A 55,075-nucleotide genomic window follows, 5' to 3' on the forward strand; every position below is an offset into this window, starting at 1 on the left:
CGCCATCGCGATCATGATGCGCTGGCGCTGGCCGCCGGAGAGACGGTGCGGGTAGGAGGCGAAGATGCGCTCGACCTGGGGCAGGTGGACCTGCTCCATCATGTCGAGAATGCGCTTCCTGCGCGCTTTGGCATCGAGTTTGGTGTGGGCGCGGAGCACCTCGTCGATCTGGCGGCCGACCGGCACCACCGGATTGAGCGCGGTCATCGGCTCCTGGAAGATCATCGCCATCTTGGTCGCGCGGAGCTGGCGCAGGCGGCGGTCGGTGGCGGTGAGCAGCTCCTCGCCGACCAGCTTCACGCTGCCGCCGGTTGGCACCAGCGTGCCCTTCGGCAACAGGCCCATGGTGGTGAGCGAGGTCACCGACTTGCCCGAGCCGCTCTCGCCGACGAGGCACAGCGTCTCGCGCTCGCGCACCTGGATCGAGATGCCGTCGATGATGTTGGCGCCTTTCGGCTGCTTGCCGATGGAGACGACGAGGTTGTTGATGTCGAGGATGGTGTCGGTCACGTCAATTCTCTCCGTCATTCCGGGGCGCGACAAAGTCGCGAGCCCGGAATCCATCGGGCCGCAGCACGCGTGGTGAAATGGATTCCGGGCTCGCGCTACGCGCGCCCCGGAATGACAACGCTACTTGTTTCACTTCCCCTCCCGCTGCTTCATGCGCGGATCGAGGGCGTCGCGGGCGGCGTCGCCGATCAGGTTGATGCTGAGGATGGCGATGGAGAGCAGCAGGCCCGGCCAGAAGATCAGCGACGGCTTGATCTGGAAGTACTGGCGGCCCTCGGCCATGATGTTGCCCCAGGTCGGCGTCTCCGGCGAGATGCCGGCGCCGAGGAAGGAGAGGATCGCCTCGGTCAGGATGGCGCTGGCGCAGATATAGGTGCCCTGGACGATCAGCGGCGCGATCGTGTTCGGCATCAGGTGGCGCCACATGATCTTCGGCAGGCTCGAGCCGACCGAGATCGCGGCCTCGACGTAAGGCTCCTCGCGCGCCGACAGCACGACCGAGCGGACCAGGCGTGCAACGCGCGGAATCTCGGGGATCGTGATCGCGATCAGCACGGTCCAGAGGCTGGCGCCGGACAGCGACACCACGGCGATCGCGAGCAGGATGCTCGGCATTGCCATCAGGCCGTCCATGACGCGCATCATCACGGAATCGACCAGCTTGAAGAAGCCGGAGACGAGGCCGATCGCCAGCCCGATGGCGATCGACAGGATCGCCGCACCGATGCCGATCAGAAGCGAGATGCGGCCGCCATAGATCACGCGCGACAACACGTCGCGGCCGTAGGCGTCGGTGCCGAGCAGGAAGTGTGCGGAAGATGGCTTGAGCCGCTGCGACGGGGCGAGCTGGATCGGATCATGCGGCGCGATCAGCGGCGCGAGGATTGAGACCACCACGATCAGCGCGAGCAGGCACGTCGCGGTGGCGATGATCGGGGTCGAGGTGAGGAATCCGAATCGCGGCCGCAGCGGCGACGTGATCGGAATGGAGGACTGGGGAAGGGTATCGACCGACATTTTGTTCTTGTCCTTGCCTCAGTACCGGATCCGGGGATCGAGCAGGGTGTAGGCGACGTCGATGAGAAGATTGACGACGACGTAGATCAGCGAGGTCAGCAGGATCATCGCCTGGATCACCGGATAGTCGCGCGCCAGCACCGCATCGACGGTGAGACGCCCGATGCCGGGGATGTTGAACACGCTCTCGGTGACGACGACGCCGGAGATCAAGAGCGCAAAGCCGGTGCCGATCACGGTGATCACGGGCACGGCGGCGTTGCGCAGAGCATGGCGCATCATCACCGCAACCTCGTTGATGCCCTTCGCGCGCGCCGTTCGCACGTAGTCTTCGCCGAGCACGTCGAGCATCGCCGCACGCGTCATGCGCGCGATCAGTGCGACGTAGATGAAGGACAGCGCGCAGGTCGGCAGGATCATGCGCTCGAAGAACGGACCGAAGCCGTTGAAGATGCTACGGAAGCCCTGCACCGGCACCCAGCGCAGCTCGATCGCGAAGACCTGGATGAGGACATAGCCGACCACGAAAACCGGCACCGAGAAGCCGAGCACGGACAGACCCATCACGAAACGGTCGATCCAGGTGCCGTGCTTCCACGCCGCGATCACCCCCAAGGGAACTGCGACGATGACGGCGAGGATGATGGTGCACAGCGCGATCGAGATCGACGGCTCGACGCGCTGGCCGATCATCTTCATCACCGGCAAATTGGAGATGAGCGACGTCCCGAGGTCGCCGTGCAGCAGCTTGTTCACCCAGGTGACGAACTGCACGATCAGCGGCTCGTTGAGGCCGAGCGATTCGCGGATGCGCTCCAGCCGTTCCGGGGTCGCGTTGTCGCCGGCGAGGATCGCGGCGGGATCGCCGGGGGTGAGGCGGAGCAGGAGGAAAACGAACAGCGCGACCACGCCCATCACGGGCACGGCGGCGAGAATTCGGCGAAGGAGATATCCGAGCAAGTTGGATCCGTCAGTTTAGAGTCAAATTGGGCAGGGCTCTTCGGCCAGCCTGCCATCAGCCTAACATTTCAGCAATTCCCGTGCCACGAGGGCCACAGTTTTTGCGGTGCAGCCAATCTTCGTAGGGTGGGCAAAGCGGAGCGTGCCCACCTGCTTTCGGTCGGGAAAACGGTGGGCACGGCGCTTTGCGCCTTTTGCCCACCTACGGGATCGCTTCGCGATCACTCCAGCGTCGCCAGCAGCCCCGCCATCAGCCGTCCTCGCTCAGCGAGACTCTCGACTTCGATATACTCTTCGAGCGTGTGGACATTGCCGCCGCGCACACCGAGGCCGTCGAGCGTGGGGATTCCCATCGCGCCGGTGAAGTTGCCGTCCGAGCCGCCGCCGGAGCTTGCATGCGGTAATTCCATGCCGAGAGATTTGGCAATGCCGCGGGCCTTCTCGTACAGTGCCATGGTGCCGGCATTGGGCTCCCAGACCGGCCGCGTCACGCCGCGCGTGACCTTGAAGCTGACGTCGTTGCTGGTGCCGGACAACGCCAGCATCCGCTCGACGCCGCGGTCGAGATCGGCCTGGCGCTTGGCCATGGAGAGCGCCTCGCCCGTCGCCGTGGTAGCAACGCAATTGACCCATTGGCCGCCATGCACGACGCCGACCGAGAAGGTGCAGTCCTCCGTCGTCATGGCGTCGATCGCGAGGATCTGTCGCGCCATCTCGCGGATCGCCGAGCGTCCCGAGGACAGCGTCGCGCCGGCGTGGCTCGGCCGGCCCGTCGCTTCGAGGTTGAAGCGTGCGATGGCGTAACGTCCGGTGGTGACGCCGTTGTCGGCGCGGCCGGGCTCCGGCACCAGCACGTATTTGTTGCGCGCGGCTTCCGCCTCGATGATGTCGCGCGTGGAGGGCGTGCCGACTTCCTCATCCGGCGTGAACAGCACGGTGATTGGCAATGGGGTCGTGAACGAGGCGCGTGCCAGCTGGCGGATGGCTTCCAGCGAGAGGTAGTTGCCGCCCTTCATGTCGTAGATGCCGGGGCCATAGCACTTGTTGCCCTCGCGCCGCCATTTCAGCTTCTCGATGGTGCCGACCGGGTGGACGGTATCCATGTGCCCGGCGATCAGGATGCCGGGCTCGCCCTGCTTCGGATGGGGGAAACGCGCGCGGATGACCCCGCCGAAGCCCTGGCGGCCGGCGATGCGCTCGATCGTCGCACCCATGATCGCCATATCTCGCGCTGCGATATCGAGCATGCGGTCCACGGCACCGGCATCCCAGGTGGGGCTTTCGCATTCGATCCAGCCGCGCAGGCCTTCGAGCATGGCCTCGGAATCAAAGGGAAGATTGGCAGGATTCATCTCAATGTCTCTCAAGCTTGGAAAGATGGAACGCGCATTGCATTGGCGCGGACGGGACAAGCGGAGGGTGTTGTAGAGCCAAACCGATCTTTGTGGAGCCCGTGCGCGCGCCGCAAGGGCTTGCACCGAAACCGGATTGACGCGCTTCACCCTGTCTGCAAGTCTCGAAAGACGAAGGCATTGCATGAGGTTAGTTCGCCCAACGAACGAACCTCATGCTCAATCAATAACCTGCCTTTGAACAGTTTCACGTCAGGAGAACTTTCTATGTTCCACTTCATGCGCCGGGGGCCTCGCGCGTTCGCCTCCACACTTGCGCTGTCGGTCGTCGCGCTTTCGACCGCGCTGGCCTCGCCGGTGCTCGCGGCCGGCAAGACTCTCACGGCGGTGCTGCATTCGGATTTGCGCATCATCGATCCGATCTTCACCACGGCCTACATCACGCGTGACCACGGCTACATGGTTTACGACACGCTGGTGGCCACCGACTCGAATTTCAAGGTCCAGCCGCAGATGGCGGACTGGAAGGTCTCCGACGACAAGCTCACCTACACGTTCACGCTGCGCGACGGCCTGAAGTGGCATGACGGTGCGCCGGTGACGGCGGAGGACTGCGTCGCTTCGCTGAAGCGCTGGGCTGCGGTCGACGGCATGGGCCAGAAGCTCATGGACTTCACCGCCAGCATCGAGGCGACCGACCCCAAGACCATCACGCTGAAGCTGAAGGAGCCCTACGGCCTGGTGCTCGACTCCATCGGCAAGCCGTCCTCGCGCGTCGCCTTCATGATGCCGAAGCGCCTTGCGGAGACGCCGCCGGACAAGCAGATCCCCGAGCAGATCGGCTCTGGTCCGTTCAAGTTCGTGCAGGGCGAATTCCAGCCCGGCGTGAAGGCGGTCTACGTCAAGAACACTGACTACGTGCCGCGCAAGGAGCCGGCGAGCTGGACCTCCGGCGGCAAGGTGGTGAAGGTGGACCGCGTCGAGTGGATCACCATGCCGGACTCGCAGACCGCGGTGAACGCGCTGCAGTCGGGCGACATCGATTTCATGGAGAACCTGCCGTTCGACATGCTGCCGGTGCTGGAAGGCAACAAGGAGCTCACCATCGAGGTCCTGAACAAGTTCGGCTTCCAGACGCTCGGCCGGATGAACTTCCTGCATCCGCCGTTCGACAACGTGAAGGTGCGGCGTGCTGCCTTGCTGGCCCTGAACCAGAAGGACGTGCTCGACGCGCTGGTCGGCAACGCCAAATATCAGAAGATCTGCGGCGCGTTCTTCATTTGCGACACGCCGCTCGCAACCGATGCGGGCTCCGAGACCCTGGTCAAGGGGAACGGCATGGCGCAAGCCAAGAAGGCGCTCGCCGAGTCCGGCTATGACGGCACGCCGATCGTCATCATGGCCCCTGGCGACGTCACGACGCTGAAGGCGCAGCCGATCGTTTCGGCCCAGCTGCTGCGCGAGGCCGGCTTCAAGGTCGACCTTCAGGCGACCGACTGGCAGACGGTGGTGAGCCGCCGCGCCAGCCAGAAGCCGCCGAAGGAAGGTGGCTGGAACATGTTCTTCACCAACTGGGTCGCGGCCGACGTGTCCAACCCGATCGCCAATCTCTCGATCGGCGGCCAGGGCAAGAAGGGCTGGTTCGGCTGGGCGGAGGACGCCAAGATCGAGCAGCTCAAGGACGCTTTCGTCCGCGCGGCCTCGGTCGACGATCAGAAGAAGATCGCCGCCGACATCCAGAAGCAGGCCTATGAGCAGGTGATCTACATTCCGCTGGGGCAGTATCTCATCCCGAGCGGCTGGCGCAAATCGCTGACGGGCGTGCTCGACGGCCCCGCGACGCCAGTGTTCTGGAACATCGACAAGAAGGAATAAAGCATGATCCGGAAAAGTGCGAAGCGGTTTTCCGGAAAGATCACGCGCAAACAACAACCTAAAGCGCGATGACGATCATCCGAATCTCATCGCGCTTTACGCGCCGCGCGCCTTGCATGTGAATACGAACGGCGCCGCAGTTTCCTGCGGCGCCGTTTTTTCTATGAGGCGGTCTGTGATCGCGCTCGTCTAGCAGTGGCTGTCGCGCAGCTGCTCGAGCCCTTCACTCATGAATGCCAAGCTCGAGTCCATTCGTTCATCGGAACGAGGCTGCGAAATCGGCTGTTCGATCTCGGACGCGGGCTGATCCGATCTGTTCTCTTGTTCCATCTCGCCAATCCTCTGAATTGCTGCAGTACAACATCGCGAGGGGCGGGAAGTTCCTAGCTGATCGGGCGATGATGCGGCCTGAACAGCCGCCCTTTCTCCACCACCAGCACGATCGCGAGCGCGGCGAGGGTGGATAGGAAAAAGCCGATCGAGAACGGCAGCAGCGTGCCGTCGAAGCTCTGCCCGATTGCCATGCCGACCACGATCCCGATCAGCGTGGTGATCGAGCCGTACAGCGAGGAGGCGGTGCCGGCGATGTGGCCCTGCGGTTCCATCGCCAGCGCGGTGAAGTTGGCGACCATCATGCCGAACGAGAACATCATCAGGGCCGAGAGCACCATGAACAAGGCGAGCGACAGCACGCCGAGGCTTTCCGTCAGCAGCATCACGCCGGCCACGGCCGTGTAGAGCGTCAGCGCGCCGTGCGAGATCACGCGCATGCCGAGCCGGCCGACCAGCCTCGCATTGAGGAAGCCGGCGATGGCTGTGCCGGCGGCAATCGCGGCGAAAGCCAGCGGGAAATATTGGCCGAGATGATAGATGCCGGTGAAGACCTGCTGGGCGCAGAAGACATAGGCGAACAGCGCGCCGATGACGCTGCCGGCGGCGGTAGCATAGCCGACGGTCTGGCGATGGGTCAGGGTCTGCCGGAATGCCGAGAGCACGTCGGAGGGCGCCAGCGACCTGCGCTTCGACTCGGGAAGCGTCTCGGGCAGCCGCAGCACGCACCATGCGAGCGCGAGCAGGCCGTAGAGCATCAGCACCACGAAGATGCCGCGCCACGCCGTCACCAGCAGCACCGCCTGTCCGAACGAGGGCGCGACCACGGGCACCGCGATGAAGATCATCATGGCGAGCGACATCACGCTCGCCATGCGGCGGCCGACATAGCAGTCGCGCACGATCGAGGTCGCGATCACGCGCGTCGCCGCGGTGCCGAGCCCCTGGAGCGCACGCGCCAGCAGCAGCGTCTCGAACGAGGGGGCAATGACCGCCAGCACGCTCGCCACCGCATAGACCGCCATGCCGCCGAGCAGCACCGGTCGGCGCCCAAAACGGTCCGACAAGGGACCCATGACGAACTGACCGGCGCCGAAGCCGATCAGGAAGGTCGACAGCACCAGTTGCAGGTGGTTCTCGACGGGAATCTTGAAGGCGGCGCCGATATTGGGCAGCGCCGGCAGCATCATGTCCATCGCGAGCGGGTTCAGCGCCATGATGGACGCGATCACGATGACGAACTCCGGAAAACCCATTGGGCGGTGTCCCGCGGACACCCAACCGTCGGCATTGACGTCGGACAAGAAGCTTACCCCTGCAATCAAGCGACTTATCTAGCCCTGGTGCTGCGTTGCACAACCCATGTTTCGGGATGGCTGGCAGGCGGAGCAGGAGCGGTCAAAAACGGGTGAGGGCCCGTCGCCGGCCTGATGGGCCATCCGGGACCTCGTCGCCGCGCACATCGAAGCGTTTTCCAAGCGCGTCGCCGGAGGGCTGGGCCTGCAACCAGGGATTCACCATAAGATCGGGCGCGGCACGCCGGGGAGATGAATCGGCAACCCGTCCTGTCCATTGTGGCTGGAGCGGCTGCCGCAACGGCGCAGCGAGAAGCCAAACAGGGTATCGCCCGTGTCCGACATATCAGGTGCAGCACGATGGTTGGCGCCTGCGGCCAAGGCTGCCAGGCGCAACGTCTGGCTTGCCGGCGTGGTCACGCTGACCGCGCTGCTGGTGCTCGGTAATCTCGCCAACGATGCCTCGCTCGACCTGCCCTATGGCTGGGACGTCCGGGTCAATTGCGCGGCGGTCGATGCGCATGCCGACGGGCTCGATCCCTACTTCGTCAAGAACCTGAAGGGCACCACCTATTCTTATCCCTATCTGCCGGTGACGCTGGACGTCTTCCGTCCCCTCTGCGCGGGCGGCGTTCTGCTCGATCATTACCGAAGCATCTTTCTCGTCCTCGCCGTGCTCTGCGCGCTGCTTCTGCCCGGCCTTGGCCGGACGCGTGCCAGCGCGCGCGATGCTGGCTTGAAGGTGCTCTGCGCGCTCGGCGCGTTCGTCGGTTTCGAATTCGTGGTGGCGTCGGGGAATTTTGCGCTGCTGAGCGGAGTGCTGACCGCGATCGCGCTGAAGCTCCTGCTACGCCCGCTCGCGTCCGAACAGAATTCGAACTTTTCCTCGCGCCTCGCCGGCGCGGCGCTGCTCGGCCTCGTGACCTCGTTCAAGCTGGTGTTCGTCCCGGTGCTGGCGGCGCTCTATTTCCTGCCGCTGCCGCGTGGCCGCAAGCTGGCCTTGATCGCGGTGGCCGCGTTCGCCTTCGCGTTGCCGCTCGCGCTGTCGCGCTTGCTGTATCCCGATCTGTTCGCGAGCTGGCTGCTCGCGATCGCAGGACAAATTCCCGGTCAGCATGCCGTCGGTCTCGTGGAGAGCAATCCGTCGCTGTTGCTGCTGGCGCGCGACCTCATGGTCCAGGCCGGCTTCGGTGACGGCAAGCCGGCGATGTTGGCGGCCTACGCGTTCGCGGCACTCGCGCTCGTGCTCGTGCTCGTGCCGTTCGCGCTGTCCGTCCTACGCGCGGCCGCGAGCGGATCGGTGCGGGCAGGGGCATCGCTGCTGACGCAGCTCGATCGCTGGCTGATGGATCACCCGCGCACGGCGATGCGCATCACGGTGCTTGCCATGTTCGCGCTCTATCTCAGCTCGCCGCGTCTGAAGGAATATGCCTTCTTCGAGCTCGCGCTTCTTGCCGCGATCCTCATCGTCGATCTTCCGCCCCTGGCGCTCGCCGCCATCCTCGGCATCGGCCTCGCCTTCCCGGCACTGGTCTCGCTTCTGGGCGCGCCGATCGAGGGCACCTTCATCCTCCTCGTCATCGCGCTGATCTGCTTCTGGATCGTGCTGCTCGATTTCCGCGCAGAGCCCGAGCGCCTCGAGCAAGGGTGATACAAGCTAGTGGTGCGGGCAGCCGGGGTCGAACCGGCACAGCGCTTGCGCACCGAGGGATTTTAAGTCCCTTGCGTCTACCAATTCCGCCATGCCCGCTTGATCCAACGAGATCAAACACTTAAGTCCGTTCCGGCGGTCTGGAATTGGCGGCGTTTCGCGCCGGAGGGACGGTTCTTCCTTAAGCGAGCCGGGGGCACAAGGCAAAGCCTCAATCCGGACATCTGTTGCTGCTTTAGGCATTCTCAATCCACGGGGGCTATTCATCCGGCATGGCTGCTTCGTTTTCCTTTTGGCTGCGCGGCTTTGGCGCGCTGTTCGCGCTGCTTGCGGCTGGCCTCGCGCTGTCCGGCTGCGCCGGCGTGAGCGAGACGATCGCACCGGCCTTTGCCGATCCCGCCAAATACGAATTGTACGATTGCAAGCAGCTCGAGACCGAGCGCAAGGACCTCGCCAAGCGCACCGCCGATCTGCAGAGGCTGATGGAGAAGGCCGAGACCGGGGCCGGCGGCGCCGTCGTGTCCGAACTCGCTTATCGCAACGATTATATCGCCGTGCGCGGGCAGGTCCAATTGGCCGAGGATGCCTGGCGCCGCAACAGATGCCGGGAGACGCCGCCCGAGGCGCCGCCGCCTCCGGCATCGCCCGCGGCCAGCGCCAAATCCGCGTCGAAATCCGGCAAAGCGGCCCACTGAGGCATGCTGCCGGCGGCGCGCCGCATCAGGGCCGCCAGCCGTAGATCCAGTCCTGTCGCGCCAGCATGCGCTCTGGGCCGAGCGCGCGGATCGCAAGATCGCGTGCGAGCGCGAGCGGCCCATTGAGATGATAGATGCGGCCCTGCTGCCGCGCGGTCCGCTGCACCCGCCGCACCCGCGCCTGGCGGGCACGGCCGTATTGCGTCAGCGCGGCGGCAACCGCTTTGCTGCTCTCGGCGGCCTCCGGGCTCAAATGCCGGGCGAGCACGGCGGCATCCTCGATCGCCATGCCGGCCCCTTGGGCTGCGAACGGCAGCATCGCGTGCACGGCATCGCCGAGCAGCGCCACCGAACCCTTGCTCCAGGGGCAGCCGTCCGGCACGCCGAACAGCGCCCATTTGCGCCAGCTGTCGACCGCGGCGAGCAGCATCCGCGCCGCCGGCGGCCAGCGCGGGCCGGCAAAGGCGTCCATCACCTCGCTGATATCGCCGGGCGTGCTCCAGCCCGGCCGGTTCCAGGTGCCCGGCAGCACCGCGACCACGTTGATCTGGCGCCCGCCCGCAATGGGATAGGCGACCAGATGGGCGTTCGGCCCCATCCAGAGCTGCACCCGGCGCGCGGTATAGTCCTTCGGCAATTGCGTGGCATCGAGCGTGCCGCGCCAGGCGATCAGGCCGGAAAAGCGCGGCTGCACCTCGGGAAACAGATGCTGGCGCACCGTCGACCAGATGCCGTCGGCGCCGATCAGCGCGCTGGCGAGATCGCTGCGGCGGATCGTGCCGCTGCGATGGACCACGGTCAGGCCCTTGGCGTGAGGCGCGACGTCCTCGAAGGTCGCGCCCAGCTTCAGGTCGATGTCGGGATGGTCGGCGACGGCGCCGGCGAGGGCCGCTTGCAGGTCGGCACGGTGCACCACCCAATAGGGCGCTCCGGCGCGAAGCGAGGCGGCTTCGCCGAGCGGCATGCGCAGCAGCTCGCCGCCGGCGCGCGCGCTCATGATCGAGAGCGCTTCCGGGGTGACGGCGCGCAGCTTGAGGCGTTCGGTGAGGCCGAGCTCGACCAGCACGCGGCTGGCATTGGGCGAGAGCTGCAGGCCGGCGCCGACCTCCTCGAGGCGTTCGGCCTTCTCCAGCACGACGATGCGGAAGCCGCGGGCGGCGAGCGCGAGCGCGGCCGTCAGGCCACCGATGCCGGCACCGGCGACGACGATCGTTCGGGAGAGCGCCACCCCTTAACCGATGGACGCGGTCAGGCCACCTTGTCCTTCAGCACACATTCCGGCGGGCGGGCTTCGCCGGGCTTCAGGTCGGCCGCGAAGCGGTACAGCGTCGAGCAATAGGGGCAGATGATCTCGTTGTCGTTGCCGAGGTCGAGGAAGACGTGCGGATGGTCGAACGGAGGATTGGCGCCCACGCACATGAACTCTTGCGAGCCGATCTCGATGACGGGGACACCGGCATCGTTATGGAAGTGCGGGACGACATGGTCGGACATCGAAGTTCATCCTGGAGTGGCAATGGCGGCAGATACAATCACGAACTTACGCGGCATCTTTGAGGCGCTGCGGACCATACTGGCGGGTACAGGTGATTGCTAGTCCAGCGGAACCGAAAAGCTTCGCAAGCGCCCCATGCTCATTTGCTCATGCAAATTCGACACAATCTTGCGCCCCTAGAGAAGCCCTTCTTTCGTCGGGGACGTTGTGTCGCAATTTTGGCATACTATCTCTGTGGTTGCGTGAAACCGGGACGAAAGACGTAGTGTTCCGCGCAAGCGATCTCAGGGCATCCGGGCTTTCCACATGAAGTGGCTGCGAATCAGTACGGCGTTGGCGGGAATGGCCGTGTGCGGCTTCGTGCTCGCGCAGGTGGCGCCGCATGCCCGCGAGGCCGGCGCGATCCTGGCTGCCCAGGACGATCCGGTCGCGCTCTCCGAGCGGAAGCTCGATGCACTGCTCCGGCACAACGACCGCCTGGTTCAGGACAATATCGAGGCCGCGCTCGCGGCCGGCGATGCCGATCTCGCCGACAGTTTCGTCACGCTGGCGCGCGAGCGCAACATCGCGCTTCCCGACGACCTCTTGAGCCGCGTCGCTGATGCCGTGAAAGCGGAGAATTCCACCGCGCATTTCGCCAAGCGCTTCGCCACGGGTCTCGTCACCGGCAACGCGGACGATGTCGCCAGCTTGTCCGGGACCGTGGCCGGCGATCTCTTCGTGTTCGGCGACATCAGAGACGTGGTGCGCGAAGGCAAGCACCTCGCCATGGGCGAGGACACCGACCGCCTCGTGCTCTCCCTTGCGGCGGCCGGCCTTGCGGTGACGGCGGCAACCTACATCTCCGTCGGCGGTGCCGCGCCGGTGCGCGCAGGACTGACGCTGGTGAAGGATGCGCGCAAGCTCGGACGGCTCGGCGAGGGGCTCGCCGCATGGGCCGGCCGGTCCGCGCGCGAGGTCGTCGACGCGCCGATGCTGCGGAACGCGGTGGCATCGGGCTCGGTGCTGCGCCCAGGCCAGACCGTGAGCGCGATCAAGGCCGCGTTCCGGGCCGAGAAGGCCGGTGCGCTGGTCCGGCTCGGCAAGGACGTCACGCGCGTCGCCGGAAAGACCGGCACGCGCGGGGCCATGGATACGCTCCGCATCGCCGAGGGCCCCAAGGACGTCGCGCGCGCCGTGCGGCTTGCGGAAGCGCAAGGCGGCAAGACGCGCGCGATCATCAAGCTGCTCGGCCGCGGCGCGCTGCTGCTCGTCGGTGGCGCGTTCGATCTGGCGATGTGGCTGTTTGGCGCGGTCGTGACGCTGTTCGGCCTGCTCTCCTCCATCAAGGCGACGACCGAGCGCCTGACCCAGGCCTGGTGCGATCGCAGGCGGGCGCGGCGGCTGCGCCGCGCGCAGATGGCGGCCGACGCTGCTTTGGCCAACGCGGCCGCGACGGCCTGAGGCGCGATCCGCTTCGGGCTATTGTTTGAGCATGATGTTGCCGGAAAACCGCTGCACACTTTGCCGGATCGTGCTCTAAGATCGAGCTGTCCCCCACAAGATCCCACGGAACTGCTGATGCCGAGCTTTCACAACGGCGCCGTTGAAATTGCCTATCTCGACGAAGGCGAGGGCGATCCGATCATCCTGGTGCACGGCTTTGCCTCCAGCAAGAACGTGAACTGGGTCTATCCGACCTGGGTGTCGGAGCTGCGCAAGAACGGACGCCGCGTCATCGCGCTCGACAATCGCGGCCATGGCGAGAGCGCAAAGCTCTACGAACCCGCGCAATATTCTATACCCGTAATGGCCGGCGACGTGCTCGCACTGATGGATCACCTCGCCATCCCGCAGGCCGACATCATGGGCTATTCGATGGGCGGGCGGATGACGGCCTGGCTCTCCCTCAACGAGCCGCAGCGCCTGCGCTCGGCGATCCTCGGCGGCATCGGCATCGGCGGCCTGATCGAGGGCAGCGGTCCCGGCGAGAACGTCGCCAAGGCGCTGGAGGCGCCCGCGCTGGACGACGTCACCGATCCCGTCGGCCGCACGTTTCGCGCGTTCGCCGACCAGACCCGCTCCGACCGCCGTGCACTCGCCGCGTGCCTGCGCGGCACGCGCGATCTCATGACGAGGCAAGAGGCCGCGCGCATCGAGGTGCCGGTGCTGATCGCGGTCGGCAGCGCCGACGATGTCGCAGGAAGCGCCAGCGCGCTCGGCGCGATCATACCGGGTTCCGAAGTGCTCGATATTCCCAATCGCGACCACATGCGTGCAGTCGGCGACAAGGTTTACAAGACCGGCGTGCTCGACTTCCTGTCACGCCGCGGCTGAGGCGACATTGCATGGCCTATCGGGTACGTGGCGCATCGCCGCGCTCCGCCTGGCCAAAGGTCATCACCCAATCGCGCTGCTCATCCGTGTCCGGCACGATCAAGCCCCGCGAAGCTCCAATCAGCTCAAGAGCTTCCTTCGCTTGGATTCCGGAACAGATCAGTGCGCAAGCTGCAATTACCGAAGATCGGCCGATCCCCGCGCGACAATGGATCGCCATAGAACGACCATCTCGCAAGCCGCTGGCTAATAAGCGAGCGATCTGCGATGCCTCCGGTCGCGATTCTGGCAATCCCCGATCCGGAATCGGAAAAGAGATGAAGTCGATTCCGTTAGAACGACAAACCTCGTCTTCACGCTGTAACCCAAGCTCTGAAACCTCCTCGCGCTCGAGAAGGCTCACTACCAGATCGACTCGGGCGTCCTTCCACTCAATGACTTCCATCTCCAACCACTCGTCGGCGCGAGGACGCGCCATAATCGCTATTCGTCCAGCCGCTTGAATCTCGATCCAATGTAATCGGGACATCTCAAACCCTTGGTTGATGCAAGACGGGATCGCATAATCCACACCTCACCGGCAGCCGCCGCCTGGAGCTCATTTTCCTGGCGACCGAATGTCGGTGACGACTGCTGCTTCACACCACCTTGTCGCTGAACGCGGTGGGAAGCGTGTTGAGGAACGACATGACGCGCTGTGTGCGCAGGGGCGGGCGGCGGCCCGAGGTGCGCAGCATCCAAAGGGGTTCCCCAGGCGCGCGCCAGGGCGCCAGCACTTCGACCAGCCGGCCGGCGCGAAGGTCTTCGCCAACCAGCCACGCCGGCCCCCAGCCGACACCGAACCCATTCACGATCAAAGCGAGCGAAGCATGCGCGTCGTCGCAAATATGCTTGGGCTTGGGGGTGATGCGAATGGGTCCTTTGCCGCGCGGGTCGGCGAAGCGCCAGGTCAGGATCTGACCGCTCGCGGGATTGCGGAAGCCGACGTGCTCGTGCGCGGAAAGCTCAAAGGGAGTGGCCGGCGCGCCGCGCGCTTTCAGATAGGCAGGCGAGGCGCAAGCGATCCAGGAGAAGGTGCAAAGCCGCCGTGCCTGATGACCGGGCGCGCGATCGAGCGGCCCTGTGCGGATCGCGATGTCGACGCCTTCCGCCGCGAGATCGAGAATCTCGTTGCGGAATTTGACCTCGATCTCGATTTCCGGCCGTTCCCGCAGGAACGCGGGCAGTCGCGGCAGGATGCAGGCGCGCGCGAACGAGGCGGGGGCGGTCACGCGCACCCGTCCGCCATCGTCGCGCGCGACTTCGCCGAGCGCGGATTGGACACGGGCGAGGCTTTCGGCCAACGCGCGTCCCGCCGACATCAGCCGGTCGCCCTCTGCGGTCAGCGCCAACGAATGGGTGGAGCGATGCAAAAGTCGCAATCCGTGAGCCTGTTCGAAGCGGGCGACCGCCTTGGACATCGCCGATGTGGTCGTCCCCGCCCGCCGCGCGGCTTCGGCGAAGGAGCCTGCCTCGACGACGCGGACGAAGGCGAGGAGGCGCGAAAGGTCGGGAGGCAAAGTCGTTGTGGACATGAAGTCCACATAGCCATGGCCAGACGGTCACTACAAGACCCATTCGAGAACGGCTAATCGGGGAGTATCAGCACGCATTCTGCGGCGCTGGAAACGCGGGACGTCCGATGAACCCTATCGAAATTACGCTGCAAGCCCTCGACGCCGCCGAGCGGGCGATTCCATCCGGGCAGCCGGTTTATATGCTCAATCTGCTGCGCTACCGCGCGCAGGCGCGTTACGAGGACGGCTTTGACGCCGCGCCCTGCTCGGGCCGTGAAGCCTTTCATGAGCGCTACAGGCCGGCATTCCGGCGCCTTGCGGCCGGCAAGCCGATCGCGCCGATGTTTTCCGGGCCGATCCTCGCGAGCCTCGTCGGCTCGCCAAGCGAACGCTGGGACGAAGCGGCGCTCAATGAGTACGGTGACTTTGCCACCTTCCGCTCGATCGTCGACACCGAGACTTACAGGCGCGAAGTGGCGCCCCACCGGCACGCGGCGCTTGAGGATTTCCGGCTGTTCGCGCTCGCCAAGGCGATGTGAAACTATGGCGACAGTGCCAGGCGCCGTCGCTCAACGGCGTCACCGATCTCGGGCCCTATTGTTTCGGTGCTCTGATTTCCCGGACGGTGATTTCGGCCAGAGCGACAGCGTCAGTCACGCCGCGCATGTGAATGTCGATCATCCTCTTGGCGAGAAGATCACAGATCGGATCGCTTCGATCCACCAGGTCGAGCTTGCGCAAGGCATGGTTGAAGGCGAGTTCAAGAACATGTTCCTGTTCGCGGGTGAGATCGACATTCGCAATCAGCCGTAGAATCGGCATGACGCTGCTCCCTGTTGGAGTAGGGCGGGAGCACAACCGGTCTCTCTGTCACCGATTGAAGCCACGGACCGGGCCGTGATGGAACACACTGTTCCTCAACGGCTTGGCAGTCAATGCCGTCAGAGTGCCAAGCAAGCGATATTGCAACTTAATCAGCAGGGCTGCGCTTTTGAGCTTCGAGGTAGTCGGCGCGCAAACGGTATTCTTCGGCGATCTCTAGCAGCGCAGCCTTGGTGCGCCCGTCAGCCGACAGTGCTGCTTGCTCGCGGGCGGCATGTTCGAGGCGGCGGAATTCTCGGTCCATGCGAACAGCCTACCTGACCGAGACGGCTGCCGCATTAAACTGTGCAAATGTGTACACATCGTCCACTCCCTCAGGAGATTGGGAGCGATGAGGCTTCACCCCGATCTCATCCTGCTTGCCGTCCTCGCCCAGCCGCCGCCCCACGGCCATCAGCACCACGAACGTCGCGACCCACACCATGCGCGCGCCGTAGCGGTCGTGGGGCCCTGAGATCACGCCGCAGATGAAGGCGTTGCCGAGCAGCGCCAGCGTCACCGTCCCAGCCAGCAGCGTCAGATCGTCCAGCCGGCGCCTTGCCAGCGCATGGCCGAGCAGCGCGAGCAGCGCCAGCATCGAGGCCAGCGCGACCGGGACATGCAGCCAGTTCACGACATCGAAATTGACACCCCAGTTCTGCTGCCGCGCCGCGCGCATCGGCGCGGCCTGTGCGGGGATGTAGCGCTCGATGATGCCGCGGGTGTGCGGGATCCAGCCGTTGGTGCCTTCGCCGGTCGCCACGTGCAGCAATTGCTGTCCCATCGCGCGAAGCGCCGCGCCGGCCTGCCAGGCTGGATAATCCTTCAGCGACTGCACGACGATGGTGCCCATCTCCTCATTCATGCCTGCGAAACGGCCGAGCGTGTTGAACACGCTCTTGCCCCACAGGAATTCGTCGGCGCTCGCCGGCAGCTGGTTGCGGTAGGGACAAAGCTTGTAACGTTCGCGCGGGCAACGGTCGTTGAGATATTGCGCGACGATGCCGTCCTGCATCATGCGGCCGAAGGCGACGCCGTAGCCGCCGGGCGTCCAGGCCAGCTTGCCAGACAGCGCATAATTCGCCGACACCAGCATCAAGCCGCCCGCGACGATGGTGAGGCTCGCCTGCAGTAGTCCGGCCAGCGGCAGGCGCGCGCCCAGAAACGGCCGCGCCATCCAGCCCGCGGCGCACAGTCCGAGCAGCACGCCGAGCGTGGCGCTGTGGGTCGCCGCGGCAAAGGCGGTGAAGACAAACAGCGAGATCTTCTCGATCGCCGAGGTGCGGTTTGCGCCGACCACCAGGAGGAACAGCGACAGCACCGCGAGCCCGGCAAAGATGTCGGTGAGCAGCATGCTCGCAAGCCAGGGCAGCGCGGTCGACAGCATCAGGGAGAGGCTGATTGCGACGAAGCGGAAGGTCTGCATCAAACTCAACACGCGAAGAGTGAGCTGCAGCAGCCATAGCGTCGCCAGCGACTGGGCGGCGAGGTTGATCCAGAAGCCGAAACCCTCGCCATAGTGCAAATAGAGGCCGAACACCGTGGAGCGGCTGGGGACGAGATAGCCCTCGTACCAGCGCGCGAGATAGCCGCCGGTATCCCATTGCAACAGCGGATAGCCGTTCCAGACCGCCGGCGCGATCATCAGGAGGGGCAGGGCCATTGCGGCCAGCCGCAGCCAAAAAGAGCCCGCGGCGCGCGCGCGCAGTTGATCGGTGGTGATGGTCAAATCGGCTCTGCCCCCGCTCGGATCATGCCCGCAATAACGGTTGGAGGCGAATTCACCAATAGTTTGACGCCGCCCGGCTTGAATTTGGCGAAACTCTGACCACCTTGAGCCGACCTTGCCGCTCGGGGCGTCAGAAGAAAGTCTTGTTTATCAATGGTTTGGCTTGATCTCCGAGGCAGGGCACTGTTCACTCTCAGGCAAGCCCGTCAGGACTTTGTCGCCTAGACTGTGCTATAGAGCCAACAAAATCAGCCAATTCGAAAGAGCAGATCCCATGGCAGTGCATCAGGTCAATCCGGGAGGAAAGCTCGCATCGCTCGATCCGATCTGGGACCGGATCCGCAGCGAAGCGGAGGACATCGTCCGCCGCGAGCCGGAGCTTGCGACCTTCATCTATTCGGCGGTGCTGCATCACGGCCGGCTGGAGGATTCGGTGGTCCACCGCGTCGCCGACCGGCTCGATCATTCCGCGCTGTCGGGCGACCTCGTGCGCCAGGCCTATATCGAGGCGCTGCGCGACGACCCCGATCTCGGCAACGCCTTCCGCGCCGACCTCGTTGCCGTTTACGACCGCGATCCCGCGACCTCGCGCTTCATCGATCCCTTGCTCTACTTCAAGGGCTTTCATGCCATCCAGACCCATCGCCTCGCGCACTGGCTCTATCTGAGGGGCCGCAAGGATTTCGCCTATTACCTTCAGAGCCGATCCTCGGCGGTGTTCCAGACCGACATCAATCCCGCCGCGCGCATCGGCCGCGGCATCTTCCTCGACCACGCCACCGGCTTCGTCTGCGGCGAGACGGCTGTGATCGAGGACGACGTCTCGATCCTGCACGGCGTCACGCTCGGCGGTACCGGCAAGGAGAACGAGGATCGTCACCCCAAGATCCGCCACGGTGTGCTGATCGGCGCCGGCGCAAAAATTCTCGGCAATATCGAGATCGGCCATTGCGCGCGCATCGCCGCCGGTTCGGTCGTCGTCAAGCCGGTGCCGCACAACGTCACGGTTGCGGGCGTGCCGGCCAAGATCGTCGGCGAGGCCGGCTGCGCCGAGCCGTCGCGCACCATGGACCAGATGATCAACGCGATGGGGCTCTGAGCGGGCTCTTGATGCTGCGAAGGGCCGGGTTTTTCCGGCCCTTTTCGTCCCTAAATTCTTTGACAATTCGTGCTGGCGGTTCGCCGCATCTCGTCCTAAAACCCGCCGACCATTTTCGATCGGAGACTTGCCGTGGACGTCAAAGAAGTCAGAAAGTTAGATGCGTATCTGAAGCGCGTATTCGGCAATCCCAAGATCCGCGTCGTGCCGCGGCCGAAGAAGGACGATTCCGCCGAGGTCTATATCGGCGAGGAATTCATCGGCGTGCTCTTCGTCGACGACGAGGACGACGATCGCTCGTTCCAATTCCAGATGGCGATCCTCGAGGACGACCTGGTCGATCAGGAGTAGTTGGTCGCGAGCGAAGCGGAGTCTTCGCTCGCGCGCGGCGTTCTCCGTGTCCCGGACGCACTGCAACGCTCCATAAGCGCGTTCACGCGAGTCTTCGACACGCTGTGGCGTTGCAGTGCAGAGCCGGGACCCAGATAGCCACGCAGCGCATCTCGGACATGGGCCCTGGCTCAGCAGCGCACCGTCGAAGAGACGCTGCGCTGCGTCCGGGGCACGCAGCGAAGATCGCGGTGCAATTTCTCCACGCCGTCATTGCGAGCCCAGCACAGCGGCGCCAGCATTGCTTGGGCAACACCCTGACGGCCTTTACGTGCTCAATTGCAGACCTCGACGTTGCTTGAATTCTTTTGTTCAAGCCGACAGCCGGGGCGAACAGGGCGGCAACCACCAATTCCCACGCCGCAAACTATCTGACCACTTGTCTGAGGCTTCGCAGGCCTGGATTCAACTTGCTTCCGTTCGGCGTCTCGGTTCGTGGCATCCTCGCGGGTCGCGACCGGCTTCTTGTCCTGCACCTTCTCGCACTCATTGTCGTCGTTGACGCGATAGCCGGCGCGGCAGGTGATCTTGACGCAAGTATCGCCGTCCGCCTTGAAGCCGCGATTGCAGACCAGCGGACAGACACGGCCTGGCTTGGACTTGATCATGTCGAGCGCCTCGAAGCTTGCGAGCTTGGGGTCGAGCTTCGTTCCCGCATGTTGGTTGAACAGCGTCAGTGAGCGCTGTGATGACGCATTCCAGTCGCCATCGGCGGCTGCGGCCAGACAACCGACGCGACGGAGCTCGGACTGCACCAGCTTTGCCGTCTCTTGCGGAGAAAGAGAGGGCGGCGACTGAGCTGGGGTAACCGCCGCGACCTTCTGCTCGCTCTGCGCCTTGTCATTTGCCTGTCTTGCAGCGACTTCAGCAGCTGCCTTGTCGTTTACGATCTTTTCGGCCAGCGCCTTCTCGGCAGCCTGCTTGTCGGCCAGTGCCTTGGCGGCTGCTTCTGCATCTTTCCTGCGCTGCTCGGCGGCCGCCGCCTTGGCCTCTTCGATCCGTTTGGCCTTCTCCGCGGCGATCCGAGCATCTTCGGCAGCCTTGGCCGCTGCTGCGGCTTTCTCCTGCTCGGCCTTCTTGGCCCGTTCGGCGGCAAGCTTTGCCTTCTCCTCCTCGGCCGCCCGCGCCTTCTCGGCCGCTGCAGCGCGGGCGTCTTCGGCAGAAATCCGGTTGAGTTGAGCCTTGGCGAGATCGGTATAGAAGCCGCTGGGATAACGATTGAGGAATGCAGTCCAAACGTCGCGCGTGCCGAGCTGGAGCGCCAGTTCGTAGTCGCGCCGGATGTCGCTGTCCGGGTTCGCCTGCGGTCCGGTCGCGACCGGCTTGGCCGGAACCAGGGCCACGTCGTCGCCGCCGAGCGAGCCGTACACAAATGGCTCCTGCTTGTAGCCGGTATTCTTGAGCACGTCGTCGCGCACGAAGCCGAACGCCTTGCGCAGATCGAGCCCGGGCGTCGGCAGACGTTCGACGAGAGCCGCCGCGAACGGGCTATTCTTGGAGTCGCCGTCGGACGCCGTCGAGCCCGCTTTCGCCGCGAACGCGATCATCGTATTCGGGCTGGTTGGCTCGACCTTGGCGAGGCCGCGGCCGATGGCACGCGAGGCGATGGTACGCTTCATCGTCTTGGCAAACGGGTTGTCGCGACATGCATCGAGGATGATCAGGCGCAGCTGCTTTGCAGGTTCGACCGCGAACAGCGCGCGGTCCAGCGCGATCGTTTCGTCCAGCACGTCGCTGTCGGTCTCCAGCGTCGCGTCTGTCGGGATCAGATAGTTGACGCCGTCCAGTTCAATGCCATGACCGGCGTAATAAACCACCGCGACCCCAGCATCCCGCGCCTTGCCGCCGAAGTCACGCAGCGCCCGGCGCATCTCCGAACCGTTGAGGTCGAGCTTGATGTCGACGGTATCGAACCCGGCCTTCCTGAACATGCCGCCGACCAGGGTGGCATCGTTCGCGGGGTTCGCCAGCCGCGCCACGTTCTTGTAGGCCGAGTTGCCCATCACTAGCGCGACGCGCTTCTCGGCCAGCGCCGGTCCGGCTCCCACGCAGATCGCAAATATCAACAAAACAAACAGCCGAAGCCGCATTCCAGCCCCCGAATGCAATAGCGTCAGATTATTCGCAGCATGGCCAATCGCAATCTGTGCTCAGTGATATCAGTCACACATCCATGCGCCATCCGGGCAACCCCGTGCCACGCATCACGGCCATCATGCCCTGTTTTGGCCCGATGGGTCAATCGTTATTCGAAAAAAACGAAAAGACTCGATGCTGCCAACGCTTGGCTACTGTGCATGGGGTTGTTTTCGATTTTTTGGTTTGGAGGCTCCAGCCGACAGTAAGCCGACCGCCCTTAGCCCCGCGGCCCGCGCAGCTGCGCGGTCAGCCTCTCCATCGCCTCCGCCACTTCGCGCCACTGCGACAGCCAGCTGCGTGGAAAGCGGAAGGTGAGGTCGGCGCCGCCGACGCGGCGCTCGGAGAGGCACATGCCGGGGGTGGCGGCATCGCGCGTGCAGCGCGCGGTGAGCGCGGGGCTCGCAGCCGAATAGAGGTCCTCGCTGCCGTAGGGCGTGTCGGTGCGGAACATGCGCATCGTCAGGCCGTCCGCTGGGCTTGCCGCGGCCGGGTCGAGATAGCGCGGATAGATCGTGGCCGTGCGCTGCTCGGGCGAGAGCGCATCGTGATGGGCGGCGATCGACAGGAAGATGCGGTCGATCGACTGCAGCGCCGCTTCCGCCGTGTCGGAGGTGACGTGCTTGGGCGCGCCGGGCGGCTCCAGCGAGGGATAGAGGAAATCGAGATCGATGCGCTCCTGCGGCCCCGAGTGCCGCTGGATCTTCATCCGGATCGCGGTCACCGGCAGGTTGAACAACGTGCCGCCGACGCTCACCGGCAGCTTGTCCGGCGCGTTCGCGCCCCGGCTGCCCCAGGTCGGCCACAGCAGGTAGGCGACGAGCGCGACAGCTGCGACCGCCGCCGCGCCGCCGAGCACGATCGGCACGACATGCGCCCGGGTGCGCGTGCGGGGGGACCTGAGGGGAGCTGCCGAGAACAATGTCATGAATTGTGCGAGGTCGACCGGAGGTCGGCCGATGGCCGACGAATCAGCGGCGAATATGCCATGCGACGGCGCTTTCGCGCAGCGTTCCCGGCCGCTTGGATCGGGACGGCCCCTGCACGGGACGGCCGGCCGCGTTAACCTTTCCTTAAGGATAATGTAGCGTTAACGGGCTCTGTTTGTCACAGGAAGGCACGCGCGTTGTGTAAGGGCGGAGCACTTCCGATGACACCTGAAGCTCTCAACACCTTCTTCTCGATCGGCATCGGTTTCGCGCTCGCGGGCGCGCTCGTGAACGGATACCAGGCGCTGGCGCAGCGGCCCGCCGGCTTCGGCCTGCTGCAGGACGGCGTGGCCCCGAAAACCTTCGCGGCAGTTCCCTTCCTGGTGTTCGCCGCGCCCTTCATCATCATGCGCAATACGCTGCGCGGCGTGCGGGTGGAAAGCCGCCGCATGGAATTCGTGATGATGGCGACCGTCATCGCTGCCTTTTGGAGCATGATGAGCGGCACCTTCTTCCTGATGACGCTGCGCGCCGCCGGCCTTCTGGTCTGATCCGAAGTGCCTCGAGCGCGGCCGGCCCTTTGCGTCGCGGCTGCTGTTTGGCTATGCCAGTCGTCAACGCGACAGGAGACAGCCAATGGCCATCTACGAGCTCGACGGGCAGGCGCCCGACCTTCCCGCCGACGGCAATTATTTCATCGCCGAGACCGCGACCGTGATCGGCCGGGTGCGCTTGAAGCCGGGCGCGAGCGTCTGGTTCGGCGCGGTGCTGCGCGGCGACAATGAGTGGATCGAGGTCGGCGAGGGCGCCAATGTGCAGGACGGCTCGACCTGCCACACCGATCTCGGCTTTCCGCTTGTCATCGGCAGGAACTGCACGGTCGGCCACAACGTCATCCTGCACGGCTGCACCATCGAGGAGGGCGCGCTGATCGGCATGGGCTCGATCGTGATGAACGGGGCAAAGATCGGCCGCAACAGCATCGTCGGCGCGGGCTCCGTCATCACCGAGGGCAAGGAGTTCCCCGAGCGCTCGCTGATCATCGGCTCGCCCGCGCGCGTGATCCGCACCCTCGACGACGCTCAGGTGCAGAAGATGGGGAGCGCGGCCCGGTTCTATGTGGCCAACGGTCCGCGCTTCAAGCAGGGCTTGAAGCGGATCGGCTGACCTGCGCCCGGACGCGGTTCTGTCCAGCCGCGCGAACGGATCCATACCGTAAAAATACAGGCTGCCGCTTTAATCCTCTGCTAGCGCGATCACGCTTACCGTCGAGCGTTTTCAACGAGGAGGAGCGGCGCCATGGGTGCTGCGGCGCTGGAATCCGGTCTCGGGGCCGGTACCAAATTTTTGAAGAAATTGGTCCGATTCGTGCGCGGCGCCGACACGCTGACGGTCGCGGAGAAGGTCTACAGCATCGCCGCCTTCCTGGCGATCGTCACCACTTTCCTGCTGGTGATGTCGGTCCAGTCAGTGCGCCTGCAGACGACGTATCGCCACCTGCATGCCACCTCCGCCGACGCGGCGGTCGGCGTCGGGCGCATCAACGCCCTGATCTACGCCGTCGTGATGGAATCGCGCGGCATCTACATGTCCGCCGATCGTGCCGCGATGAAGCAGTTCGCGGACGGGCTGGTGCGGCGCAACCGCGAGCTCGCCGAGGCCGTGAAGAGCATGGAGCGCACGGTGGGCGACGACGACGCCGAGCTGTTCTCTTCCTTCCGCCAGCGCATCCAGCAATTCATCGACTTCCGCAAGGAGCTGGTGCGGCGCGGTGTCGAGATCAGCCCCGCCGCGGCCCGCGAGTGGGGCGACAACGACGCCAACCGCACCCTGCGCAGCAAGCTCAACAGCGATCTCGAAGCGCTCGAGCGCATCTACGAACAGCGCGCCAGCGAGGCGGACGAGCTCGCCGACAGCCACCGCTACGCAGCCGCCTATCTGTTCGCGCTGGGGCTCGCGGCGCTGATGCTCGCGGCGTTGAACGTCGTCGTCATGCGGAACTCGGTGGTCGGCGCGCTCGCCGATATCACGCAGGCGACCGACCGGATCGCGCAGGGCGACGTCAAGAGCGAGGTGCCGCATCTGCGCCGTCACGACGAGATCGGGCGCCTTGCACGCGCGGTACAGAATTTCCGTGACGCGGTGGCGCGCATCTTCGAGCTCGAGGAGCTCGAGCTCGGCACTGCGCAGGCGCGCGACGCGGCGATGACCGAGCGCGACAAGTTCAACGACAAGTACCAGGCCAAGAAGTGGCAGCTTTCGGCGGCGATCAACAACATGCCGCAGGGGCTGATCATGCTCGACGGCAAGGCCAATGTGGTCGCGATGAACGCCAATTACCGCAGGATCTACAATCTGCCTGAGACGATCCAGACCGGGTCGAGTCTCGAGGAGATCCTCCAGCACAGGGTCGAGAGCGGATTGTTCAGCGGCGACGTCACGAAATACGTCGCGGCGGTGCTCGACCGCATCGCCAAACGCCAGCCGACGTCGTACGAGATCGCGCTGAACGACGGCCGCATCATCAAGATCTACGAGCGCCCGATGGACGGCGGCGGCTGGGTGTCGGTGCAGGAGGACGTCACGGAACAGCGCCACCGCGAACGCATTCTCGAACGGATGGAGCGCTTTCTCGCCACTATCATCGAGAACGTGGCCGAGGGCATCATCGCCAAGGACGCGCGCAATCTGCGCTACGTCTTCGTCAACAAGGCCGCCGAGAAGATGATCGGCATGTCGCGCGGCGAGATCATCGGCAAGACGGCGCGGGAATTGTTCTCCGTGGAGGCTGCCGAATTGATCGAGCGGCGCGACCAGCAGTTGCTCGCACAGCGGCAGCAGCTCGAGCCGATCATCGATACCATCGATAATCCCGTCCGCGGGCGCCGCGTCATCTGCGCCCGCCGCATCCAGGTGGGGGGCGCCGGTGAGGAGTCCCACATGTTCGTGACCATGGTCGAGGATCGGACCGAACGGCCGGCAGCGGCGGCATAGCGGCCGGCGGCAGCTCGCATCTGCCGCGGGCTGCCGATGCTCGCGCGGAAGTGAGACAGTGTGGCTGTCACGAATGACCGACTGACGGTAGCTTGGTCCTGCTTTGAAGCGTGGAGCAACCTCCACGCGGAGGATCGAGTGATGTTACGCAGGATGATGATGACGGCGCTGGCCGTGGCGGCGGTCGGGCTGTCGGCGCCACAAAAGGCCGAGGCGGGCGGCGGTTTCGGACGTGGTGGAGGCTTTCACGGCGGTGGCTTCCATGGTGGCGGCTTCCATGGCTGGGGGCACCGTCATTGGCATGGCGGCGGCTTCTGGCCAGGGATCGGGATCGGGGCGGGTCTCGCCGGCGCCGGCTACTACGGCGGTTATTACGGCTACGGCTACCCCTATTACGGCGGCCCCACCTATTATGGCGTCGGCTACAACGACGGTTATGGCGGCTGCTACGTCGTGCGCAAGCGCGTCATGACCCCGTCGGGATGGCGCTACCGCCAAGTCGACGTCTGCGAGTGAGGCGAAATAGCTGTTAAAAAACAAGGTCGTTGACGCAGTATACCGTCAACGACCTTGCCAGCCCCGGATATTGAAATCGGCTCACGCCATCCGGTAACGGCGAGCATCGCGCGGAATCATACCGGCGAATGTGATCCAGTTCACAAGTGGCGAAAATAAAGTTCCCGCACCGTGACCGGCTCAGCCGCCCGAGCGCTTGCGGGCGCTGGCGTGGACGCGCCGCGCTGGTTTCCTGCGGGTAACCGATGGAGTCTCGACCTCGGTCGCCCGTGCACTGGCAAAGGACTGCCGCAAGCCGTCGATGGATTCGTTCAAGGCCGTAACCTGCTCCGACAGGCGCTTGGTGTCGGCCTGTTGCGCCGCCAGCAGCCGCTTCATCGTCTGAAGCTGGTCCTGCACCACCTGGAGCTGGTCGATCGATTCCTGCTGGGTCGCCTCCAGCCCCTTGGTCTTCTCGACCAGCTGCTCGGAGGCCTGGGCGGTGCGGGCCTGAAGCTGCCGCGAGGCCACCACCCGGTCGCTCTCGGGGGCGGCACCGGTATAGGCCCGCCAGATTGCGATCGACGTCACGCCCGCGATCAGCAGCAGGAGGGCTGCAGCAGTCAGCGCGATCGGCTGGGCGCCAAGGCGAAGGAGGGTGTTGGACGGCCTGTCCTGGGCGAGATCGATCATCGCTGACAAAACCCAAATTGAAACTTGGTGAGTGGCGAAGACCGGCAACCCAGAGGGGTCACCGGGGCGTCCCGAAAGCCTTACGTTTCGGCAAGGAATGGGACCAAAAAGAGGCTGAGCGGCAAAAAACCAGTGATCAGCGGCTCTTGCAGCCCGGGAGCGCCGCGCAGGGGGCAGGGATCAAGGCTGAAATTGCGAGAACGGCCCGGAATAGCTCTTTGCGCGCGGTGCCGCATAGGGCCCGAGCCGGGAGGTCTTCAGTCCAAGTCGCACCAGTGATTCCGCCAGCGTCACCGCGGCCGCGACGCCGTCGATCACGGGCAGGCCGTGCGCGGCGGCGAGCTCGCCTGCGAGATCGGCCATGCCGGCGCAGCCGAGCACGATCGCTTCTGCCCGGTCGTCACGGACGGCGGCGGTGATCTCCGCTGAGATCTTGCCGAGCGCATCAATGTTGCGCTCTTCCAGCGCCAGCACGGGGACCTCGGCGGCACGGACGCGGGCACAGCGTTCGGCCAGGCCGTACTTCCGCAGATTGTGCTCGATCGGCACGATGGAGACTCCGAGCGTGGTCACCACGGCAAAGCGCGCCGCGATCAGGCTCGCGAGGTGGAAGCCGGCCTCGCCGATGCCGATCACAGGCGCTTTGGCGGCGGCGCGCGCGGCATCCAGGCCGGTGTCGTCGAAGCAGGCGATGATGTGTGCGTCCGCGCCGTCGCGATCGGCCTCGCGGATGCAGCCGAGCATGCCGGGCACCGCGAAAGCTTCGTCGTAAAACCCCTCGATCGAAACCGGGCCCATCGCCGGCTGACGCGCATCGATCACGGTGCCCGCGAGGGCAACGCTGCGCGCGGCAGCGGCGATCTTCGCCGTCATCGACGCGGTTGTGTTGGGATTGACGACGTGAAGCCGCATCAGAACAGACGAGTCCTTATCTCAGACGAGTCCCTTGCCGGCGTCCGAGCCCTTGGCCGCCTGCCGCTTGTTGAGCACGTGAATGGTGCCGAGCGCAAGCGTGATGACCGTGAACGAGACCGCCGAGATCACGGTGCCGAGCGCGTAGATGTCGGGGTTGGTCACGGTGGTGGTGAGGCCTTGAAGATCCAGCGGCAACGTGTTCACGGCGCCGATCGCCTGGCTGGAGCGTGCGAGCTCGTCCCAGGACAGCGTGAAGCCGAACAGGCCGATGCCGATCACCGAGGGCAGGATGATCGGCAGCACGACATGACGAAAGGTCTGCCACGGTGTCGCGCCGAGATCGCGCGCGGCCTCTTCCAGCCGCGGATCGAAGCGGTTGAAGATCGCGAACATGATGAGCAGCCCGAACGGCAGCGTCCAGGTCAGGTGCGCGCCGAGCCCGGACGTCAGCAGGCCCATCGAGGTCTCGAAATTCTCGTTCCAATGCGCCTTGATCAGGTCGTCGATGATGCGGAACTCGAGCGAGATGCCGAGCGAGGTGATGATCGAGGGCACGATGAGGCTGGCAATCGCCGAGTAGAACAGGATGCTCTGCGCCTTGAACTTGCGCCGGAACGCCATGCCGGCGGCGACCGACAGCACGACGGTGACGATCATCACGACGATGCCGAGCAGCAGCGAGCGGCGGAAGGCGGCACCGAGATCGACGATGCCGGTGCCCTGGAACAATTTTGCGATCCAGAAGGTCGATACGCCGTTCATCGGGAAGGTGAGGCCGCCCTGCGGCCCCTGGAACGACAGCACGTAGATCGCGATCATCGGCCCATAGAGAAACAGCACATAGGCCGCGAAGAAGATCGCGAGCACGTAGAACGAGCGCGGGCGTCCTTCCTTCATGCTCTAGAGCTCCTTCTTGATGTCGACGATGCGCGACATCATGGTGATGATCAGGAAGGTGATTGCGAGGAGGATCACGGCATTGGCCGCGGCGGCGGGGAATTGCAGCGCGTTGACCCGCGTCTCGATGATCTTGCCGGCGGCGGCGATCTGCTGGCCGCCCATCACGCCGATGGTGATGAAGTCGCCCATCACGATGGTGATGACGAAGATCGAGCCGATCACGATGCCGGGCTTGGCCAGCGGAATGATGACGTTGACGAGGGTCTGGAAACCGCTGGCGCCTGCGTCATAAGCGGCCTCGATCAGCGACTTGTCGATGCGCACCATCGAGTTGAAGATCGGCACCACCATGAAGAAGGTGAAGAGGTGCACCAGTGCCAGCACCACGGAGAATTCGGAGAACAGCAGCCATTCCACGGGATGGTTGATCAGGCCCGTCTTCATCAGGCCGGTGTTCACGAGGCCGTTGCGGCCGAGCAGCGGGATCCAGGCGATCATGCGGATCACGTTGGAGGTCCAGAACGGGATCGTGCAGAGCAGCGACAAGCCCATCTGCCAGGTCTTGGACTTGACGTGGAAGGCGAGGAAGTAGGCGACCCAGAAGCCGACGAAGAGGGTGATGGCCCAGACCAGGAAGCAGAGCTTCAGCGTCTTCAGATAGGTCTTGGCGATGGTGCAGAGCTCAGGGAGCTGCGCGATGCAGCCTTCGAACGTGTCGGTGTAGCCGCGGCCGGAGAAAGCCGGCAGCAGCTGGTATTCGTTGTAGTCCCAGAACGAGACGATGACGACGAAGACGAGCGGAATGAGGAAGAACGCGAGAAACACCAGCATCATCGGCCCGGCCTGGAGCCAGGAGATGAAGGACGGCGACAGGCGCGTCGGCTTTGCGGCGCGCGCTGTGCCCGACCCCGGGATCAAGCCCGGGGCTGCCTGTTGCAGGACCTCTTCCGACATGTCCGTTACGCCGCGATGAACTCGTTCCACTTGCGGACCATGTAGTCGTTCTCGTCCATCACGGCGTTCCAGCACGCGACCCCGCCCATGCGATCCTCGTAGGAGCCGCCGTCACGCACCGCGCCGGCCTTTTCCAGCAGCGAGCCGTCGGGCGCCTTGATGTCCTTCTCGGCCGGTTTGCCTTCCATCCAGTAGGCCCATTCGTAGGGCTCCATGTGCGCCTTCGCAGTGGAGAGCACGGCGGAGTAATAGCCCTGGCGGTTGAGATAGGCGCCGGCAAAGCCCGACAGGAACCAGTTCACGAATTCATAGGCCCATTCGAGCTTGGCACCCGAGACGCCCTTCGACACGCAGAAGCCGGAAGCCCAGGACCGGTAGCCTTCCTTCAGCGGCTGGAAGGTGCAGGGGATGCCCATCGAGCGCACCTTGGTAACCGCCGGTGACCACATCGACTGAATCACGGTCTCGCCCGAGGCCATCAGGTTGACGCTCTCGTTGAAGTCCTTCCAGAAGGCGCGGAACTGGCCGGCCTTCTTGGCCTCGGTCATCACCTTCATGGTGAGATCGATCTCTTCCTTGGTCATGTTGCCCTTGTCGGCATATTTGTACTTGCCGGAGGCTTCCACGACCATGGCGGCATCCATGATGCCGATCGAGGGGATGTTGAGGATCGAGGCCTTGCCCTTGAACTCGGGGTTGAGCAGCTCGGCCCAGGTGCTGATCGGGCGCTTGATCAGGTCGGGGCGGATGCCGAGCGTGTCGGCGTTGTAGACGGTCGGGATCAGCGTGACGAATTCGGTCGCCGACGTCGCGAACTTCTTGGAGTCCTTGCCTTCGAGATAGAGCACCTTCCAGGGCGCGGTGCCCTGGCCGCCGATCTTCTTGCCGCCGGGCGTCTCGCCCTTGGTGAAGACGGGCGTGATGTTGCCGAACTCCTTGATCTTCTTGGCGTCGAGCGCAAGGATGTTGCCCGACGGCACCAGCTTCTTCAGCGAGAAATATTCGGTATCAAGCACGTCGAAGGAATTCGGCTGGGTCATCACGCGCTTGGTGACGTCGTCCGTGGTTGCGGTGATGTATTCGATCTTGATACCAGTGTCCTTCAGGCATTGCTTGGCGATGTCGTCGCCCTCGTTCACGGCCGTGCCGAGATAGCGGAGCACCTTCGCATCGGCCGACTTCACGTAAGGAAAGCCGGTGATCGCGCCGGAGCCGGCGGCGAGGCCGGCGAGACCCGCGGTGCCCTTCAATAGCGTGCGGCGGCTGACGCCGGTCTTCCTGGTCGTCTCGGTCATTTCGCTCACTCCTCTGTGTTGCGCATTCCGTGGTGAAGGGTGCTATTGCAGGCGTTGCGCCTTGGCGGGATCCCAGGTCGCCAGCACGCGATCGCCCGGACGGAACGGATGCACGTCGAAGGCGGCCTCGGGAACGTGGGAGAACAGGGCGGTGCCGTCGTCGAGCGTGAGCGAGACGGCGATGTAGGAGCCCTGGTACTCGGTCTGGGTCAGCAGCGCCGGCGCGCCGAAGGCGCCGTCGACGAACGGCACGATGCCGAGCTGATCGGCGCGAACGGCGATGAGATTGCCGGCGTCGCTGAGCACGTTGTGGCCGCCGATGAATCGGGCCACGAATTCGGTGCGGGGACGATGGAAGATGTCGCGCGCCGTGCCCTGCTGCTCGATCCTGCCGTGGTTCATCACCACGATGTGGTCGGCGAGGGCCATCGCCTCTTCCTGGCCGTGGGTAACCTGGATGAAGCTGATGCCGAGCTCGCGCTGCAGCCGCTTCAGCTCGCCGCGCATCTTGACGCGCAGGAACGGATCGAGCGCCGAGAGCGGCTCGTCGAGCAGGAGGATCTGCGGCTCGGTGATCAGCGCGCGCGCGAGCGCTACGCGCTGCTGCTGGCCGCCCGAGAGCTGCGCCGGAAGACGGCCTGCATATTGGCTCATCGCGACCAGCTCGAGCAATTCGCCGGCGCGCTTGTGCCGCGTCGGCTTGTCGATGCCGCGCATCTTCAGGGCGAAGGCGACGTTGTCGAGCACGGAGAGGTGCGGAAATAGCGCGTAGGACTGGAACATCATCGCGGTGCCGCGCTTGGCGGGCTCGAGGTCGGTGACGTTCTGCGCGCCGAGGATGATGTCGCCTTCGCTGACCGCCTCGTGACCTGCGATCATGCGCAGCGTCGAGGTCTTGCCGCAGCCGGAGGGGCCGAGCAGGCAGCAATAGGTGCCGGCCGGGATCTTCAGGTTGACGTTGTCAACGGCCAGCGTGGCGTCGTAGCGCTTGGTGACGGCGACCAGTTCGAGAGCGGCGGGAATGGCCATGGCGTGTCCGAGGAGGGCGTTGCGTCCCGCTCTCTCCGCAAGGTCCGTGCCAACAGCCCGCGACGATGCGAATTTCAAAAACTGTGCAGCGGAGTCAGATCGTTAGATCGATTCCGTCCCAATTTGTCGGGCCGTCACCCGTGCAGCCAGCTGCACACAAAACGGGCGAAGATTGTATAAAGTTTCGCCTGTGATTGGATACAGCTCGTCGACTAACATTGCAGGCCGAACGTTCGTCGATCGAGCCCTCACAATCATGGCCGCCAAGACCCGCCAGAAATCCGATGCGCCAGACGCGAGCGATCGCGTCAGCCGTATCCGGGAGGGTGTGACCGCCGCGATCCTCGAGCATCGCCTGCTGCCGGGCACCAAGCTCGGGGAGGACGAGATCGGCGACATCTACGGCGCGAGCCGGACGCTGGTGCGCTCAGCGCTGCAGCAGCTTGCGCATGAGGGCATCGTCAACATCGAGAAGAATCGCGGCGCTTTCGTTGCGCGCCCGACGCCGGCTGATGCCCGTGAGGTGTTCGAGGCGCGGCGCCTGATCGAGCCCAGCATCGTGGACCGCGCCATTGACGCGATCTCGCCGGCCTGGCTCGATCGCCTGCAGCACCATCTCACGGAAGAACGCGAGGCCGAGTTGCGCGGCGATGCCCGCGCCTCCGTCCGTCTGTCCGGCGAGTTTCATCGTCTCGTCGCCGAGATGAGCGGCCACAGCATCTATCTTGGCTTCCTGAAGGAGCTGATCGCGCGCTCCTCGCTCATCATCCTGCTGTACCGCCGTCACGACACGCCCGCGTGCGGCACCGATCATCACGCCGGGATCGCCGCCGCGATCCGCAAGCGCGACAAGGCGCGCGCCGGCGCCTTGATGCTGTCGCACCTGAACGAGATCGAGGCGGAGCTGTTCCTGAAGGATCCCGCCGCCGACGAATTGCGGCTGGCGGACGTGCTGGGGGCGTGAGAAGCGCGTCGCCAGCGCACGGGATCGGCGGGTCCGGACGCTATTGTGGCTCCAATCCGAGATTCTTGATCGACTCCAGCCAGACCGGCCCTTCTTTTTCGTAGAGGGCGACCGAGGATGCGCGGTCCATTGCCGGCGCATCGACCCCGAAGGCCTCCAGCAGCTTCTGGACACGCTCGGTCTTGCCGCCTTCGACCATCAGCTTGGCGAGCAGCTCGATCCGGTCGGTCGGCGTCGCAGCGGGCGCCACCAGGGTCGTGAAGCTGGTCAGCTGGAAGACCTTGCCGGTGACCCCCTGCTCGGTGAACGTCTTGGTGTCCGGCAGCTTCTTCATGCGAACCAGTGACGGAACAGCGATCGCGCGGCCGACGCCGGTATCAAGGACCGGAAGCGCGGCTTGGTAGCTGCCGGTCGCGGCCTGGATGACGCCGGCCGCCAAGTCCTGCCACATCGGCGCTTCGCCGCGGTAATGCACGATGGAGATGTCGAGGCCGTATTGGCGATTGAGCTCGGCGATCGCGATGTGCGCGAACGAACCGATCCCATACGACCCGGCCGTGACCTTGTTGCGGCGCGCATAGGCGACGAAATCTTCGATGGACTTTGCACCGGTAGCGGAATGGACGACCAGCGGCAGATGACCCGATGGCGTCATCGCGACGATCGTGAAATCCTTGTCCGGATCGTAGGCGAGCGACTTCAGCAGCAGTCGGTTTCCGAGCAGCGTGGACGAGATCGTGTACATCAGCGTATGGCCGTCCGCCGGCGAATCCTTGACCGATTGGGCTGCCAGCGCGCCGCTCGCTCCCGTCTTGTTTTCGACGACGACCGGCTGTCCGAGCTTCTGAGAGATGTAATCGCCATAGGCGCGGGCGAACGCATCGGTGATGCCGCCGGCGGGCGTCGACACGACGATTTTGATTGCTTTGGTCGGCCAGGCTTCGGCCGCAGCCCCATCAGCCGTGGCCAGCACCAGGCCTGCAATCGCAGCGCCCAGCATTGCGACGAATGTCCTCACTTGCCCCTCCCGTTTTGTTGCGTCTTTGGGCGCCCTTTGGCCGCCGGGCAGAGATGTCACACGAGCAGAGTCAAATAGAAACAACATTTCATTGTGTGAAATGGCTAGCTCTTGGCGGCCGCGGACGGGCCGGCCGCACCAAGCCTGGCGCTGAGCGTCTCGGCCAGTGCGGAGGCGACTTTCTTCATCTGAGGCACGAAGCGCCTGAGACCTTCCTCGGTGCTGACGGCCTCGCGCAGCATCATCACGTTCATGCTTGCGAACAGGCGGTTCGGAACAGCGACGGGAACGCCGATCGCCCAGACGGCGCCGCCGAAGATGCGGCGGCTGTAGCTCTCGTCCATCACTGCGAATCCGGCTTTCCGGATCGCGCGCAGCACCTTGGTGAGTTTGGCGGGATTGCGGGCGAGGTCGTTCCAGGGCTCCGGGCTGAGGGCAAGGCGCGCCGCGATGCGCTCCTGCTCGGCCGGTTCGCAAAACGCCAAATAGGCGCGCCCCATCGAGGTGCCCAGCACGGGAAAGCGAAAACCCGGCGGACGGTAGAAGAGCAGCGAACCGCCGATCCGGGTCGTATGTGCGATCACCATGGATTCCTCGTCGAGCACGGCCACGTCCGAGGGCCACTGAATCTGTTGGCGAAACTTGTTGAGCATCGGTTCGGCGATACCGCCGATCCAATTGGGTTCGTCGTAGCCGGCGCTGAGCAGGAGCGCCCGTCCGGTCGGGGCATAGCTGGGCGGCTCGGCGCGCCGCACCACATATCCTTCATGCTCCAGCGTTTCGAGCATGCGGACGATTGTTGCCTTGTTGAGGCCCGTCGCCTTATGCAGCGAGCCTACGGTCGATTGCCGTTCCTGGTTGATGACGCGCAGGACCTCGAGGCCTCTCGACAACGCGATAACGGGACGGAACGAGGGCATGGCAGCTCTTTGTGAGGACCGTGCCGCTAGTCAATGATGTAATCGCCGGATCAGTCAACAGGCCCGACTCCCGGCCGGGAATTGGACGGTGCCGCATCGGCTCCTCAGCGACCGAGTTCGCTTTCGGCGGCAAGCTGCCCCTCTGCCGTGATCTCGTATTCGCCGTCGTGCTTGGTCATCCATCCTGACCTGACCATCTCTCGTGCAAGCTGTATCGAGCAGATCGGATGATTGCCGCCCGGGTGATACAGCCTGTCGTTGCGGACGAGCAGGTGCCCGTACAATCGCGCCTGGCGCAGCGCCCTGCGCATCCCCGGTGATGGACTTTTCATGCCGGTTCAAGCGCGAGCACGATGAAGGTTCCTAATGAATGCGGCCATCTCATCGGCGTTTCGTTCGATAACGCACATAGGAACCGTCATTCTGCTGCATCGTTTGCTCTTCCGAGGAGTAGCGCCATGAATGTACGGGATGAGCACACGTGGTCCCTCTGGATGGACGTATCTGTCGCCGAAGCTCCGGTGCTGTCGAGTACGGTCGGCGTGGACGTTGCCGTGGTCGGCTCCGGAATAGCCGGGCTTTCGGTCGCATATGAACTTGCTTGCCATGGACGTTCGGTCGCAGTGATCGATCGCGGCCGCATCGGCAGCGGGATGACGGCGCGCACCACGGCGCATCTGGCGACCGCGCTTGATGATGGTTATGATGCGTTTGTGCGAGTCCGCGGCCCTGACTGTGCGCGGCGTTACTATCAGAGCGTCGCTGCCGCGATCGATCGCGTCGAGGCCATCCAAGGCGCCGAGCACATCGATTGCGGTTTTAAGCGCGTCGATGGCTATTGGGTACTGGCATCCGAAACGTCCGCATCCGAGCTGGATAGTGAATTGGACTGCTGTCGCAAGCTGCAGATTCCGGTCGAAAATTGCATCGAGCGGACACCATTCCATGACAGCGGTCAGACGCGTTCGCTGCGCTTTCCGCGCCAGGCGCGCCTGCATCCGACTAAATATCTCGCCGGTCTGGCGAGCGCACTGCAGCGCCGGGGCGCCCAGCTCTATGCTGACACCTGCGTCGAGAGCATCCAGCAACGCCAGGGTAGCATGGTCGTCACCACCGCCTCAGGCTACGAGGTTCACGCCGCCGACGTGGTGGTTGCGACCAACTCGCCCGTCAATGTTCAGGTGGCGATCCACACCAAGCAGGCGCCTTACCGCACTTATGCACTCGCCGCGAAGATTGCGGCCGGCGCCGTGGAGGATGCGCTCTATTGGGACACGCTCGATCCTTATCATTATGTCCGCCTCCACCCGTTATCTGCCGACGAGGACATCGTGATCATCGGCGGCGAAGATCACAAGTCGGGTGAGGCGAATGATGGCGCACAGCGCCTTGACGCGCTCGAGCGCTGGGCGCGCGAGCGATTGCCGGATTTGCGCGAGGTCACCCATCGGTGGTCGGGTCAGGTGCTGGAGCCGGTCGATTTCGCCGGCTTCATCGGCCGCAGCCCCGGCGAGGAGCATGTATTCGTTGTCAGCGGCGACTCCGGGCAGGGGATCACCAACGGGCTCGTGGCCGGCATGCTGATCGCGGATCTCATCACCAGCGGCGCAAGTGCCTGGGAGGACGTCTACGCTCCGTCGCGGAAGATTCAAAGGAACATCGGCGAGTTCATCAGCGAGAACATCACCCCTATCAAGAATTTCGCGGAGTATCTCACCGCAAGTGAAATCGCGAGCGCTGAACAACTGCGGCCCGGCGAGGGGCGCCTCTTCCGAAGCGGCCTGAAGAAGATCGCGGCGTGCCGGGACCGAAGCGGACATTTGCATTTGCATTCGGCGAGCTGCACCCATTTGGGCTGCGTCGTGCACTGGAACTCACTCGAACAGTGCTGGGACTGCCCATGTCACGGATCGCAGTTTGCACCCGATGGCACCGCGCTCAACGGCCCGGCGGTTTCCCCGCTCGGCGAGGCTGAAAAGCCGGCCAATCTTGAAGCGGCAGAATGAGCGGCATCTCTCGGCGTGTCGTAGGGGGCTTGGGCCGGCGGCTGCAGCTTTTACCTGGCGAGCTACATGTGAATCATGATGCGCGCCGATCTGATGTGACTATTCCTCGCAGGCTGTACAGGCTATATCCCTGTCGCCTGTCATTGAACTGTCATGTTACCGCAAATGCTAAAGTCAGATGCTGCGCCGGCTCGCAAGACTCCGGGCGCGCCGGAAGCCGATCCTGCTGTTGGGAACACCAAGAGAACGCAGCTCCTCACTGGCTTGCCGGGGCAACGCGAGGACGTCAGCGTGGAACCCGCGACGGTCGAGGAGCGCACTGCCATTGAGCAGACGCCATCGCAGGACGTGACGCCCGCGCCGAGCCCAACCCAGCCCGCATCTCCCGTTGGCGAAATCGAGCTCAAGCTGCTCGTCGGTGCCGATCGCATGGCGCATTTCGGCGCAGCGCCCGTGATCGCGGCGAACGCACGCAACAAGGGCACGCGCAAACGTCTCAAGTCCGTCTACTACGACACGCCCGAGCGGGCGCTTCGTCGTGCCGGCCTGAGCTTGCGCGTCCGCCAGAGCGGCACGCGTTTCGTGCAGACCGTGAAGACCGAGGTTGCGGACGATCCGTTGCGTCGCGGCGAATGGGAAGCAAGCGTGCCTTCGCTTGCGCCCGATCTCGCTTTGGCGATGCCGTTCATTCCGGAGAAGCTTCGCGAGCGACTCAAAGCGCAGCCGCTCGAAGCGGTGTTCACGGCCGATGTGCATCGTCACACGCGCATCATCGACCTGCCATCCGGCACGGTCGAGGTCGCCTGCGACCAGGGCGAGCTGACGGCCGGCGACCGGTCGGTTCCTGTCAGCGAGATCGAGCTGGAGCTGAAGAGCGGCAGCGCGAGCGCGATCTACGAGATCGCTCTGCGCCTTGCGGAGCACGGAACGGTGAAGCCGTCCATCCGCAGCAAGTCTGCGCGCGGCTTCGACCTTGCCGCGGACCTGCCGCCGTCGGCACGCCGGCCGCGCAAGCTTCGCCTCGATCCCTCCGTGACGCTCGACGAAGCCTTCGCGACCATCCTGCGCACCTGCTTCCTTCACCTGCTGCAATCGCTGCCGGCGGCCGAGGACGGCCGCAATCCGGAAGGCGTGCATCAGCTGCGCGTCTCGCTGCGCCGGCTGCGATCCGCGCTCGACCTGATGCGTTCGGTCGGCGCGCTCAGCAATCTCGAGGCGCTGCGTTCGGAGGCCAAATGGCTGGCGCAAGGCCTGTCCGCCGCGCGCGACTGGGACGTGTTCCAGCTCGACACCTTGCCGGCGATCGCAAGAGCCTGTCCGTCGGTCGCGGGCTTCGATGCGCTTGGGCGGGCCGCGGCTCAGCGTCAGGCGGAAGCCTATCGCAGCGCCCGCCACGCGCTCGATGATCGCCGCTGCGCGCTCTTCCTGATCGGCCTCGGCGGCTGGATCGAGGCGCGCGGCTGGCGCAACGGCGTCGCGCCCGAGGATCTCGGCCGGCTCGCCGAGCCCGCCGTCAATTTCGCGCAGCGCGTCCTGTCGGAACAGCACGCGAAGGTGCTCAAGCGCGGCCGCCGCTTCAAGTCGCTGACGGTCGACGAGCTGCACCGCGTGCGGCTCGCCACCAAGCGGCTGCGCTATCTCAGCGAGTTCCTGCTGCCGCTGTACGAGGATCGCAAGTCCGCACGAAAATTCGCACGCCGGCTCGCCGGCTTGCAGGAGGAGCTCGGCGTCTTCAATGACATGGCGGTGACGGCCTCGTTGCTCGATGGGCTCGGCGCTGACGATCGCGACAGCGCCATTGCGGCGGCCGCGATCGCCGGCTGGCAGGCGCGGGCATCGATCGGCATGCAGCAGGGCTTGCAGGATAGCTGGCGGGATTTTGCCGCCGCACGCGTACCCTGGTCGCGCCAAGGCGAGCAGAGCTGATCGCGCTTTCCCAAAAAGTTGCGCCCAGCCATTGGGGGATGGCTGGGCGCGCGCGAACCGGTCTGGGACGGGGAGGGGTGGGGATGTGACCGGGTCGCGTAACCTGTTGTCTCTCGTTCCTACTAATCTTTGGCGCTGGCGGTGGAGACCGCCGGCTTGGTATCGCCCAGCGAGACCCAGACGTTGGGATCGCTCTGCGACTGGCGCTTGACGAAGCGGTAGCCGGTCTCCGTCCAGGCGAGGACGTTCTCGTTCTGATTGTCGAGAATGAACTCGCCCTTGTCGGTCTTCACCGTCAGCACCGCGTGGCCTTCGCCTTTCTTGTCGCGCACCACGGTGATGAGCAGGGCCTGGCGCGGCCAGCCGGCATCCATCAGCATCTTGCGCTTCAACAGCACGTAGTCTTCACAGTCGCCGTAACCGTCTGACGGCAGCGACCACTTCTCGATCACGCCCCAGTGCTCCTGGTCGGTCAGAGGCTTGACGGTCTCGTTGACCCAGCGATTGACCTTGACGAGGTCGCGCCATGCGGCCTGCGACATCACGATGTCGCGCGGCTGCAGCGGTGCGCCCTGGCACTGGGCAGCATTGTCCGCGCAGAACTCGACCCAGCCGATCGGCGCACGCGTGGTGTCGCCGAGGCTCGCGTAGAGCAGACGGCCTTCGCCGGCCTGCGCTGCCGCGCTGATCCCGAAGAGCATGGCGGCCAGCGCCAGTCCCTTCCCCCGTCCCCTGAAGTCAAACATTGCGGCCCCCGTTTCTTGTTGGGACCACATTTCGCACGGAGCTTTTGAGTTGCCGCTAAGTCGACCAAGTCAAGTCGAGACGAATGCAAGTAAAAGGCGCGGCGAATTCGATCTATACTTGAATAGAATTCGCGTAAAATTGGATATGACTGCAATTGATTCAAATTTTATCTATTAACGCGGAAGCGCTGGGAGGAGCGTTGTTTGCGCTCATCTGCAGCCCCTCCGTTAACCGCTGGCCATTCGCCGCGGGACATGAAAAAGGCGGCGTCCGCATCGCGGAAGCCGCCTTCGAGCCTGGAAATATGGAGGTTTTCGCGTCCTTGCGCTTTACCGCGCGGTAACGCTCTCTTCGAGTGTCTCTGCCGGCTGCTCGTGCATGAACTCCAGCGCGAAGCCGTCCTCGAGGTTTCGGACCACGCGGCCCTGGACCCGGCCGAGCAGAACCGTCGATTTTAGCGGTGGCCGGTTCTCGGCAGCGATCGCCGCGCCCGACAGCGAGAGGTCGATGATGCGGCAGGTCATCTTGGTGCCGTCCTCGAGCGTCAGCACCGCGATCGGGTTGCGCGGCACGATACGGTCGTGGCGGCGGTCCTCCGGCAGATTGAGGATGTCGCGGTTGGCGAGCCAGGTCAGCTGCGCGGCGAGCTTGTCGCGCTTGCGCGGCGTCGCACCGATGGTCATGGCGAAGCCGTTGTCGATGATCCGGGTGATCTTGCCCTCGACGCGGCCGATATGGTCGAGATAGGCGACCACGCGGTCGCCGACATTGCCGATGCCGGGGGCGAGCAAGGCGAGGCCGCCCGGCGACATGTTGATCACCTGGCAGGGGAATTCCCGGCGGTCCGGCAGCATGTAGCGGCCGAGCAGGTGCACCTTCACCCGCTGGAAGCGCCTGCGCTCCTCGGCGGCCGGAAGAAATTTTTTGTTCGCCAACGCCATTTCCAACACCCGACCCCCCGCCCGGGCGGAGTCCTTGCGACCCTAAGGTGCACAGGGTTAATGCCGCGTTAGGATCGGGCGCGCTGGACACGGACAGACACGATGCGCTCGAAAAGCCACACCTTCAGGCGGGGCTCGGCTTCCTCGCGGCGCGCCCATAAAGCAGGCACAGCAGCGCCAGCAGCACGGCGGCTGACAATCCAAGCGACCAGTGAATGCCGATCGCCGCGCCTGCTACTCCGACCGTGATGCCGCTGAAGGCCCGCATGCCGAGGCCGGCCATGTTGTAGAGGCCGACGACGCGGCCGCGGATGTCGTGCGGCGCGTTCAGCTGCACCAGCGCCTGCGCCATGGTGTTGAACGAGAGCTCGAAGAAGCCCGCGAAGAACAATAGCGCGATCGCGACCGGATAGACCGGCACCAGCGCGAAGCCGAGCAGCGCCACGCTCCACAGCATTGCCAGCGTGATCGCGGTGCGCGGGGTGCCCTTCAGCCGTCCCCAGGATTCCAGCGCGATGCCGGCCAGCACTGCGCCGGCCGCGTCCGCGGCGAGCAGCACGCTGTAGGAGACGCCGGGATCGCCATGGCCGAGATCGCCGGCATAGCCCGGCATCTGGGCGTGATAGGCGTTGCCGATCATGAAGGAGGTGAGGCCGGCGAGCCACGTCATCGCCGACAACACGGGCTGGGTGCCGATCGCGCGGATGGTGAGCACGATGTCGGCAAGGCCGCGCACGGCAAAACGCCTTGCCGCCACGCTCTTATCCCTGATCGGGGCCCAGAACAGCCACAGCAGCATCGGCAGATAGAACAGCGTGTTGAAGATGATGCCGTGCGAGGGACCGAGCGTCAGCATGATGAGCCCGCCCACCGCAGGTCCGACCAGGATGCCGAGATAGCGCGCCATCGCGTTCAGCCGCACCGCGCTCGGCAGGTCGGCCGGGCCGACCAGGTCGTAGAGCAAGAGCTGGTTCGGCGTCTGCCAGAGCACGCCGGCGCAGCCATGGATCACCAGAAGCAGCATCGCGTGCCACATCTGGATCGTATCGGTCAGGAAGAAGAAGCCCCAACCGGCGGAGGCGACGATGAACAGCAGCATGCCGCACTGGATGATGCGGCGCGGATCGAACCGGTCGGCGAGGCCGCCGACCGCGACGGAGAACAGCAGGAACGGCAGCCAGTGCGACAGCACGGCAAACCCGCCCAGCGTCGGCGAATGGAATTTCTGGAACACCACCCAATAGCTGATCACATGCTCGATGTTGTCCGCCATCATCGCCAGCACGTAAGAGGCGAACTGGAGACGGTAGGGCACGGACCTCATCGCCGCGAACGATCCGGACGCGGCCACGGGATTTTGGGGAAGGGGATTCACGGGATGACCTGAGGTGAGACTCGTGGCGAGTTACACGCTCGCCGGCCGGCGCTCAAGACAATTGGGCGTGCTGGAACAGCAGCCATGCACTCTTGCCACGAGGCTCCGTGATCTCAGGTGCAAGCCTTGCGAGCTCCGGCCCGCTCTCGTCGAGCCGGAGCAGCGACGCAATCCAGACTGCCCTGTTGAGGGATTCTGGATTGCTTCGTCGCAAGAGCTCCTCGCAATGACGGCGCCTGTAGTGCATCGACGTCACCATCGCGATCATCATGCAGCATCGGGGACCCCATCGTCCCGTTTCGCGTCGGTCAATCGCCGCAAGCCGGGCCGCTCCGGTAGTTGTGCGGCGTCCTGACATTCCAGACCAACCCGATCGCTTCGAGTGATCGGATCAGCCACCAGCCGGGATCGACCTGTCCCGGCAAAAGTCCGAGCTTCGCCGAGCCCGGATAGGCGTGATGGTTGTTGTGCCAGTTCTCGCCCATGCTGATCAGCGCGGCGAGGCGGACATGTAGCCTTGGGCCGCGACGCCATCGACGCTCCAGATCTGATCGCCGCTTGTGTGGGAGAAGTGGCCGACCAGCCAGTGGCCGGTGACGCAGACGCTGACGCGCACGCAAATGCCCCAGACCAGCCAGTCCAGCCCGCCGATTGCAAAGAAGAGGAGGGCCCAGGGCAATTGCTGCAACATCCATGTGCGTTCGATGAAGGCATAGAACCGGTCACTGGCAAGCGGCGGCTCGAGCCGGAATCTTGGCGGATGGCGCAGCACCAGCCGGCAATGCAATTGCCACCAGGCATCGCGCCAGAAGCCGGCGCCGTGGCGGGAATATTCATGGCACGCGGGCTGGCGCTGCGCCCAGTCGCGGAAATCGTGCAGGCGGATCATGCCGAACGGCCCGGCCATGCCGACGAGCGTGCCGAGATAGACGAAGAGATGTTCCAGCCAGAGTGGGCAGTCGTAGCTCGCATGGATCAGCTTGCGGTGCATGCCGACGGAGTGCCCTGCGCAGAGCGTGACGGCGCTCGCTGCGAGGAAGAGTGCGAATGCCGACCAGGAGAAGCAGAGCGGCGCGAGCGCGATGGCGGCCGTCGTCATGCCCGCGAGCCACAGCGACTTCTGCGGCGCCCATTGCACATATCCGTCTACCGGATCGGTGTCAGAGGCGACAAAAATTCGTTCCGAACCCGGTCGCAAATCCATCTGATGATCCCGGCTGACCGCGGCGCGAGGAGCCGCGCAGGTCCGAAGCAGGCATCGCTCCGGCACACGCAGCCTGCTCACACAACTGCGGCGTGTCAACGCGCCGCGTTGGTATTTCCAATGTCGCAGGGCTGTCATAGGTTGATCGCAGGCCCGCACGATCAAAACACAACAAGCGGGCAGCGAGGAAACAGCCATGCAACAAATCCGCGTCTGCACCCACGCAGGTCCCGGCTCGGAGCCCGTGATCCGCACCGTGCCGTGGCCGAAGGTCGGCCGCAAGGCTGCGCTGATCAAGGTCGGCGCCTGCGGGGTTTGCGGCACCGATCTCCATATCCTCAAGGGGCACTGGCCGAAGCCGCTGCCCTGGCCGTTCACGCTGGGACACGAGCTCGGCGGCGTCATCGTCGAATGCGGCGACGAGTTCACCGAAGATTTCATGAGCAAGCCGCTCAAAGTTGGATCGAAAGTGATGATCCCGCCCTTGATGCCGTGCGGCCGCTGCTACTATTGCATCCACTATCCGCAAACCGCGAACAAATGCCTGACGCCGGTCTATTACGGCCGCTATCTCGGCTTCGACAAGGCGCCGCATTTGTGGGGCGGCTGGGCCGAATATGTCTATGTCGATCTCGACATGCTGCCGGGCACCAAGATCTACAAGCTGCCGGACGACATGTCGTTGCGCCTGGGTGCGCTGTCGGAGCCGCTGACCTCCTGCATTCGGGCCTTCAATCGTGCGACCCGCGCCGGCGGATTCAGTTGGGGCGACACCGTGGTGATCCAGGGCTCCGGCCCGATCGGCATTCTGGCGGTCGCGGCCGCCAGGGAGATGGGGGCGGGGCGCATCATCTGCGTCGGCGCGCCGGAGGAGCCGCGGCTCAAGCTGGCGCGTGAGTTCGGCGCCGAGACGACCGTGAACATCGAGGAGCTGAAATCACCGCAGGATCGCATTGCGCGCGTCCGCGAGATCGTCGGCGGCTTCGGCGCCGATCTCGTGATGGACTGCTCGGGTCATCCAACCGCCGGCCCCGAGGGCATCGAGATGCTGCGCGACGGCGGCACCTATGTCGAGATGGGCCAGTTCACCGACGCCGGCTCGATCGACACCTCCTGGCACCGCATCTGCACCAAGGACCTCAACGTGCTGGGATCCTGGGGCTTCACCGGCAATGACCTCCCGCTCGGCGTCGACATGCTCTACCGCACCCGTGACAAATACCCGTGGCTGAAAATGCAGACGATCTACCCGTTCACGGAAGCGGGCGTCGCGCAGGCCGTGCAGGACGCAATGGCGATGAAGACGGTGAAGTCGACGATCGTGCCGTGGCCGGAGCTGGTGGAGTAAGAACGTAGCCGAGATGAGCGACCAAATGAAAAACGAAGAGACGGCCGACCCAAACCGGAGCTCCCCCTTCAACGCCATCCGCGCGATCGACTACACCGTCATCTTCGTGCGCGACCTGACAGCGATGCGGCGCTTCTACGAGGACGTCCTCGCCTTTCCACTCTCGCGCGAGCTGTCGCCGAATTGGATCGAGTACGGCCTCGGCAGCAACACGTTGGTGCTGGCAAGGCCGAGCCGCACCGCCAGCGATGCACCGACGCCAGCGGGCAGCGCCTCGCTGCAGCTGGCCTTCAAGGTCTCTGCTGCAGAGGTCGACGCGTGCGCCGATGAACTCGTGCGGCAAGGCGTGGCGCTGCTGTCACCGCCGACCAACCAGCCCTTCGGCCATCGCACGCTGTTCTTCCGCGATCCCGACGGGAATCTGCTGGAGGTGTACGCCGAGATCTGAGAAATTCTATTTGACGTATCCCGACAACATGGCGTGCGCCCAGTCCGGACGGTTGTTGGCGAGCGCGCGCGCCGAGGCGGCCTCCCAGTCGTATTCGAGGGCCAGCAGCTCGACCTGCCAGCCCCTTTTGCCCTTGGTGAGGATCGCGTAGCGGGCGTGAGGCGAGCGGTGTTCCAGTTTCGCGGCAAAGGGAATGTCAGCGAAAACAGGGCATCCGACGCTGCCGGGATTGAGGACCAGACATTCGCGCGGCCCGTGAACGACGGCCGGGCGGTGGCTATGGCCACACAGCACCACGCGCGCCGCCGGCTCGCTCGCAAGGCGTGCTTCCAGCACGTCGCGGCGTGCCGGCACGAAGCGGCCGTCGTCGAGTGCGTCCTCCAGCAGGCACGCCGTATCGCTCTCGGGCGTGCCATGGCAGGCCAGGATGCCGTCGTCCAGTCGCAGCTGGGAGGGCAGGTTGTGAAGTGCACGACGCTGCTCTGCAGTCAGTGCGTTTCGCGCAAACAGACCTGCCGGCGAGAGCTTGTCGTCCGGAAACTCCTCGATCCAGCGATCATGATTTCCGCGCACGGTCGGCAACGACAGCGATTGGAGGAATTCGAACGTTTCCCTCGGCCACAACGGGCTGGTGACGCAGTCGCCGAGGTTGACTATCCGATCGACGCCCCGCGTCTTGATATCCGCCAGCACCGCCTCCAGCGCGGCGAGATTGCCGTGGATGTCGGAAATGACCGCCAATCGCATCTTTATTCCCCATATCGCCAGACGTGAGCGTGGCTCGGCTATAGGCCGATCCCGCCGCGCCAAGGTTAATCGAGCTGGCCGCAAAAATCCGCTGCAAGCTTCAGGCGCGGCTCGCCGTCAAGCCATGCATCACGGCTATGGTGATTTCCGGGCGCTTGGCGTAAAGAGCGCCCAGATCAAATCAGCGTGCGGTCGGGCCGTTTGCCGCGCACGCAGCTCGGGGCGCCGGTTCACCGTTTGCGCGCCTGAATCAAACAAGGTTTCCCATCTCGTGTCTCTTCCGGCCCTGACCCCGCCGCTCGCCCGCGCTTTGGCCGAGCGGAACTATGATTCACTGACGCCCGTCCAGCTCGCGGTGCTCGCCCATGAAGCCACCAGCCGCGACCTCCTGGTCTCGGCCCAGACCGGTTCCGGCAAGACCGTCGCTTACGGCTTGGCCATCGCAAAGAACATCCTCGATGACGCCGAGCAGTTCGCACCAGCGGCCGCGCCGCTCGCCTTGATCGTGGCGCCGACCCGCGAACTCGCGCTCCAGGTTCAGCGCGAGCTGGCCTGGCTCTATGGGCATGCCGGCGGGCGTGTCGTCTCTTGCGTTGGCGGCATGGATCCGCGGCGCGAGCAGCGCGAGCTCGCCGCCGGCGCGCATATCGTCGTCGGCACCCCCGGGCGTCTGTGCGATCATCTGCGGCGCGGCCGTCTCGACATTTCCGAGCTCGCCGCGGTTGTGCTCGACGAAGCCGACGAGATGCTCAATCTCGGCTTTCGCGAGGACATGGAATTCATCCTCGAGACCACGCCGCAGACGCGCCGCACCCTGTTGTTCTCGGCGACGTTTCCCCGTGGCATCGTCGCGCTGGCGCGGCAATATCAGCGCGACGCCTTCCGGATCGAGGTCGCCGGCGACGAGGGCGGCCACGCCGATATCGAATACCGCGCGATCCGCATCGCGCCCGCCGACGTCGAGCATGCCGTCGTCAACGTGCTGCGCTTCTACGAGGCGCCGAGCGCGCTGGTGTTCTGCAGCACGCGCGATGCCGTCAGGCATTTGCAAGCCGCGCTCCTGGAGCGCGGCTTCTCTGTGGTCGCGCTGTCGGGTGAATTGACGCAGAACGAACGCACCCTGGCGCTGCAGTCGCTACGCGACGGCCGCGCCCGCGTCTGCGTCGCGACCGACGTTGCCGCCCGCGGCATCGACCTGCCGAGCCTCGACCTCGTCATTCATGCCGATTTGCCCAACGACGCCGAGGTCCTGCAGCATCGCTCGGGCCGCACCGGGCGCGCGGGCCGGAAGGGGACGAGCGTCCTGCTGGTGCCGCCCGCGCGGCGGCGGCGCGCCGAGCTGCTGCTCGATCTCGCAGGGGTCGACGCGGTCTGGGGCACGGCGCCGCAGGCGGAAGACATCCGCAAGCTCGATCATGCGCGCATGAAGGACGTGCTGTTCACGGAGGAGACTGGTCCCGACGATCTGGCTTTGGCGCAATCGCTATTGGCCGAGCGCTCGGCCGAGGACATCGCCGCCGCGCTCGCGCGGCTTTATCGCGCGCGCCTGCCGTCGCCAGAGGACATCATCGATCCCGGCGAGCGAAGCGGCAGGCCGGAACGCGGGCGTGATAGGTCCGAACAGGGCGAGGACCGCGCCAAGCCGCGGTCGAAGGCTGGGAAATCCTCGAAGCACGCCATGGCGGATGGCAGCGTCTGGTTCCGCGCCGCCATCGGGCGCCGCAAGAACGCGGAAGCGCGCTGGCTGCTGCCGATGATCTGTCGCCGCGGCGGCATCGACAAGCGCGACATCGGCGCCATCAGGATCATGGAGACCACCACCGAGTTCGAGATCTCCCAGCGGGTCGCCGAATCCTTTGCGGCGAAGATCAAGCGTCCCGACAAGGAAGACAGCATCCGGATCGAGCCGATGACGGATGCGCCTCACCGGCAAGACGCTCCTCAGGAGCGCCCCCGCGCGCCGCAGCGCGAGGCCGGCGCTCATCATGAACGGCGCGAGAATCGCCCGCGCGAGGCGAGTGGATTCAAGTCGCGCAGCAAGCCTCAGGGCGAGCGCGCGTCGAAATTCGGTGATGCGCGTTCTTTCGCAAAGAAAAAGAAGCACAAGAACAAGCCCGGCCATGCAGAGCCTTCGGTCACGCCGTGGCCTGCGAGGGGCGCGCCCGAGAAAAACGCGAAGAAGAAGCGTCGGGGCTGATCTGCCGCTTTCCGGCCCCGGCCAGACTAACGCCGCCGAAGGCTCGCGCGGTGCGCTATGGCGCAATCAATCAGTAACATGGTGCCATCCGGACGCGCCTGCGAGCCCGCGCCTTCTCGAGTTGGCAGAATCCTTTTCGGCAAACTCAAAGCGGCAAGAGCGGCGCCTGCGGCGAGGCGTCGCTTGAATCGAATTTAATCAAGTCGAGAGTCTGAAAGCGAACTGAAGGTCCGATCCTGGTTGGTCATAGTTGGCATCGGCAGGGGGGCGAGAGCAGCTCATCAGCAGCATCCCTCCATTTTGAGAGTAGGGGCACTGGTTTCCCGGTGCGGCCCGCACCCGGGAGCTTCTGAGAGTCTTCAATCCAACATCTGGTTTCGCGTGAAAGGATGGAATGACGATGCATGATGCCAATGTGAAAGCCGAGACGAATGCCACTCCCGCGGGTGGGAATGGTGGTGCAAGGCTCAAGTTCGACGTGCCGTTTTTCAATATCCAGGAGATCTTCGGTGATCTTGCCGAGCAGGGCGCCGCGCGGGCCAAGGCAAATCTCGAGCAGATGAAGGCGGCTTCCGAGGAGATCACCGACGCTTTCCGCGAAGTCTGTGCGACCAATGCCACGCGTGCCGCCGACTACGGCACCAAGGTCATCGAAATATCGAAAATCAATACCAGCTCCACCCTGGAATTCCTGTCCCAACTGGCCGATGCGAGGTCGTTTGCGGATGTCGTGAACCTCTCCACCACCCACAGCCGCAGGACCTTTGAAATGGCTTCCGGGCATAACCGGGAGCTTTGGGACCTTGCTCAGAAGGTTGCGACCGAGACGGCCGAGCCGATCAAGAAGAGCTTCAACCGGGTTCTGCACAGGGCAGCTTGAATCGAGGCTATCGGCCGCGTGAATCGGCGGACGAGCGTCTTCGCCAGAAGAGACGCCGTCCGGCTGATGGCGGCGACGCCCTTCCGTGAAGGGATGCCGAGCTGGAGGAAATCAGATGGGTATGGTGATGATCAAGTGCCCGGAAACGGGCCGAGCCATTTCGACCGGCATCGAGATGGACCGCGAACGATTTCGGTGCAGTGCAGTGTTCTTCTCTCGCACCTATTGCGAGATGTGTGCGGCAACGCACGAGTGGTTTGCCAAGGAGGCCTGGGTCTACGAAACGGGAAGTCCGGGGGTAGGCAGTCGTTCCGCGCGGGGGCGGCGTGAAGAAGCAGCCTGACGGCGTCCTGCGAAGCAATCCGATCAATTTGCCCGGGGACGGGCATTACGTCGCGGCGAGGTCGCGCAGCATGTAGGTCGCGCCGTCGCCGTAGGATGCGAGCTTTGCGTGCAACTCGGCGTCCGCCGTCACGGTCCGAAAGCCGACGCGTTCCCATAACGGCGGCGTGCCGTAGACCGAGACCAGCGCGAGCGTTCTGATGCGTGATGCACGCGCCAGCTTCTCGATATCACCGACATAAGCGCGCACGCCGCCGCCGCGGAACTCCGGCAATACGGCGACGTCGTGGATGTAGAGACAGTCGGCGCGATCGGGCAATGCTTGCAGAAAGCCGTCGAGCGGCGGAATTCGGTACCGCATCCAGGGATGTGCCAGTCCGTAGCCGATGATGCCCTGGTCCGTATCGAGCACGCCGCAGCCCTCCGGGCAAAGCCTGATCTTCTCCGCCAGCACCTCTTCGCGTTCGGGCAACGCCGGATGGATGCGTGCCGCAATCGCGCTTATCGCAGGAAGGTCGGAGGCGCGCGCGGGACGCCAATGCGGCTTGCTCATGTCGATCCGTCGTTCCGTGGTGTCCTTACAATCTATTCCGCCGCGGCGCTGCGCGCAGCGGGAAAGATCCTGGCGGTCGTTATCGCGGATATTCCAGCTGCATCGCCACGAAGTCGGCCGTGCGTGCTCCATAGCGCGTCTCGATCGCGCGCAGCGTTTCGTCCAGCGCCCGCGCCGGCGGCGAGGCGCCGGAATCCGGCACAGCCTGCTCCGCCGGCCAGCTCCCGGCAATGCGGTCCGGCAGGATGCGAAGACCGCTGCGGCTGGTCCGCGCCTCTGCCGTGGCGGCGAAGGTGAGGGCGCGCGAGCGGTAGGTGCGCGACCACGCATCGGCGATCAGGGCGAGCGAGACCTCGTCGACATCAGGCGTCAACGCGATGCCGAGTTGCTCGCGCTTCCAGAATGCGAGCGTGTTTGCGATCGCCGTCAGCGCGAAGGGGCGTGTGAAGCTGAACGCGTCGCTGCGGTGGCGTGCGTCCCATCGCGCAAGGCCGATGTCGCCGGCGACCGCCTCGGCCTTGGCGCGGCCGGCGATCGCCTCGATCAAGGTGAGGGCCATCGGCATGGATGCGGTGATGCCAGTGGTCGTCGCGACGCCCTGGTCGACGACCAGCCTGCGGTCCGCCGCGTAGCGGATCGTCGAATGCTTCTTCAGATCGCCCACGGAATACCAATGCGTCGTGGCCCGCTTGCCGTCGAGCAGCCCGGTGTTGGCAACAACCGTGGCACCGACGCACACGCCGATCACAATCGCGCCCTTGCCGGCTTGGCTCCTGATCCAGTGCAAGACCGTTGCGTCGTCGTCGCGGCTCATCGCCGGCACGATGACGTAGTCGGCGCCATCGGGGTGCGCGGCATCGAACTCGGCGATGGTCGCATGCGGCTGCACCTTGAGGGCGGGATAGAGCGTGACGGGCCCTGGCTGCGTCGACAAGGTGAGGACGTCGGCAATGTCGGCGCGGGCGAGAATGCCGTAGGGCATCAGGTAATCGGTGGTCTCGCTCATGTCGTTGATGCCGACGATGGCGATCAAGGGTCGCTTGCGTTTCGGCGGTTTCAGCGCCGCCAGGGTCGATTCGGTTTCGTCTCTGGAAATCGCAGGCGCGGTTCCCGAGGCTGGCGCGGCTGGCAGCAGGAGCAGCCAGGTCGCGCCGATCCCTGCCAGCAATGTCATGCCGCCGAGGGCAGTCCACGCCAGATTGCGCCAGCTCATCATGATGTCACCCGCTCGTCTCACGCGGCGCGGAAGCTATCCGGTCGCATCGACGTCAGGAATGACGCAAATCCGGCAAAAACGGTCACGCTGCGCGACGATCCATCGCAGGATCGCCGCACGTCTGCAGGGGCTCTATCGCAGCCCCTCATACACCATCAGCCCGCGCGCGATCTGCAATTTGCGGATGGCGCGCGGCAGGAGTTTCTCCGGCTGGTGCAGGTAGCGCCAGGAAGTGAGGGTGAAGGCGGACAACGTGCCGCATTCGTCGTCGAACGGCGCGAGCACGCCGGTGACGCTGACCGGCGTATGCGGGCGGGCGTTGAAGGGCAGCAGCAGGAGCTCCAGATGCGCCTTGCTGCCGTCCTCGCGCGCGGCGGTGACGCCGGCGATCGCGCCCAGCGTCTCGTCGGCGACGATCGTCGTGATCTCCTCGATCTCGCTGCGGCTTGCTTCTGTGAACAGCGCCGCAAAGCTGCGGTCCTTGAGGTCGGTTCCTGCGAGCGCGCAGACGCGCGTGCCGGCGACGCGGAACGGGAAGCCGAGGTTCGGCTCGCAGGACAACACGAAGATGTCGCCGAGCAGGCCGCGGACCGCGGCCGGGTCGATGTCGGCCCGGTCAGGAGCCCGTGCAGTGCCGCGCTTCTTGTCCCAATACGCGAAGAACGCGCGGCTCGACGGATGTTTCATGACTGAACGCTCGCCCCGGGGTGCAACCTCGAAGGGACAGACTTGTCCCGCTTCAGTGCACCCGCGATCCCTTCTGTTGTTGTGCAGGAGGGGATTTGCAGCGTCCATGCCGCCGGCGCGTTTTCAGGCTTCTTGGGCCGGCCTTTACGTCGTTAACGTTAAATTAACTATGCGCTTCGTGCCGGCCGCGCGCCTGCTATGGTGACCGCGGTCGCAAGCCTCGCCGCTTTTCTCCAGGTTCTCGGCGGGGCCTGTACAGGGCGTCAAACAGTTTGGTCACGGGCCGCGGGGAGGGGTGGGGATACGCCTTGTCTCTCCGGCCACCGGAAGACCGACACGGACAGGCAGGGCTTCGGCCCTGCCTTTTCCTTTTGTGCACTTGCGCAGGGACGGCAAAGGCGCCTATCTCCAAGTCTGTCGCCCCGATGTCGCCCGAAAGCGAAGCTGCCTTGGATTCCCCGCAAGATTCGTCGCCGCAAGGTCCTGAGCCGGGCCCGCCGGCCGTCGTGGAGGCTCCGCGCGAGCCGATCCTGACGCTGCCTCCGGCGCTGACCGCCTATATCCTGCTGCTGGCGGTGATCCATCTGCACGTGCTGCTACCGCCCGAGCTCGAGAACTGGACCATCGACGTCTTCGGCTTCATCCCAAAGCGCTACGATTCCTCGCTGCTCAATCTGCAGATCCCGGGCGGGGCGGGGGCGAAGGTCTGGACCTTCGTCACCTATTCGCTGCTGCACGCCAATCTCACCCATCTCGGCTTCAACGTGCTGTGGCTCTTGCCGTTCGGCAGCGCGTTGGCGCGGCGTTTCGGCACCGTCAGGTTCTTCGTCTTCCTGGCCGTGACGGCGGCGGCCGGCGCGCTCGCCCATCTCATCACCCATGAGCATGCGGTGGCGCCGATGATCGGCGCCTCGGCCTCGGTGTCGGGCGCGATGGCAGCCGCAATCCGCTTTGCCTTCGTCCGCGGCAGCTTCCTGTCGTTCAGCCGATCGGATGCCGATACCGCCGCGAAAGTTCCGGCGCTGCCGCTGTCCCGCGCGCTCCGCGACGGGCGGGTGGTCGGCTTCCTCGCCGTCTGGTTCGGCATCAACATCATATTCGGCGTGGGCGCGATCGGGGTCGATGCGGAAACCACGAGCGTGGCCTGGCAGGCGCATATCGGCGGCTTCTTCGCCGGCCTGTTGTTGTTCGCGCTGTTCGATCCCGTGCCGCGCGTGCGAAGCGATGCTGCGGATGCGTCATCACGGGACGTTTCAGACCGTATCTGAAGCGGCGCTTGCGACGCGGCCCGAATTCATCCATCATTCCCGCGAAGAATGTTCCGAAGCGACACGTCCTTAGCGACGATGCTTCGCAAAGCGCACGAGCGTGAAACCGGCGCTGTAACTGTTAGTTGAAGACTCGCGAACAAGTCCGAACCGCCAAAGGCGGACGGCTCGGATTCAGGGAGGCGACGATGACGGTACGTTCCATTCTGAACACCAAGGGCCACCAGATCATGAGCGTCGAGCCCGATGCCAAGCTGGCGGACGCGATCAAGCTGCTCGGCGAGAAGAAGATCGGCGCGGTGCTGGTGATGAGCCAGAGCCGGCTCGAGGGCATCCTGTCGGAGCGCGACATTGTGCGCGTGCTCGGCGAGCGCGGCGCCGGCGTGCTGGAGGCGCCGGTCTCGGAGGTGATGACCCGTAAGGTCGTGACCTGCAAGGAGACCGACACCGTCGCCGAGCTCATGGAGATGATGACGACCGGCAAGTTCCGTCATCTGCCCGTGATCGACAACGGCAAGGTGGTCGGCCTGATCTCGATCGGCGACATCGTCAAGCGCCGCGTCCAGGAATACGAGAGCGAGCAGGAAGCCCTGCGCGACTACATCAAGACTGCCTGATCAGGCCAAGTCTCCCGCTTTCGGCTCGTCCGCTTTCGGCGCGATGCCCGCGGGCGCCGGCGCCAGCACGTGGATCGCCTCCTGGATGGACTCCAGTGCACGCTCCGCAGCGCGCGTGCCATGTGCGATCAGGTCTTCGGAGCGGTGGAAGTCGAACCAGCCGAACTGACCGACCCGCGGCGTGATCAGCATGTCGGGCGGATCGCCGGCGAGACGGGCGCGGGTGATGCGGTCCTGCATGATGTTGAAGGCGTCCACCATCACCGAGGAGATGCCGGGCCGGCCGTTACCGCCGAAGAACTCGCGCTTCATCGTCTTCTCGGGCGAGAACAGGCGCGGGAAGCGCCGCTTCGCCGTCGGCTCCTCGGCCACCGGTACGACCGGGGCGGGCACTGCGCCGTGCGAATAGATCGTGGTGGAATGGGTGAAGATGTCGCTGGAAAGATTTGCGGCGATGACGATTTCGGCGCCGAGCGCGCGGGCGGCCGAGACCGGCACCGGGTTCACCAGCGCGCCGTCGACCAGCCAGCGGTCGCCGATCAGCACGGGCGCGAAGATGCCGGGCAGGGCGTATGAGGCGCGCATGGCATCGACCACGCGGCCGCGCGTCAGCCAGATCTCGTGGCCGGTGCGAACCTCGGTCGCGACGCTCGCGAACTTGATGGGCAGGTCCTCGATCAGGATCTGCCCGATCGCCTCCTCGAGCCGGGTCGCGAGCTTCTCGCCACCGAGCAGGCCGGAGCCGTTGAGACGGATATCGAGATAGCCGAGAATGTTGCGCATCCCTTGCAGGCTGCGCCCCCATTCCTCGAACGTATCGAGCCGGCCGGCCGCGTGGAGGCCGCCGACCACGGCGCCGATTGACGTGCCGACCACGACATCGGGCACGATTCCATTGGCAATCAGGGTCCTCAGGATTCCGATATGGGCAAAGCCGCGCGCCGCGCCGCCGCCGAGGGCAAGGCCGATCACCGGCCGGCGGATGCTGCCCAGGCCAACTTTTTCGCCGACTTTTTCGCCCACTTTCTCGCCGTTCGAGCCGTTCGCGCCCCGGCCTTTCAATCTGTCCAGCACCGAAACTCTCCTACGCCGGGCCAGCCCGCATCGTCAGACTAGGCATCGCACTTGCGCTCCGCCATATCAGGCGCGAAGCATGGTTTATGCCGCTTTGGAAAGGGCACGGGGCAGGAATATGGCGAGGGCCGGTTGCCACGGGGCTAATCACGCAACCGTCAAGCCGGTTCCACCGAAGGTCCAGGGCCGTATTCCCTGGGGTTTCAGAGGCTTGAATTTGCCGCGTTTTCGGTGAAAAGCAGGGACCATGACACGCGGGGGTGACGGCATCAGCGGATGGCGGCGCAGCAGCAGGCTGCTGCCGGCGCTCGTCCTTGCCGCATGCCTCTTTACTTCCGGCCGAAATGCCGCCCAGGCGCAGCTTTTCTCGGATCGTCCGCCGCCGGTACCGCCGGCCTCGGTGCCCGACCCAGGCAACGCTGTCAGCCTGGCGCCGCCCTCCGGGCTGGGCGCGGGACCGCCAAGCCTGCCGCCGACCCTGATGCAGCCGGCGACCCCGAGCATGCCACCGCCCGCTGTCTCGACCGTGCCGCCCGCCGCCCCGCTGAATGCGGCCGTGCCCGGACAGGGCGTGCTGTCGCTGACGGCGAAGTACGGCAAGGACTCGGCCCCGATCACCAGCGGCCTGGTCTGGCGCGTGTTTGCCGACCGGCCCGACGAGAACGGCACCTTCAAGCTGATCCGCGAGGACCGCAGCGGGACGCCGAACATCGTGCTGCCGCCCGGCAATTATGTCGTCCACGTCGCCTTCGGCCTCGTCAGCGCGGTGCGCACCGTCAGCCTGAAGTCCGAGACCAATCGCGAATCCTTCGTGCTGCCGGCCGGCGGCCTGCGCATCGAGGGCCGCGTCGGCACCAGCCGCATTCCGCAGAACCAGATCTCATTCGCGATCTACAAGGGCAGCCAGTTCGAATCCGGCGAGCGCGCTTCCCTGGTGCCGAACGTCGCCGCCGGCGACGTCGTGCTGATCCCGGAGGGCACCTATTACATCGTCTCCAACTACGGCGATGCCAATTCGGTGGTGCGCTCGGACATCCGCGTCCAGGCCGGCAAGCTCACCGACGTCACCATCACCCACCGCGCCGCCGTCATCACGCTCAAGCTGGTCAGCGACAGGGGCGGCGAG

56 protein-coding genes and 1 tRNA gene (2 of these 57 running past the window's edge) are annotated in these 55,075 nt (G+C 64.9%); 23 read left to right on the plus strand and 34 right to left on the minus strand.

Annotated features, from left to right (window positions below; translation table 11 throughout):
• The 4 genes from I6F21_RS16520 to I6F21_RS16535 form a co-directional block, all read right to left on the minus strand.
• Positions 1 to 510, minus strand: partial view of a dipeptide ABC transporter ATP-binding protein gene (locus I6F21_RS16520; protein WP_225139808.1) — the 5' portion only. The gene continues 1,140 nt to the left of window position 1, outside the view; the window shows 510 of its 1,650 coding nt (coding positions 1-510); its start codon is at positions 508 to 510; its stop codon lies beyond the left edge, outside the window.
• 129 nt (positions 511 to 639) lie between these two features.
• Positions 640 to 1,527: an ABC transporter permease gene (locus I6F21_RS16525; RefSeq protein WP_225139809.1), complete on the minus strand. Its 888-nt coding sequence runs from the start codon at positions 1,525 to 1,527 to the stop codon at positions 640 to 642.
• An 18-nt stretch (positions 1,528 to 1,545) separates the two neighbouring features.
• A complete protein-coding gene (locus I6F21_RS16530; protein WP_036029753.1) occupies positions 1,546 to 2,487 on the minus strand; it encodes an ABC transporter permease in 942 nt (313 codons plus the stop codon).
• A gap of 221 nt (positions 2,488 to 2,708) precedes the next feature.
• Positions 2,709 to 3,839 carry a M20/M25/M40 family metallo-hydrolase gene (locus I6F21_RS16535; protein ID WP_036015323.1) on the minus strand — a complete coding sequence of 377 codons (1,131 nt, stop codon included), beginning with the start codon at positions 3,837 to 3,839 and terminating at the stop codon, positions 2,709 to 2,711.
• A 267-nt stretch (positions 3,840 to 4,106) separates the two neighbouring features.
• On the opposite strand from I6F21_RS16535, the gene I6F21_RS16540 reads away from it, so the two are divergent.
• A complete protein-coding gene (locus tag I6F21_RS16540) occupies positions 4,107 to 5,714 on the plus strand; it encodes an ABC transporter substrate-binding protein (RefSeq protein WP_036015319.1) in 1,608 nt (535 codons plus the stop codon).
• Positions 5,715 to 6,097: 383 nt separating this feature from the next.
• On the opposite strand, the gene I6F21_RS16545 is transcribed toward I6F21_RS16540, so the two are convergent.
• The gene (locus tag I6F21_RS16545) at positions 6,098 to 7,348 is read right to left on the minus strand and encodes a multidrug effflux MFS transporter (RefSeq protein WP_225139810.1); all 1,251 of its coding nucleotides are present in this window, start codon (positions 7,346 to 7,348) and stop codon (positions 6,098 to 6,100) included.
• A 325-nt stretch (positions 7,349 to 7,673) separates the two neighbouring features.
• Here I6F21_RS16545 and I6F21_RS16550 point away from each other — a divergent pair, with 325 nt between their 5' ends.
• Positions 7,674 to 8,990 (plus strand): hypothetical protein, encoded by a 1,317-nt coding sequence (locus tag I6F21_RS16550; protein WP_225183342.1) that lies wholly within the window; start codon positions 7,674 to 7,676, stop codon positions 8,988 to 8,990.
• A 10-nt stretch (positions 8,991 to 9,000) separates the two neighbouring features.
• Here I6F21_RS16550 and I6F21_RS16555 read toward each other — a convergent pair.
• A tRNA-Leu gene (locus I6F21_RS16555) sits at positions 9,001 to 9,089 on the minus strand.
• Positions 9,090 to 9,262: 173 nt separating this feature from the next.
• Between I6F21_RS16555 and I6F21_RS16560 the strand changes: the two genes are divergently transcribed.
• Positions 9,263 to 9,685 (plus strand): twin-arginine translocation pathway signal, encoded by a 423-nt coding sequence (locus I6F21_RS16560; protein WP_225139812.1) that lies wholly within the window; start codon positions 9,263 to 9,265, stop codon positions 9,683 to 9,685.
• 25 nt (positions 9,686 to 9,710) lie between these two features.
• On the opposite strand, the gene I6F21_RS16565 is transcribed toward I6F21_RS16560, so the two are convergent.
• Positions 9,711 to 10,913, minus strand: coding sequence for an FAD-dependent monooxygenase (locus I6F21_RS16565; RefSeq protein WP_225139813.1), 1,203 nt, complete (start codon positions 10,911 to 10,913; stop codon positions 9,711 to 9,713).
• A 20-nt stretch (positions 10,914 to 10,933) separates the two neighbouring features.
• Entirely contained in the window at positions 10,934 to 11,179 is a 246-nt protein-coding gene (locus I6F21_RS16570; protein WP_008562814.1) for a zinc-finger domain-containing protein, read from the minus strand.
• 307 nt (positions 11,180 to 11,486) lie between these two features.
• On the opposite strand from I6F21_RS16570, the gene I6F21_RS16575 reads away from it, so the two are divergent.
• A complete protein-coding gene (locus tag I6F21_RS16575) occupies positions 11,487 to 12,623 on the plus strand; it encodes a hypothetical protein (protein ID WP_225139814.1) in 1,137 nt (378 codons plus the stop codon).
• Between the two features lie 117 nt (positions 12,624 to 12,740).
• Positions 12,741 to 13,496, plus strand: coding sequence for an alpha/beta hydrolase (locus I6F21_RS16580; protein WP_036015305.1), 756 nt, complete (start codon positions 12,741 to 12,743; stop codon positions 13,494 to 13,496).
• Positions 13,497 to 13,512: 16 nt separating this feature from the next.
• Here the strand turns inward: I6F21_RS16580 and I6F21_RS16585 are convergent, their stop codons facing one another.
• Entirely contained in the window at positions 13,513 to 13,941 is a 429-nt protein-coding gene (locus I6F21_RS16585; RefSeq protein WP_225183343.1) for a protein-tyrosine phosphatase family protein, read from the minus strand.
• A 193-nt stretch (positions 13,942 to 14,134) separates the two neighbouring features.
• Complete coding sequence (locus I6F21_RS16590) at positions 14,135 to 15,070, minus strand: LysR family transcriptional regulator (protein ID WP_225139951.1); 936 nt, start codon at positions 15,068 to 15,070, stop codon at positions 14,135 to 14,137.
• Positions 15,071 to 15,252: 182 nt separating this feature from the next.
• Here I6F21_RS16590 and I6F21_RS16595 point away from each other — a divergent pair, with 182 nt between their 5' ends.
• Positions 15,253 to 15,591, plus strand: a complete 339-nt coding sequence (locus I6F21_RS16595; protein WP_225142679.1) for a hypothetical protein — start codon at positions 15,253 to 15,255, stop codon at positions 15,589 to 15,591.
• 55 nt (positions 15,592 to 15,646) lie between these two features.
• Here the strand turns inward: I6F21_RS16595 and I6F21_RS16600 are convergent, their stop codons facing one another.
• From I6F21_RS16600 to I6F21_RS16610, 3 genes are all read right to left on the minus strand, one after another.
• A complete protein-coding gene (locus I6F21_RS16600; RefSeq protein ID WP_146207712.1) occupies positions 15,647 to 15,874 on the minus strand; it encodes a hypothetical protein in 228 nt (75 codons plus the stop codon).
• A gap of 148 nt (positions 15,875 to 16,022) precedes the next feature.
• Positions 16,023 to 16,178 carry a hypothetical protein gene (locus I6F21_RS16605; RefSeq protein ID WP_156447197.1) on the minus strand — a complete coding sequence of 52 codons (156 nt, stop codon included), beginning with the start codon at positions 16,176 to 16,178 and terminating at the stop codon, positions 16,023 to 16,025.
• Between the two features lie 9 nt (positions 16,179 to 16,187).
• Positions 16,188 to 17,642, minus strand: a complete 1,455-nt coding sequence (locus I6F21_RS16610; RefSeq protein WP_225139816.1) for a hypothetical protein — start codon at positions 17,640 to 17,642, stop codon at positions 16,188 to 16,190.
• A gap of 274 nt (positions 17,643 to 17,916) precedes the next feature.
• Here I6F21_RS16610 and cysE point away from each other — a divergent pair, with 274 nt between their 5' ends.
• The gene (cysE, locus tag I6F21_RS16615; RefSeq protein WP_036015299.1) at positions 17,917 to 18,741 is read left to right on the plus strand and encodes a serine O-acetyltransferase; all 825 of its coding nucleotides are present in this window, start codon (positions 17,917 to 17,919) and stop codon (positions 18,739 to 18,741) included.
• Between the two features lie 132 nt (positions 18,742 to 18,873).
• Positions 18,874 to 19,092 carry a DUF3126 family protein gene (locus tag I6F21_RS16620; RefSeq protein WP_007602550.1) on the plus strand — a complete coding sequence of 73 codons (219 nt, stop codon included), beginning with the start codon at positions 18,874 to 18,876 and terminating at the stop codon, positions 19,090 to 19,092.
• A 314-nt stretch (positions 19,093 to 19,406) separates the two neighbouring features.
• On the opposite strand, the gene I6F21_RS16625 is transcribed toward I6F21_RS16620, so the two are convergent.
• Positions 19,407 to 21,221, minus strand: coding sequence for a caspase family protein (locus I6F21_RS16625; RefSeq protein WP_225139817.1), 1,815 nt, complete (start codon positions 21,219 to 21,221; stop codon positions 19,407 to 19,409).
• A gap of 266 nt (positions 21,222 to 21,487) precedes the next feature.
• Entirely contained in the window at positions 21,488 to 22,195 is a 708-nt protein-coding gene (locus I6F21_RS16630; protein ID WP_225139818.1) for a hypothetical protein, read from the minus strand.
• A gap of 222 nt (positions 22,196 to 22,417) precedes the next feature.
• Here I6F21_RS16630 and I6F21_RS16635 point away from each other — a divergent pair, with 222 nt between their 5' ends.
• The 4 genes from I6F21_RS16635 (at position 22,418) to I6F21_RS16650 (ending at position 25,706) form a co-directional block, all read left to right on the plus strand.
• Positions 22,418 to 22,747, plus strand: a complete 330-nt coding sequence (locus tag I6F21_RS16635) for a hypothetical protein (RefSeq protein ID WP_036015295.1) — start codon at positions 22,418 to 22,420, stop codon at positions 22,745 to 22,747.
• Between the two features lie 85 nt (positions 22,748 to 22,832).
• Positions 22,833 to 23,363 (plus strand): gamma carbonic anhydrase family protein, encoded by a 531-nt coding sequence (locus I6F21_RS16640; RefSeq protein WP_036044000.1) that lies wholly within the window; start codon positions 22,833 to 22,835, stop codon positions 23,361 to 23,363.
• A gap of 132 nt (positions 23,364 to 23,495) precedes the next feature.
• Entirely contained in the window at positions 23,496 to 25,190 is a 1,695-nt protein-coding gene (locus tag I6F21_RS16645) for a PAS-domain containing protein (RefSeq protein ID WP_225139819.1), read from the plus strand.
• 141 nt (positions 25,191 to 25,331) lie between these two features.
• Positions 25,332 to 25,706 carry a hypothetical protein gene (locus I6F21_RS16650; RefSeq protein WP_225139820.1) on the plus strand — a complete coding sequence of 125 codons (375 nt, stop codon included), beginning with the start codon at positions 25,332 to 25,334 and terminating at the stop codon, positions 25,704 to 25,706.
• 180 nt (positions 25,707 to 25,886) lie between these two features.
• Here the strand turns inward: I6F21_RS16650 and I6F21_RS16655 are convergent, their stop codons facing one another.
• From I6F21_RS16655 to I6F21_RS16680, 6 genes are all read right to left on the minus strand, one after another.
• Positions 25,887 to 26,378: a hypothetical protein gene (locus tag I6F21_RS16655; RefSeq protein ID WP_057029563.1), complete on the minus strand. Its 492-nt coding sequence runs from the start codon at positions 26,376 to 26,378 to the stop codon at positions 25,887 to 25,889.
• A gap of 180 nt (positions 26,379 to 26,558) precedes the next feature.
• Complete coding sequence (locus tag I6F21_RS16660; protein ID WP_225139821.1) at positions 26,559 to 27,290, minus strand: aspartate/glutamate racemase family protein; 732 nt, start codon at positions 27,288 to 27,290, stop codon at positions 26,559 to 26,561.
• 21 nt (positions 27,291 to 27,311) lie between these two features.
• Positions 27,312 to 28,190, minus strand: coding sequence for an ABC transporter permease (locus tag I6F21_RS16665; protein WP_025037151.1), 879 nt, complete (start codon positions 28,188 to 28,190; stop codon positions 27,312 to 27,314).
• A gap of 3 nt (positions 28,191 to 28,193) precedes the next feature.
• Complete coding sequence (locus I6F21_RS16670; RefSeq protein ID WP_036015279.1) at positions 28,194 to 29,147, minus strand: ABC transporter permease; 954 nt, start codon at positions 29,145 to 29,147, stop codon at positions 28,194 to 28,196.
• A gap of 5 nt (positions 29,148 to 29,152) precedes the next feature.
• On the minus strand, positions 29,153 to 30,442 hold the full coding sequence (locus tag I6F21_RS16675; RefSeq protein ID WP_036044006.1) for a PotD/PotF family extracellular solute-binding protein: 1,290 nt from the start codon (positions 30,440 to 30,442) through the stop codon (positions 29,153 to 29,155).
• A gap of 42 nt (positions 30,443 to 30,484) precedes the next feature.
• Positions 30,485 to 31,471 (minus strand): ABC transporter ATP-binding protein, encoded by a 987-nt coding sequence (locus I6F21_RS16680; protein ID WP_036015276.1) that lies wholly within the window; start codon positions 31,469 to 31,471, stop codon positions 30,485 to 30,487.
• Positions 31,472 to 31,727: 256 nt separating this feature from the next.
• Between I6F21_RS16680 and I6F21_RS16685 the strand changes: the two genes are divergently transcribed.
• Positions 31,728 to 32,435, plus strand: a complete 708-nt coding sequence (locus I6F21_RS16685) for a GntR family transcriptional regulator (RefSeq protein ID WP_225124835.1) — start codon at positions 31,728 to 31,730, stop codon at positions 32,433 to 32,435.
• A gap of 40 nt (positions 32,436 to 32,475) precedes the next feature.
• Here I6F21_RS16685 and I6F21_RS16690 read toward each other — a convergent pair whose 3' ends face one another.
• The 3 genes from I6F21_RS16690 to I6F21_RS16700 all read right to left on the minus strand — a co-directional run bounded on the left by I6F21_RS16690 (position 32,476) and on the right by I6F21_RS16700 (position 34,684).
• On the minus strand, positions 32,476 to 33,453 hold the full coding sequence (locus tag I6F21_RS16690) for a tripartite tricarboxylate transporter substrate binding protein (protein ID WP_036029677.1): 978 nt from the start codon (positions 33,451 to 33,453) through the stop codon (positions 32,476 to 32,478).
• Positions 33,454 to 33,557: 104 nt separating this feature from the next.
• Positions 33,558 to 34,373 carry a helix-turn-helix domain-containing protein gene (locus tag I6F21_RS16695; RefSeq protein ID WP_225139822.1) on the minus strand — a complete coding sequence of 272 codons (816 nt, stop codon included), beginning with the start codon at positions 34,371 to 34,373 and terminating at the stop codon, positions 33,558 to 33,560.
• Positions 34,374 to 34,477: 104 nt separating this feature from the next.
• Positions 34,478 to 34,684, minus strand: a complete 207-nt coding sequence (locus I6F21_RS16700; protein ID WP_225130870.1) for a hypothetical protein — start codon at positions 34,682 to 34,684, stop codon at positions 34,478 to 34,480.
• A 147-nt stretch (positions 34,685 to 34,831) separates the two neighbouring features.
• On the opposite strand from I6F21_RS16700, the gene I6F21_RS16705 reads away from it, so the two are divergent.
• Positions 34,832 to 36,379 carry an FAD-dependent oxidoreductase gene (locus I6F21_RS16705; protein WP_192893165.1) on the plus strand — a complete coding sequence of 516 codons (1,548 nt, stop codon included), beginning with the start codon at positions 34,832 to 34,834 and terminating at the stop codon, positions 36,377 to 36,379.
• A 165-nt stretch (positions 36,380 to 36,544) separates the two neighbouring features.
• Positions 36,545 to 38,305, plus strand: coding sequence for a CYTH and CHAD domain-containing protein (locus tag I6F21_RS16710; protein ID WP_225139823.1), 1,761 nt, complete (start codon positions 36,545 to 36,547; stop codon positions 38,303 to 38,305).
• A 122-nt stretch (positions 38,306 to 38,427) separates the two neighbouring features.
• On the opposite strand, the gene I6F21_RS16715 is transcribed toward I6F21_RS16710, so the two are convergent.
• From I6F21_RS16715 to I6F21_RS16735, 5 genes are all read right to left on the minus strand, one after another.
• Positions 38,428 to 39,051 (minus strand): transglutaminase-like cysteine peptidase, encoded by a 624-nt coding sequence (locus tag I6F21_RS16715; protein ID WP_036029667.1) that lies wholly within the window; start codon positions 39,049 to 39,051, stop codon positions 38,428 to 38,430.
• Positions 39,052 to 39,381: 330 nt separating this feature from the next.
• On the minus strand, positions 39,382 to 39,993 hold the full coding sequence (locus I6F21_RS16720) for a PilZ domain-containing protein (RefSeq protein WP_026312634.1): 612 nt from the start codon (positions 39,991 to 39,993) through the stop codon (positions 39,382 to 39,384).
• A 124-nt stretch (positions 39,994 to 40,117) separates the two neighbouring features.
• On the minus strand, positions 40,118 to 41,368 hold the full coding sequence (locus I6F21_RS16725; protein ID WP_346656735.1) for an MFS transporter: 1,251 nt from the start codon (positions 41,366 to 41,368) through the stop codon (positions 40,118 to 40,120).
• 308 nt (positions 41,369 to 41,676) lie between these two features.
• Positions 41,677 to 41,853, minus strand: a complete 177-nt coding sequence (locus I6F21_RS16730) for a hypothetical protein (protein ID WP_225139825.1) — start codon at positions 41,851 to 41,853, stop codon at positions 41,677 to 41,679.
• Positions 41,854 to 41,858: 5 nt separating this feature from the next.
• Positions 41,859 to 42,770, minus strand: coding sequence for an acyl-CoA desaturase (locus tag I6F21_RS16735; protein WP_225139826.1), 912 nt, complete (start codon positions 42,768 to 42,770; stop codon positions 41,859 to 41,861).
• On the opposite strand from I6F21_RS16735, the gene I6F21_RS16740 reads away from it, so the two are divergent.
• Together I6F21_RS16740 and I6F21_RS16745 are read left to right on the plus strand one after the other, a co-directional pair.
• Positions 42,769 to 43,920, plus strand: a complete 1,152-nt coding sequence (locus I6F21_RS16740) for a zinc-binding dehydrogenase (RefSeq protein ID WP_225139827.1) — start codon at positions 42,769 to 42,771, stop codon at positions 43,918 to 43,920. The two genes, I6F21_RS16735 and I6F21_RS16740, sit on opposite strands and share 2 nt — an antisense overlap.
• Positions 43,921 to 43,945: 25 nt before the next feature.
• The gene (locus I6F21_RS16745; protein WP_225139828.1) at positions 43,946 to 44,368 is read left to right on the plus strand and encodes a VOC family protein; all 423 of its coding nucleotides are present in this window, start codon (positions 43,946 to 43,948) and stop codon (positions 44,366 to 44,368) included.
• A 6-nt stretch (positions 44,369 to 44,374) separates the two neighbouring features.
• Here I6F21_RS16745 and I6F21_RS16750 read toward each other — a convergent pair whose 3' ends face one another.
• Positions 44,375 to 45,115: a metallophosphoesterase family protein gene (locus tag I6F21_RS16750; protein ID WP_225139829.1), complete on the minus strand. Its 741-nt coding sequence runs from the start codon at positions 45,113 to 45,115 to the stop codon at positions 44,375 to 44,377.
• A gap of 271 nt (positions 45,116 to 45,386) precedes the next feature.
• Here I6F21_RS16750 and I6F21_RS16755 point away from each other — a divergent pair, with 271 nt between their 5' ends.
• The 3 genes from I6F21_RS16755 (at position 45,387) to I6F21_RS16765 (ending at position 48,535) form a co-directional block, all read left to right on the plus strand.
• Positions 45,387 to 47,312, plus strand: a complete 1,926-nt coding sequence (locus tag I6F21_RS16755) for a DEAD/DEAH box helicase (protein WP_225139830.1) — start codon at positions 45,387 to 45,389, stop codon at positions 47,310 to 47,312.
• Between the two features lie 394 nt (positions 47,313 to 47,706).
• Complete coding sequence (locus I6F21_RS16760; RefSeq protein WP_225124845.1) at positions 47,707 to 48,192, plus strand: phasin; 486 nt, start codon at positions 47,707 to 47,709, stop codon at positions 48,190 to 48,192.
• Between the two features lie 115 nt (positions 48,193 to 48,307).
• The gene (locus I6F21_RS16765) at positions 48,308 to 48,535 is read left to right on the plus strand and encodes a hypothetical protein (protein ID WP_225115087.1); all 228 of its coding nucleotides are present in this window, start codon (positions 48,308 to 48,310) and stop codon (positions 48,533 to 48,535) included.
• Between the two features lie 45 nt (positions 48,536 to 48,580).
• Here I6F21_RS16765 and I6F21_RS16770 read toward each other — a convergent pair whose 3' ends face one another.
• The 3 genes from I6F21_RS16770 to I6F21_RS16780 all read right to left on the minus strand — a co-directional run bounded on the left by I6F21_RS16770 (position 48,581) and on the right by I6F21_RS16780 (position 50,990).
• Complete coding sequence (locus I6F21_RS16770; RefSeq protein ID WP_036015246.1) at positions 48,581 to 49,087, minus strand: GNAT family N-acetyltransferase; 507 nt, start codon at positions 49,085 to 49,087, stop codon at positions 48,581 to 48,583.
• Positions 49,088 to 49,166: 79 nt separating this feature from the next.
• Positions 49,167 to 50,300 (minus strand): DJ-1/PfpI family protein, encoded by a 1,134-nt coding sequence (locus I6F21_RS16775; protein WP_036015286.1) that lies wholly within the window; start codon positions 50,298 to 50,300, stop codon positions 49,167 to 49,169.
• A gap of 135 nt (positions 50,301 to 50,435) precedes the next feature.
• The gene (locus I6F21_RS16780; protein WP_036029643.1) at positions 50,436 to 50,990 is read right to left on the minus strand and encodes a PAS domain-containing protein; all 555 of its coding nucleotides are present in this window, start codon (positions 50,988 to 50,990) and stop codon (positions 50,436 to 50,438) included.
• A 449-nt stretch (positions 50,991 to 51,439) separates the two neighbouring features.
• Here I6F21_RS16780 and I6F21_RS16785 point away from each other — a divergent pair, with 449 nt between their 5' ends.
• Positions 51,440 to 52,258, plus strand: a complete 819-nt coding sequence (locus I6F21_RS16785; RefSeq protein WP_036015285.1) for a rhomboid family intramembrane serine protease — start codon at positions 51,440 to 51,442, stop codon at positions 52,256 to 52,258.
• A gap of 188 nt (positions 52,259 to 52,446) precedes the next feature.
• Positions 52,447 to 52,875: a CBS domain-containing protein gene (locus tag I6F21_RS16790; protein ID WP_036015240.1), complete on the plus strand. Its 429-nt coding sequence runs from the start codon at positions 52,447 to 52,449 to the stop codon at positions 52,873 to 52,875.
• Here I6F21_RS16790 and I6F21_RS16795 read toward each other — a convergent pair whose 3' ends face one another.
• Positions 52,876 to 53,949 carry a patatin-like phospholipase family protein gene (locus I6F21_RS16795; RefSeq protein WP_036015237.1) on the minus strand — a complete coding sequence of 358 codons (1,074 nt, stop codon included), beginning with the start codon at positions 53,947 to 53,949 and terminating at the stop codon, positions 52,876 to 52,878. It abuts the gene before it with no gap.
• Positions 53,950 to 54,196: 247 nt separating this feature from the next.
• Here I6F21_RS16795 and I6F21_RS16800 point away from each other — a divergent pair, with 247 nt between their 5' ends.
• A protein-coding gene (locus I6F21_RS16800; RefSeq protein ID WP_036029640.1) for a hypothetical protein crosses the window boundary here: on the plus strand, positions 54,197 to 55,075 show its 5' portion. 195 nt of this gene lie beyond the right edge of the window; only the first 879 of its 1,074 coding nucleotides appear in the window; it begins with the start codon at positions 54,197 to 54,199; its stop codon lies beyond the right edge, outside the window.

This window comes from Bradyrhizobium sp. NBAIM03 (assembly GCF_020194055.1).
GTDB lineage: Bacteria > Pseudomonadota > Alphaproteobacteria > Rhizobiales > Xanthobacteraceae > Bradyrhizobium > Bradyrhizobium yuanmingense.

What these genes read in the sequence shown, in the direction of transcription:
- I6F21_RS16740 (WP_225139827.1), top strand. Translation starts at nt 42,769, where the DNA reads ATGCAACAAATCCGCGTCTGCACCCACGCAGGTCCCGGCTCGGAGCCC.
- I6F21_RS16735 (WP_225139826.1), bottom strand. Translation starts at nt 42,770, where the DNA reads ATGGCTGTTTCCTCGCTGCCCGCTTGTTGTGTTTTGATCGTGCGGGCC.
- I6F21_RS16730 (WP_225139825.1), bottom strand. Translation starts at nt 41,853, where the DNA reads ATGGGCGAGAACTGGCACAACAACCATCACGCCTATCCGGGCTCGGCG.
- I6F21_RS16720 (WP_026312634.1), bottom strand. Translation starts at nt 39,993, where the DNA reads ATGGCGTTGGCGAACAAAAAATTTCTTCCGGCCGCCGAGGAGCGCAGG.
- I6F21_RS16645 (WP_225139819.1), top strand. Translation starts at nt 23,496, where the DNA reads ATGGGTGCTGCGGCGCTGGAATCCGGTCTCGGGGCCGGTACCAAATTT.
- I6F21_RS16680 (WP_036015276.1), bottom strand. Translation starts at nt 31,471, where the DNA reads ATGGCCATTCCCGCCGCTCTCGAACTGGTCGCCGTCACCAAGCGCTAC.
- I6F21_RS16605 (WP_156447197.1), bottom strand. Translation starts at nt 16,178, where the DNA reads ATGGACCGAGAATTCCGCCGCCTCGAACATGCCGCCCGCGAGCAAGCA.
- I6F21_RS16775 (WP_036015286.1), bottom strand. Translation starts at nt 50,300, where the DNA reads ATGAGCTGGCGCAATCTGGCGTGGACTGCCCTCGGCGGCATGACATTG.
- I6F21_RS16760 (WP_225124845.1), top strand. Translation starts at nt 47,707, where the DNA reads ATGACGATGCATGATGCCAATGTGAAAGCCGAGACGAATGCCACTCCC.
- I6F21_RS16695 (WP_225139822.1), bottom strand. Translation starts at nt 34,373, where the DNA reads ATGCCCTCGTTCCGTCCCGTTATCGCGTTGTCGAGAGGCCTCGAGGTC.
- I6F21_RS16745 (WP_225139828.1), top strand. Translation starts at nt 43,946, where the DNA reads ATGAAAAACGAAGAGACGGCCGACCCAAACCGGAGCTCCCCCTTCAAC.
- I6F21_RS16630 (WP_225139818.1), bottom strand. Translation starts at nt 22,195, where the DNA reads ATGACATTGTTCTCGGCAGCTCCCCTCAGGTCCCCCCGCACGCGCACC.
- I6F21_RS16595 (WP_225142679.1), top strand. Translation starts at nt 15,253, where the DNA reads ATGCTCAATCTGCTGCGCTACCGCGCGCAGGCGCGTTACGAGGACGGC.
- I6F21_RS16780 (WP_036029643.1), bottom strand. Translation starts at nt 50,990, where the DNA reads ATGAAACATCCGTCGAGCCGCGCGTTCTTCGCGTATTGGGACAAGAAG.
- I6F21_RS16715 (WP_036029667.1), bottom strand. Translation starts at nt 39,051, where the DNA reads ATGTTTGACTTCAGGGGACGGGGGAAGGGACTGGCGCTGGCCGCCATG.
- I6F21_RS16790 (WP_036015240.1), top strand. Translation starts at nt 52,447, where the DNA reads ATGACGGTACGTTCCATTCTGAACACCAAGGGCCACCAGATCATGAGC.
- I6F21_RS16580 (WP_036015305.1), top strand. Translation starts at nt 12,741, where the DNA reads ATGCCGAGCTTTCACAACGGCGCCGTTGAAATTGCCTATCTCGACGAA.
- I6F21_RS16770 (WP_036015246.1), bottom strand. Translation starts at nt 49,087, where the DNA reads ATGAGCAAGCCGCATTGGCGTCCCGCGCGCGCCTCCGACCTTCCTGCG.
- I6F21_RS16625 (WP_225139817.1), bottom strand. Translation starts at nt 21,221, where the DNA reads ATGCGGCTTCGGCTGTTTGTTTTGTTGATATTTGCGATCTGCGTGGGA.
- I6F21_RS16700 (WP_225130870.1), bottom strand. Translation starts at nt 34,684, where the DNA reads ATGCGCAGGGCGCTGCGCCAGGCGCGATTGTACGGGCACCTGCTCGTC.
- I6F21_RS16635 (WP_036015295.1), top strand. Translation starts at nt 22,418, where the DNA reads ATGACACCTGAAGCTCTCAACACCTTCTTCTCGATCGGCATCGGTTTC.
- I6F21_RS16590 (WP_225139951.1), bottom strand. Translation starts at nt 15,070, where the DNA reads ATGTCCACAACGACTTTGCCTCCCGACCTTTCGCGCCTCCTCGCCTTC.
- I6F21_RS16675 (WP_036044006.1), bottom strand. Translation starts at nt 30,442, where the DNA reads ATGACCGAGACGACCAGGAAGACCGGCGTCAGCCGCCGCACGCTATTG.
- I6F21_RS16670 (WP_036015279.1), bottom strand. Translation starts at nt 29,147, where the DNA reads ATGTCGGAAGAGGTCCTGCAACAGGCAGCCCCGGGCTTGATCCCGGGG.
- I6F21_RS16655 (WP_057029563.1), bottom strand. Translation starts at nt 26,378, where the DNA reads ATGATCGATCTCGCCCAGGACAGGCCGTCCAACACCCTCCTTCGCCTT.
- I6F21_RS16685 (WP_225124835.1), top strand. Translation starts at nt 31,728, where the DNA reads ATGGCCGCCAAGACCCGCCAGAAATCCGATGCGCCAGACGCGAGCGAT.
- I6F21_RS16750 (WP_225139829.1), bottom strand. Translation starts at nt 45,115, where the DNA reads ATGCGATTGGCGGTCATTTCCGACATCCACGGCAATCTCGCCGCGCTG.
- cysE (WP_036015299.1), top strand. Translation starts at nt 17,917, where the DNA reads ATGGCAGTGCATCAGGTCAATCCGGGAGGAAAGCTCGCATCGCTCGAT.
- I6F21_RS16765 (WP_225115087.1), top strand. Translation starts at nt 48,308, where the DNA reads ATGGGTATGGTGATGATCAAGTGCCCGGAAACGGGCCGAGCCATTTCG.
- I6F21_RS16665 (WP_025037151.1), bottom strand. Translation starts at nt 28,190, where the DNA reads ATGAAGGAAGGACGCCCGCGCTCGTTCTACGTGCTCGCGATCTTCTTC.
- I6F21_RS16600 (WP_146207712.1), bottom strand. Translation starts at nt 15,874, where the DNA reads ATGCCGATTCTACGGCTGATTGCGAATGTCGATCTCACCCGCGAACAG.
- I6F21_RS16640 (WP_036044000.1), top strand. Translation starts at nt 22,833, where the DNA reads ATGGCCATCTACGAGCTCGACGGGCAGGCGCCCGACCTTCCCGCCGAC.
- I6F21_RS16710 (WP_225139823.1), top strand. Translation starts at nt 36,545, where the DNA reads ATGCTAAAGTCAGATGCTGCGCCGGCTCGCAAGACTCCGGGCGCGCCG.
- I6F21_RS16540 (WP_036015319.1), top strand. Translation starts at nt 4,107, where the DNA reads ATGTTCCACTTCATGCGCCGGGGGCCTCGCGCGTTCGCCTCCACACTT.
- I6F21_RS16525 (WP_225139809.1), bottom strand. Translation starts at nt 1,527, where the DNA reads ATGTCGGTCGATACCCTTCCCCAGTCCTCCATTCCGATCACGTCGCCG.
- I6F21_RS16535 (WP_036015323.1), bottom strand. Translation starts at nt 3,839, where the DNA reads ATGAATCCTGCCAATCTTCCCTTTGATTCCGAGGCCATGCTCGAAGGC.
- I6F21_RS16585 (WP_225183343.1), bottom strand. Translation starts at nt 13,941, where the DNA reads ATGGAAGTCATTGAGTGGAAGGACGCCCGAGTCGATCTGGTAGTGAGC.
- I6F21_RS16560 (WP_225139812.1), top strand. Translation starts at nt 9,263, where the DNA reads ATGGCTGCTTCGTTTTCCTTTTGGCTGCGCGGCTTTGGCGCGCTGTTC.
- I6F21_RS16705 (WP_192893165.1), top strand. Translation starts at nt 34,832, where the DNA reads ATGAATGTACGGGATGAGCACACGTGGTCCCTCTGGATGGACGTATCT.
- I6F21_RS16570 (WP_008562814.1), bottom strand. Translation starts at nt 11,179, where the DNA reads ATGTCCGACCATGTCGTCCCGCACTTCCATAACGATGCCGGTGTCCCC.
- I6F21_RS16650 (WP_225139820.1), top strand. Translation starts at nt 25,332, where the DNA reads ATGTTACGCAGGATGATGATGACGGCGCTGGCCGTGGCGGCGGTCGGG.
- I6F21_RS16660 (WP_225139821.1), bottom strand. Translation starts at nt 27,290, where the DNA reads ATGCGGCTTCACGTCGTCAATCCCAACACAACCGCGTCGATGACGGCG.
- I6F21_RS16575 (WP_225139814.1), top strand. Translation starts at nt 11,487, where the DNA reads ATGAAGTGGCTGCGAATCAGTACGGCGTTGGCGGGAATGGCCGTGTGC.